At 34.4% G+C, this 55,003-nt stretch carries 51 protein-coding genes, 4 pseudogenes and 1 riboswitch; of the genes and pseudogenes, 26 read left to right on the top strand and 29 right to left on the bottom strand.

The genetic code is table 11. The features are described 5' to 3' along the window. Window positions 1-377: 377 nt before the first annotated feature. The 9 genes from KA858_RS07235 to KA858_RS07195 form a co-directional block, all read right to left on the bottom strand. On the bottom strand, window positions 378-1,706 hold the full coding sequence (locus KA858_RS07235) for a sodium-dependent transporter (protein WP_053030241.1): 1,329 nt from the start codon (window positions 1,704-1,706) through the stop codon (window positions 378-380). A 671-nt stretch (window positions 1,707-2,377) separates the two neighbouring features. Beyond that, window positions 2,378-2,626, bottom strand: coding sequence for a hypothetical protein (locus tag KA858_RS07230; protein ID WP_210125810.1), 249 nt, complete (start codon window positions 2,624-2,626; stop codon window positions 2,378-2,380). 14 nt (window positions 2,627-2,640) lie between these two features. Continuing rightward, window positions 2,641-3,372: an alpha/beta hydrolase gene (locus KA858_RS07225; protein WP_053030243.1), complete on the bottom strand. Its 732-nt coding sequence runs from the start codon at window positions 3,370-3,372 to the stop codon at window positions 2,641-2,643. A 67-nt stretch (window positions 3,373-3,439) separates the two neighbouring features. After that, window positions 3,440-4,297 carry a patatin-like phospholipase family protein gene (locus KA858_RS07220; RefSeq protein WP_210125808.1) on the bottom strand — a complete coding sequence of 286 codons (858 nt, stop codon included), beginning with the start codon at window positions 4,295-4,297 and terminating at the stop codon, window positions 3,440-3,442. 32 nt (window positions 4,298-4,329) lie between these two features. Then, window positions 4,330-5,016, bottom strand: a complete 687-nt coding sequence (locus tag KA858_RS07215) for a phosphatase PAP2 family protein (protein ID WP_070854417.1) — start codon at window positions 5,014-5,016, stop codon at window positions 4,330-4,332. Window positions 5,017-5,079: 63 nt separating this feature from the next. Then, complete coding sequence (locus KA858_RS07210; RefSeq protein WP_210125806.1) at window positions 5,080-5,772, bottom strand: GNAT family N-acetyltransferase; 693 nt, start codon at window positions 5,770-5,772, stop codon at window positions 5,080-5,082. A gap of 201 nt (window positions 5,773-5,973) precedes the next feature. Continuing rightward, complete coding sequence (locus KA858_RS07205) at window positions 5,974-6,336, bottom strand: Na-translocating system protein MpsC family protein (RefSeq protein WP_011276808.1); 363 nt, start codon at window positions 6,334-6,336, stop codon at window positions 5,974-5,976. Between the two features lie 69 nt (window positions 6,337-6,405). Then, window positions 6,406-8,976: a DUF2309 domain-containing protein gene (locus KA858_RS07200; protein ID WP_210125804.1), complete on the bottom strand. Its 2,571-nt coding sequence runs from the start codon at window positions 8,974-8,976 to the stop codon at window positions 6,406-6,408. A 15-nt stretch (window positions 8,977-8,991) separates the two neighbouring features. Next, window positions 8,992-10,491 (bottom strand): NADH dehydrogenase subunit 5, encoded by a 1,500-nt coding sequence (locus KA858_RS07195; protein WP_210125802.1) that lies wholly within the window; start codon window positions 10,489-10,491, stop codon window positions 8,992-8,994. A gap of 518 nt (window positions 10,492-11,009) precedes the next feature. Between KA858_RS07195 and KA858_RS13095 the strand changes: the two genes are divergently transcribed. Then, a complete protein-coding gene (locus tag KA858_RS13095; protein ID WP_089046351.1) occupies window positions 11,010-11,072 on the top strand; it encodes an alpha family phenol-soluble modulin in 63 nt (20 codons plus the stop codon). Between the two features lie 510 nt (window positions 11,073-11,582). Beyond that, window positions 11,583-12,011, top strand: a complete 429-nt coding sequence (locus tag KA858_RS07185; protein ID WP_210125800.1) for a GNAT family N-acetyltransferase — start codon at window positions 11,583-11,585, stop codon at window positions 12,009-12,011. A 6-nt stretch (window positions 12,012-12,017) separates the two neighbouring features. Here the strand turns inward: KA858_RS07185 and KA858_RS07180 are convergent, their stop codons facing one another. Beyond that, a complete protein-coding gene (locus KA858_RS07180; protein WP_210125799.1) occupies window positions 12,018-12,449 on the bottom strand; it encodes a GNAT family N-acetyltransferase in 432 nt (143 codons plus the stop codon). 15 nt (window positions 12,450-12,464) lie between these two features. Then, window positions 12,465-12,779, bottom strand: a pseudogene (locus KA858_RS07175) (terminase small subunit); the annotation flags it as partial. A gap of 1,333 nt (window positions 12,780-14,112) precedes the next feature. On the opposite strand from KA858_RS07175, the gene KA858_RS07165 reads away from it, so the two are divergent. From KA858_RS07165 to KA858_RS07155, 3 genes and pseudogenes are all read left to right on the top strand, one after another. Beyond that, window positions 14,113-14,763 carry a hypothetical protein gene (locus KA858_RS07165; RefSeq protein WP_210125798.1) on the top strand — a complete coding sequence of 217 codons (651 nt, stop codon included), beginning with the start codon at window positions 14,113-14,115 and terminating at the stop codon, window positions 14,761-14,763. A gap of 54 nt (window positions 14,764-14,817) precedes the next feature. Further along, a pseudogene (locus tag KA858_RS07160) lies at window positions 14,818-15,872 on the top strand (tyrosine-type recombinase/integrase); the annotation flags it as partial. Between the two features lie 143 nt (window positions 15,873-16,015). Then, entirely contained in the window at window positions 16,016-16,708 is a 693-nt protein-coding gene (locus KA858_RS07155) for an NYN domain-containing protein (protein WP_245336060.1), read from the top strand. A 109-nt stretch (window positions 16,709-16,817) separates the two neighbouring features. On the opposite strand, the gene guaA is transcribed toward KA858_RS07155, so the two are convergent. The 4 genes from guaA to xpt all read right to left on the bottom strand — a co-directional run bounded on the left by guaA (window position 16,818) and on the right by xpt (window position 21,884). Next, on the bottom strand, window positions 16,818-18,359 hold the full coding sequence (gene guaA, locus KA858_RS07150; RefSeq protein ID WP_053030254.1) for a glutamine-hydrolyzing GMP synthase: 1,542 nt from the start codon (window positions 18,357-18,359) through the stop codon (window positions 16,818-16,820). Between the two features lie 172 nt (window positions 18,360-18,531). Continuing rightward, the gene (guaB, locus tag KA858_RS07145) at window positions 18,532-19,998 is read right to left on the bottom strand and encodes an IMP dehydrogenase (RefSeq protein ID WP_210125795.1); all 1,467 of its coding nucleotides are present in this window, start codon (window positions 19,996-19,998) and stop codon (window positions 18,532-18,534) included. A gap of 39 nt (window positions 19,999-20,037) precedes the next feature. Then, on the bottom strand, window positions 20,038-21,306 hold the full coding sequence (pbuX, locus tag KA858_RS07140) for a xanthine permease PbuX (RefSeq protein WP_053030256.1): 1,269 nt from the start codon (window positions 21,304-21,306) through the stop codon (window positions 20,038-20,040). After that, a complete protein-coding gene (gene xpt / locus KA858_RS07135; RefSeq protein WP_053030257.1) occupies window positions 21,303-21,884 on the bottom strand; it encodes a xanthine phosphoribosyltransferase in 582 nt (193 codons plus the stop codon). Before xpt ends, pbuX begins: the two co-directional genes overlap by 4 nt. Before the next feature lie 258 nt (window positions 21,885-22,142). After that, window positions 22,143-22,245: riboswitch (purine riboswitch) on the bottom strand. Window positions 22,246-22,462: 217 nt separating this feature from the next. Between xpt and KA858_RS07130 the strand changes: the two genes are divergently transcribed. The 4 genes and pseudogenes from KA858_RS07130 to KA858_RS07115 all read left to right on the top strand — a co-directional run bounded on the left by KA858_RS07130 (window position 22,463) and on the right by KA858_RS07115 (window position 26,126). Next, the gene (locus KA858_RS07130) at window positions 22,463-22,870 is read left to right on the top strand and encodes a general stress protein (RefSeq protein WP_053030258.1); all 408 of its coding nucleotides are present in this window, start codon (window positions 22,463-22,465) and stop codon (window positions 22,868-22,870) included. Window positions 22,871-23,018: 148 nt separating this feature from the next. Beyond that, window positions 23,019-23,687, top strand: a complete 669-nt coding sequence (locus KA858_RS07125) for a hypothetical protein (RefSeq protein WP_210125793.1) — start codon at window positions 23,019-23,021, stop codon at window positions 23,685-23,687. Between the two features lie 118 nt (window positions 23,688-23,805). Further along, window positions 23,806-24,309, top strand: a pseudogene (locus KA858_RS07120) (DNA-binding protein); the annotation flags it as partial. Window positions 24,310-24,737: 428 nt separating this feature from the next. Next, window positions 24,738-26,126 (top strand): L-cystine transporter, encoded by a 1,389-nt coding sequence (locus KA858_RS07115; protein WP_210125975.1) that lies wholly within the window; start codon window positions 24,738-24,740, stop codon window positions 26,124-26,126. Window positions 26,127-26,216: 90 nt separating this feature from the next. Here KA858_RS07115 and nfsA read toward each other — a convergent pair. Then, window positions 26,217-26,973 (bottom strand): annotated as a pseudogene (nfsA, locus tag KA858_RS07110) (oxygen-insensitive NADPH nitroreductase). Window positions 26,974-27,130: 157 nt separating this feature from the next. Here nfsA and KA858_RS07105 point away from each other — a divergent pair. The 5 genes from KA858_RS07105 to KA858_RS07085 all read left to right on the top strand — a co-directional run bounded on the left by KA858_RS07105 (window position 27,131) and on the right by KA858_RS07085 (window position 33,088). After that, window positions 27,131-27,910: a 2-keto-4-pentenoate hydratase gene (locus KA858_RS07105; RefSeq protein WP_210125974.1), complete on the top strand. Its 780-nt coding sequence runs from the start codon at window positions 27,131-27,133 to the stop codon at window positions 27,908-27,910. A gap of 437 nt (window positions 27,911-28,347) precedes the next feature. Further along, on the top strand, window positions 28,348-28,917 hold the full coding sequence (ahpC, locus tag KA858_RS07100) for an alkyl hydroperoxide reductase subunit C (protein WP_053030264.1): 570 nt from the start codon (window positions 28,348-28,350) through the stop codon (window positions 28,915-28,917). 14 nt (window positions 28,918-28,931) lie between these two features. Then, window positions 28,932-30,455 (top strand): alkyl hydroperoxide reductase subunit F, encoded by a 1,524-nt coding sequence (gene ahpF, locus KA858_RS07095; protein WP_210125973.1) that lies wholly within the window; start codon window positions 28,932-28,934, stop codon window positions 30,453-30,455. Window positions 30,456-30,639: 184 nt separating this feature from the next. Next, the gene (locus tag KA858_RS07090) at window positions 30,640-32,325 is read left to right on the top strand and encodes a hypothetical protein (RefSeq protein WP_210125972.1); all 1,686 of its coding nucleotides are present in this window, start codon (window positions 30,640-30,642) and stop codon (window positions 32,323-32,325) included. Window positions 32,326-32,461: 136 nt separating this feature from the next. Then, window positions 32,462-33,088 carry an NDxxF motif lipoprotein gene (locus tag KA858_RS07085; RefSeq protein ID WP_107630348.1) on the top strand — a complete coding sequence of 209 codons (627 nt, stop codon included), beginning with the start codon at window positions 32,462-32,464 and terminating at the stop codon, window positions 33,086-33,088. A 71-nt stretch (window positions 33,089-33,159) separates the two neighbouring features. On the opposite strand, the gene KA858_RS07080 is transcribed toward KA858_RS07085, so the two are convergent. Continuing rightward, complete coding sequence (locus KA858_RS07080) at window positions 33,160-33,738, bottom strand: histidine phosphatase family protein (protein ID WP_210125971.1); 579 nt, start codon at window positions 33,736-33,738, stop codon at window positions 33,160-33,162. Window positions 33,739-33,761: 23 nt separating this feature from the next. After that, a complete protein-coding gene (locus KA858_RS07075; protein ID WP_210125970.1) occupies window positions 33,762-34,391 on the bottom strand; it encodes a LysE family translocator in 630 nt (209 codons plus the stop codon). A gap of 454 nt (window positions 34,392-34,845) precedes the next feature. Here KA858_RS07075 and KA858_RS07070 point away from each other — a divergent pair, with 454 nt between their 5' ends. Beyond that, entirely contained in the window at window positions 34,846-35,079 is a 234-nt protein-coding gene (locus tag KA858_RS07070) for a hypothetical protein (RefSeq protein WP_053030269.1), read from the top strand. 298 nt (window positions 35,080-35,377) lie between these two features. On the opposite strand, the gene KA858_RS07065 is transcribed toward KA858_RS07070, so the two are convergent. Next, complete coding sequence (locus KA858_RS07065; protein WP_011276862.1) at window positions 35,378-35,626, bottom strand: GlsB/YeaQ/YmgE family stress response membrane protein; 249 nt, start codon at window positions 35,624-35,626, stop codon at window positions 35,378-35,380. Window positions 35,627-35,802: 176 nt separating this feature from the next. Further along, on the bottom strand, window positions 35,803-36,552 hold the full coding sequence (locus KA858_RS07060; protein ID WP_210125969.1) for an amidohydrolase family protein: 750 nt from the start codon (window positions 36,550-36,552) through the stop codon (window positions 35,803-35,805). A gap of 217 nt (window positions 36,553-36,769) precedes the next feature. Between KA858_RS07060 and KA858_RS07055 the strand changes: the two genes are divergently transcribed. Both KA858_RS07055 and KA858_RS07050 read left to right on the top strand, forming a co-directional pair. Further along, window positions 36,770-37,027, top strand: a complete 258-nt coding sequence (locus KA858_RS07055) for a hypothetical protein (RefSeq protein ID WP_053030271.1) — start codon at window positions 36,770-36,772, stop codon at window positions 37,025-37,027. A 203-nt stretch (window positions 37,028-37,230) separates the two neighbouring features. Next, a complete protein-coding gene (locus KA858_RS07050; RefSeq protein WP_210125968.1) occupies window positions 37,231-38,301 on the top strand; it encodes an Ltp family lipoprotein in 1,071 nt (356 codons plus the stop codon). Between the two features lie 385 nt (window positions 38,302-38,686). Here KA858_RS07050 and rpsR read toward each other — a convergent pair whose 3' ends face one another. From rpsR to rpsF, 3 genes are read right to left on the bottom strand one after another with little or no spacing between them, the layout of a single operon-like run. Next, complete coding sequence (gene rpsR / locus KA858_RS07045) at window positions 38,687-38,929, bottom strand: 30S ribosomal protein S18 (RefSeq protein WP_002447994.1); 243 nt, start codon at window positions 38,927-38,929, stop codon at window positions 38,687-38,689. Window positions 38,930-38,976: 47 nt separating this feature from the next. Then, window positions 38,977-39,489: a single-stranded DNA-binding protein gene (gene ssb / locus KA858_RS07040; RefSeq protein ID WP_053030272.1), complete on the bottom strand. Its 513-nt coding sequence runs from the start codon at window positions 39,487-39,489 to the stop codon at window positions 38,977-38,979. A gap of 21 nt (window positions 39,490-39,510) precedes the next feature. Further along, on the bottom strand, window positions 39,511-39,807 hold the full coding sequence (gene rpsF / locus KA858_RS07035; protein ID WP_053030273.1) for a 30S ribosomal protein S6: 297 nt from the start codon (window positions 39,805-39,807) through the stop codon (window positions 39,511-39,513). Between the two features lie 287 nt (window positions 39,808-40,094). On the opposite strand from rpsF, the gene KA858_RS07030 reads away from it, so the two are divergent. Both KA858_RS07030 and KA858_RS07025 read left to right on the top strand, forming a co-directional pair. Then, window positions 40,095-40,901 (top strand): glycoside hydrolase family 25 protein, encoded by an 807-nt coding sequence (locus KA858_RS07030; protein ID WP_210125967.1) that lies wholly within the window; start codon window positions 40,095-40,097, stop codon window positions 40,899-40,901. A 64-nt stretch (window positions 40,902-40,965) separates the two neighbouring features. Further along, entirely contained in the window at window positions 40,966-41,157 is a 192-nt protein-coding gene (locus KA858_RS07025) for a hypothetical protein (protein WP_011276869.1), read from the top strand. A gap of 111 nt (window positions 41,158-41,268) precedes the next feature. Here KA858_RS07025 and ychF read toward each other — a convergent pair whose 3' ends face one another. The 4 genes from ychF to KA858_RS07005 form a co-directional block, all read right to left on the bottom strand. Next, the gene (gene ychF, locus KA858_RS07020) at window positions 41,269-42,366 is read right to left on the bottom strand and encodes a redox-regulated ATPase YchF (RefSeq protein WP_053030275.1); all 1,098 of its coding nucleotides are present in this window, start codon (window positions 42,364-42,366) and stop codon (window positions 41,269-41,271) included. 11 nt (window positions 42,367-42,377) lie between these two features. Then, window positions 42,378-42,581, bottom strand: coding sequence for a DUF951 domain-containing protein (locus KA858_RS07015; RefSeq protein ID WP_053030276.1), 204 nt, complete (start codon window positions 42,579-42,581; stop codon window positions 42,378-42,380). A gap of 21 nt (window positions 42,582-42,602) precedes the next feature. After that, the gene (locus KA858_RS07010) at window positions 42,603-43,484 is read right to left on the bottom strand and encodes a mechanosensitive ion channel family protein (RefSeq protein ID WP_053030277.1); all 882 of its coding nucleotides are present in this window, start codon (window positions 43,482-43,484) and stop codon (window positions 42,603-42,605) included. 182 nt (window positions 43,485-43,666) lie between these two features. Then, window positions 43,667-44,494, bottom strand: coding sequence for a ParB/RepB/Spo0J family partition protein (locus KA858_RS07005; RefSeq protein WP_107629449.1), 828 nt, complete (start codon window positions 44,492-44,494; stop codon window positions 43,667-43,669). A gap of 811 nt (window positions 44,495-45,305) precedes the next feature. Between KA858_RS07005 and KA858_RS07000 the strand changes: the two genes are divergently transcribed. The 5 genes from KA858_RS07000 to KA858_RS06980 all read left to right on the top strand — a co-directional run bounded on the left by KA858_RS07000 (window position 45,306) and on the right by KA858_RS06980 (window position 52,514). Further along, window positions 45,306-46,409 (top strand): PLP-dependent transferase, encoded by a 1,104-nt coding sequence (locus KA858_RS07000; protein ID WP_210125966.1) that lies wholly within the window; start codon window positions 45,306-45,308, stop codon window positions 46,407-46,409. Then, entirely contained in the window at window positions 46,406-47,581 is a 1,176-nt protein-coding gene (gene metC, locus KA858_RS06995) for a cystathionine beta-lyase MetC (RefSeq protein WP_075108897.1), read from the top strand. Before KA858_RS07000 ends, metC begins: the two co-directional genes overlap by 4 nt. Continuing rightward, window positions 47,535-49,373 (top strand): bifunctional homocysteine S-methyltransferase/methylenetetrahydrofolate reductase, encoded by a 1,839-nt coding sequence (locus KA858_RS06990; protein ID WP_053030281.1) that lies wholly within the window; start codon window positions 47,535-47,537, stop codon window positions 49,371-49,373. Before metC ends, KA858_RS06990 begins: the two co-directional genes overlap by 47 nt. Beyond that, window positions 49,370-51,619, top strand: a complete 2,250-nt coding sequence (gene metE, locus KA858_RS06985; protein WP_210125965.1) for a 5-methyltetrahydropteroyltriglutamate--homocysteine S-methyltransferase — start codon at window positions 49,370-49,372, stop codon at window positions 51,617-51,619. Before KA858_RS06990 ends, metE begins: the two co-directional genes overlap by 4 nt. A 151-nt stretch (window positions 51,620-51,770) precedes the next feature. Beyond that, the gene (locus KA858_RS06980) at window positions 51,771-52,514 is read left to right on the top strand and encodes a cyclase family protein (RefSeq protein WP_210135338.1); all 744 of its coding nucleotides are present in this window, start codon (window positions 51,771-51,773) and stop codon (window positions 52,512-52,514) included. Window positions 52,515-52,630: 116 nt separating this feature from the next. Here the strand turns inward: KA858_RS06980 and KA858_RS06975 are convergent, their stop codons facing one another. Then, the gene (locus tag KA858_RS06975; RefSeq protein WP_210125963.1) at window positions 52,631-53,404 is read right to left on the bottom strand and encodes an inositol monophosphatase family protein; all 774 of its coding nucleotides are present in this window, start codon (window positions 53,402-53,404) and stop codon (window positions 52,631-52,633) included. Window positions 53,405-53,663: 259 nt separating this feature from the next. Between KA858_RS06975 and KA858_RS06970 the strand changes: the two genes are divergently transcribed. Then, window positions 53,664-54,131, top strand: a complete 468-nt coding sequence (locus KA858_RS06970; RefSeq protein ID WP_210125962.1) for a bacillithiol transferase BstA — start codon at window positions 53,664-53,666, stop codon at window positions 54,129-54,131. Window positions 54,132-54,167: 36 nt separating this feature from the next. After that, window positions 54,168-54,554: a VOC family protein gene (locus KA858_RS06965; protein WP_210125961.1), complete on the top strand. Its 387-nt coding sequence runs from the start codon at window positions 54,168-54,170 to the stop codon at window positions 54,552-54,554. 70 nt (window positions 54,555-54,624) lie between these two features. Here KA858_RS06965 and KA858_RS06960 read toward each other — a convergent pair. Beyond that, a partial coding sequence (locus KA858_RS06960; RefSeq protein WP_210135337.1) for a transposase occupies window positions 54,625-55,003 on the bottom strand: 379 nt, incomplete at its 5' end.

Raw genomic sequence — 55,003 nt, 5'->3', positions numbered from 1 at the left:
TTTTTATTCATCTTTCCCAGTTTTTCAGCTTCTTGAATGGGAGTGGGACAGAATTCTTTTAAATTCGTCGTCCACTCCCAGCTTGCTTTGCTTGTAGAATTTCTTGATGAAATTCTCTTTGCTGGGGCCCCGACCCCAACTTGCTTAGCTTGTAAAATCACTTTCGTGATTTTTTGTGTTGGGGCCCCGACTCCCAACTTGCTTTGCTTGTAGAATTTCTTAGTGAAATTCTCTTTGTTGGAGCCCCGCCCGCAAGGATGACTAGAACTGAGAAAAGCTTGAATTAAGCGCCTTCTCAGTTCAGTCAGCTACTGCGAATTTGCAAAATAGCTTCATTATATTATTTATGTCCCAGACCCCTGTTTTCAATATATTTCTTAGAATAACTGAACGATAAACACAAGTATGATAACGACTGGCATGACAAATTTAATTAAAAAATACCAGGGTGCAAAGAATTTGAACTTGTCGCGTCCGAAACTTTCTTTTAAGGCATCTTTATCCAACAATTGACCCACTACTAGCGTTGTTCCAAGCGCACCTAAAGGCATTAAAATATTTGATACGACAAAATCCATATTATCAAAAATTGTTCCTGCACCAAACTTAATATCGCTTAAACTACTAAACGATAAAGTCGCTGGAATACTAATCATTAATATCAGTATACTTGCGATAAACGCTACAGATTTACGTTTAGAATTATCATTTTTAGTAAAGTTTGATACGTTTAATTCTAATAATGAAATAGATGATGTTAATGCTGCAAATAAAAATAAGATTAAGAATAAGAAGTAAAACGTAACACCAAAACCCATTTGATTAAACACTAAAGGTAATACTTTAAATAATAAGCCTGGACCTTCTTGAGGTTCGTAGCCAAATGTCTTCAAAGCTGGGAATATAGCTAAGCCAGCTAGTACGGATACTAAAATATTCATAATCACAATTGAAATTGCTGATGACTTAATAGTCATTTCTTTAGGCGCGTAACTAGCGTAAGTGATCATTCCCGTTGTTCCCAACGATAATGTAAAGAATGATTGCCCTAACGCAAATAATATACCTTCCATAGAAATATCTTCTAAACGTGGTTGTAAAATATAGCGAACACCGTCTACCGCACCGTCTAAAGTTAAGGATTTCACCACAACTATAATTAGAAAAATAAATAACAACGGCATCATCACTTTTGATGCTTTTTCTAATCCTTTTTCAACGCCTAACATTACGATAATCATCGTTAAAAAGATAAAAATCCCTTGGCCCAAAACGGTTAACCATGGATTACTAATAATTGCTTCAAAATTAATGCTGGTTAAAGATGTCTTCTCGATAGATAACATTTGTAATATCACGTTACCGATATAAATAATGATCCATCCACCTATAACACTGTAAAAACCAAATAATATGAATACTGCTAAATTACCATTCCACCCAATAATATTTAGCCATTTCTTACCAGTTAACTTGCTATATATTTGAGTAGTGTAAGTTCTCCCCATCTTACCTACTGTAAATTCCATAATTAATAGTGGTAATCCTACAAATATAGTAAATATTAAGAATAGCAGTAGAAAAGCACCACCACCATAGATGCCTGCCATGTACGGAAATTTCCACATTGCGCCCAAGCCAATCGCCGATCCCGCACTCGCTAAAATAAATCCAGTTGATGTCTTCCATTGTGATTCTTTGCTCAATCGTTTCACTCCCTTTAGCGCGTTAAAGCGTTTATGCACTTAAGTAATACTGTAACATGTCTTGCTTATAAGTGCAATATACATAGTTTTTTTATTTTTTTAAATTTATAGTAAAATTTAACTAATCCTAATGATGAACGAAGGAGTATAACGACATTGCTTCGTAAAAAAATTAGCGCTAATTATTGGAAAGGTATAGAAGTTATAGGTGGTTATATTGTATTTGAGGATGAGGGATTCAGGTTTACGCCCCCCATTTAACATTCAAGGCGGATCATTGTTTGTACTTTATCAACATATTCAGGACGTTATGTTATTCATCGTCCCTAATAGTATCAAAATAATTGATAAAAATCACAATATACATCAATGAGTTTGTTCATGAAAGAAAAAACAGTCTGGGATATAAATAATATAATAATGCTATTTAGCAAATTCGCAGTAGCTGACTGAACTGAGAAGGCGCTTAAATCAAGCTTTTCTCAGTTCTAGTCACCCTTGCGGGCGGGCCTCAACACAAAAAATCATGAAAGTGATTTTACAAGCTAAGCAAGCTGGGGATGGGCAATGTATTTCTAATTTTCTTCATTAATAAAATAGTTTGTATCCAGACAATGATTATCCAGTATTTCAAAATATATACTACTTATATTATGCGGTTAATGAATAGATTAATCTTCAAAATCGTACATCACTTCTTGTCCGTCCATGACTTCTTGAATGCTTAAACTTTCAATATGATCAATGTTAATATAATGCGATTGTTGGCCCGTTTTTAAAAATAAATAAGCCAGTTCATCAAATTCATCAATAAGACGTTGTACGCATGTATCATGATCAGGGCCATTTTGAAATGTTTTAAATTCAGTATAATTTTTACCAGACGTCGTTATGTATGTTAATAAAAATGTACGTTTCATTCTTTACACTCCATTTAGTTAGTCATAAAAAATTCTGCAATTTGTGATTCTACTTTATCACTACCCTCACCATGTGTCATAAGATGTTTACATAAAGGGTGAGGTGTTAAATCTTTATCTGCACTATTAATATGTTCATAAATATAATGTGCGCTATCTTGATAAGATTGTTCATCCTTTTCTCCATAAAGAATGCTTGCCGGTGTTGTAATATCGCCTAAATGAGCAGTAATATTTGAAATAAAATCTTTAAATACACGAACGCTAGGGCGATAGTCTTCTATATAATTTAGCTGTGCCTGTGCAGCATCACCATCTACATTCATCAACTCATTCATACGTTGTCCGTAACGTTCCATACGCCATACAATACCCGCTTCTTCCTTTTCACTTGGTGCGGACATAACTGCAATTTTGGCAACATCTACCGTTTCAGCTAATTTTAAAGTGAATAGACCGCCTAAAGATACGCCAGTTGCATAAATTGTGTCATATCCTGCATCTCTTAGGAATTGATAACCATCAAGAACATCATTCCACCAATCATGAACAGTATATTGTGTAAACTGGTCGAGTGGTAACCCATGTCCTTTGTAATTAGGTGCGTAACATGTGTACCCTTCATTATTAAGTGTTTGTGCTAATGGCTTAATATCACGAATTGTACCAGTAAATGAATGCAGCAATAATACTGCTTCTTCGCGTGTCCCTTGCAAATGAATAGGACGTGGTGATTTTACTTTCATTCTTAATCTCTCCTTATTTTAAAAATAAACACATAATGACATTGCGCGTAGTCTTAAATGTGAAAAATCATTCAACCCACTCGCTAAATTCCATATGAACGCGTTGTGCGAGGGATTTGCCTTGCTCATAACCCGCATTTCCTATTTTTAAGATGTTATTAGGATTATAAATGTTATCTCCAATTTCTGCTCTACTCTTACTATCTGGACTTATCACTAGAACATGGCTATGTTCACGCAATCGTTTAGCATCATCAAATGCCCCCGGTATCATACCTAAGCCATCCGCTAATGGTGCCAATATAATGATGCTATCAGCACCTTCTGCTAACATTGCGTTAGTAGGAGAAACCATGCCCCCATCAATCCAGTCACGATGATTCAAACGTATATGCGGCCAAATACCTGGTACTGCGCCACTTGCTGTCACAGCTTCTTCAAGTGTCACATCGCTATGTGAATGAAATGTAGTAACTTCACCTGTTTTAGCATTCATAGCGGTAATCTCTAAATTATCGTGCCACCCTACATCTCCTAAACGCTGTCGTATGGCTTGCTTACGTTTAGATAAATCAACACGAGAGGGTCTCGTATATATAATGTCTCCCATCATTTGCCCTACTTTTGCAGCATCATCACGACCTACAATAAAGGCATTCTGCCATAAACGATAAATATCTGAAGAAACCGTCGCCCGATCACTATCATCTCTGCGCTCATTTAATTCATAGTAATATGTGCGCATATCATCACCATTCGCCAGTACTGCACCCACAAATGATCCTGCTGATGTGCCAATGATTCTATCTGCTAAATCTAAACTCACACCACTTTCAATCATTCCAGCTAAGACGCCTGATTCCCATGCAATCCCTGTAATACCGCCTCCACCAAGAACTAAAGTACATGCTTTATCTTTTGGCATTGCCATCTCCCCTTTGTTAAAAAGATGTTGTCCTATTCATTATTATTAGATTTATGACGAAGATTAAGGTTAAACAGTGGTAATATCATTAAAAACAATGCTATCCACACCACAGCTAATGTCACACCTCCAACTACATCCGTTATATAATGCGCATGAAAATATAGTCGGCAACACAATACACCTATCCATACGATAATGGTTATAATACTGATTATGATCTTGATAGCTTTAAACTTGATTAGTGGAATTAAGATAATGAGTAACATTAACGCAAGTAGCGTACTCGCATTAGAATGGCCACTTGGAAATGAATAACCATGATCTCGCATCAAATGATTATATGGACGTGGTCTTTCAATTAGCTGTTTAATCAAATAATTTAATAACGTACCACTTGATACCGTTAAAAGCATCCAAATAGCTAGTTTAAAATGTTTAAATAATAAAATGATAGCTAAAAATAACGTGATATAGATAACAGATTTTACTTCTCCTATTTCAGCACAAAACGTCATAAAATTATGCCAAAGGCCGTCACCAAACCTGCGTTCTGGTTCACCAAAATAATCGGTTAGCCAATGTAATGATCCTTTATCGATATATTGAACCATTAATGTATCACGACTGACATTTATTGCTACAATAATAAAAATAATTAACCCAATCATGAACATAGGTACCGTCGTCATAGGTGATATTTCTCTTTTTTGTTTCATCATACGTTCATCAGTCCCTAATTTCATTGTTTTCTGTAATTCGCAGTCATTTAATTCACTTCATTAAAAGTCATTTAAATGTTTAATTTGTTGTCCATCCTTATTGAAATTAGACGGTGCAAGCCAATGTTCGAATCTTAATTTCACATCTGGCCACTCGCTATCTAACATTGAGAACCAAGCCGTATCACGATTACGACCTTTACAAATATTAGAATGTCTAAATAATCCCTCGTATGTAAAGCCAAATCGTTGTGCAGCATGCTTAGAAGGCGCATTTAAATTATCACATTTCCATTCATATCGTCTGTAACCTAATTGTTCAAATACATATTTTGCTAACAAATATTGAACTTCTGTAGCTACACGTGTTTGCTGTAATTGATTAGAATAAATGATATTGCCCACTTCTATCGATCCTTGTTCTGGATTTATGCGCATCAATGCCACAATGCCTAGAGGTTTGTACTGCACCTTATCTATAATCGTAAAGAAATATTTATCTTCACTATCAATCAGTTGGTTAATGTATTGTTCAAATTCCGACTTAGAATCAAAAGGGCCTTCATAAAGGTACGTCCAAATGTGTCTTGATTCAACATCACATAGCACGTCATACAAATCATCTGTGTGATGACTATTTAACTTTGCTAAGCTACCATAATGCCCTTCTAATAATTGCTTATTAGGAAAAGGCGGCGTCATAAAACCATCTAATGCTTCTCCGATTGGTTGTTTAAATTCATTTACGCGCATCACTTTCAACTCCTAGATTACCTTTGTGTAAATTGTACACTAAACCACTAAAATAATCTCTTAATTAGAAATTATAAAATATAAATGAATCATGCATCCATTAACCTTCATATAAATGAAAAGTACCCTGAAGGTCAGTTTCTATTGCTGACTAGATAGGGTACTTTTCTAAATTTATATTACAATGCTTGTTGTTGAATATTAAAGTTGCTTTTCCAAATTAGTATCTAGTTTAAATACAATCACACGTTCACCTGTAATCGTACTTAAATCACTATGGAAACTACTTACACTAACCCCAGTAATATCTAAGATTAATTGCATTAAATCGTCTTGACCGGATTCCACAAGTTCTGAACGCGTACGTTTAATGTTAAGTAAACCTTCTTGCGTTTTACATACTCTATACTCGGCTGGTGTTAATACGCCTTGCAAATTGACGATAATCATATCGCGTAATATATCCGTTTTTACTGAGAGTGAGCCACGTCCGAGAAAGTCCTTTTCCCATTGAGTAATTGCTTTACTAATTTCTGCCTCATAAGCACCTTTAGATTTAGCCATGATTAATCTTTTATCTCCTATTGATTGATTAACCTTATTTTATCATTTTTTTCGGAAAAACCGAACTCCCTACCAGTCTTTCCAGCTATCGTTCTCATCAATACTAGCCAAACGTACCCAGTGATTATCCACTTTCTGTTTGAACTTAACATTATTCTCAAGTAAGTCTTTGATATATTGATCTGGCGCTTGAATAACGACCAATAATCGAATTGGAGAATGATAAATCTTGTTATCCGCTGCCATAACTGATTGCCAAGGCAACCCGGCAAGTAAATCACTTGAATTCCCTTGCATGACACCGACACCAGACGTAACTGATTGCGTCGTTTTATTTCCGCTTCCGTAAAAATGCGGCGCAACCGTCGATGCGTAATATTGTAAATTAATCCATTGGGCTACTAGCGCTGGTCCTGAAATAATTGTGTTTAATAATTGTCCATCAGCATCTTTCTTCCAATCATAATTATGTAAGAAAGCACGCCCTTCTAAATCAGCACCAGCAGTAATACTACGTTGGCCAATAATAAATTCCGCATTACGTGCTAAGCCCCATTCTGGACGAATCTCACTCCAGTCATTCGCAAAGCGATGTGCTTCTGCCACTGGGTCTTTCAAATGTTCTTGATCTAAGCCAGGAAGATTAGCTAGACGTTCAGAATTTGCCTTATAACTTACACGCGGCATAGCTTCATTTAACATATCCAATGCATGTTGTGCTTCTTTCGTTAATTCAGGCATATAAATATATTCTAAGTCATCGATAGACGTCTTGTGCTCTGCAGCCACAAAGACCGTTGAATCTGGAATCACTATACCTTCACTTTTTAAAGCTTTACGTACGTGAGGCAAGTTACACATCATTGCTAATAATTTAGCATTAAAGCCACTTGATGCACCGCCACAAGCACCACATTCTAGCGAGGCATGGTACGGATTATTATTAGACACACTTCCATGACCCCCTAATACAATTAAAGGGGCAAAGTTCGTCGTTAAATCCATCAATTGTAATGCTTGTCTTGTAAAGGCAACTTGTTCTTCTTCTGTGAAACCGATTGGTAAATCACTATAAACTTCATGTTCACGATCTATTGTTAGTTTAGCTTCAGGTTTTTTCAACCAATTCTTGGTAAAATTACGAACAAAATGCCCTGTCTTTTTCGGCATCAATGTACTCGCAATCGTATTCAAACTTAAAAATGGTCCACTTAACTCTGGTAATAGTAAACTTGGTAAAACATTATGTTTCATCAATTTAAATGTATAGAACATAGATGTAACCGAATGTTGCTGTTGATTATACGTATTTAGAGCATGACGATCCGCGTACTCTTTAATGGCATAAGCCGGCGGTACCATAACAGGCAATGAATTATGTGTAAATTGTTCATCTAGCACTTCTTTTCTAATTGGAAGTCCAAAGAAACCTGCAATGCCGATTGTTTCAAATGGTCCTTCACTTTCTAAATGACGACGGAATGGTTCAGAACGCACATCAATACAAAAGGCTAATTGAACTTGTGTTTCTTGTTTAACTGGTTTAACAGATTTATCATATATCGCTTCCACTAACTCACGTTCATGTGTTTCTTCCCATGCTTCAAGCCATAATTTTTTGAAATAAAGCGGGTTAAAATCATGTGCGAATCTTAAATGTTCTAACTGATCTTCAATGGACATCGATGCCCAATCATCAATAGACATTTCTCCATAATATAACCACTTACTTACCAATTCTTTAATTCGTCTTTCCACATTTAAGACTGCCGGGCGACTCATTTTTTCAGTATCTAATAAAATACATTCCATCGTTAATCGTATAGCAAGATACTGTGTTAATAAGTCCGCTTCATGCTCATGTTGTTCGGCACGATAATACATCATTCCAGCCCAACCTGGTAACGATAAGAAATGTCCTGTTAAATAAGACTCTCGTTCATCTTCCGCTATATCTAAGTGGTTCAATGCCATAATTAAAGCTTCTCTATAATCTTGAGGTAATGTTTTAACCATTTTACGTTGCGTCTTACTCAACATGGGATCATGCTGTGCGAGATGCAACCAAGAGATATAAAATCCTTCTTCTCTTTTCGGCATTGTCCAACTTGATTGGAAGTTATCCAAATATAATTTAGACCACTTAATAATATGTGTATTCAGTTCATCCATTAAAGATTCACCTTTAGCATTAAACGCATTCGCACTTTTTGAACGTGCGTATTTAAAAGGTTCATCTTCAAATACACGTTTAAGCTTAGATACTTCAATCTTTAAGTAGGCTTCTTTAGTAATTAGGTTTGTAGGCACATCCTTAATGCGCATTGCGTTCTTACAATAAGTATCAATATGTGATTTTGGCACTGATGTATCGTAAGCTTTAATAGCTTGTTGAACGTCTGCTTCTACGAGTGTTTGATCTATCTCGCCATTTTCCAAAGCAGTCATCACCGATGCATGACTTGGGTACAAATCTATATCGCGAACATGTTTAAACCATTGAGCAACTTGATCAAACGTTTCATGTTCCATTTCCTCCCATGGATTACGTGCAGCAAAGATAGAGATCGGAGATAGTGGTGTAATCACACGACGTGCCGCTTTGACTGTGTCCTCTATGTTAAATTTAGTTATAGTCATGTTTGATTCCACCTCTTATAAATATTTTTTTAAATAGTTCGGATGACTTTCAACCGATTTAAATTTTGCTTCCCCAATTTTCACAAGCCATAAATATACTTTAGCAAAAGCTGTTGACGAACGACGACGTGCTACCCAAATGCTAAAGATACTACCTAATACTAGAATGGCAATACAAATGATCACGCTAATGAATGGTGGGTGTGGCGCAACCATATATACATTACTTAAAATATTGACAAATACGTCATGCGTCACAACATAAACAAGCGCTACAATGATGAGCATTGCGATGCCAATCATCCTACCCATCATTCCTCTATTTAGCGCAACCATTTGATTCCACGATACAGATAACGACCATGCTAAAATAAATGCACTAATTAATGTATAAGGTGTATGCGAACTTGTTAAAAAGAAAATAACTGCAATAACAATTGCTAATGTTCTCCCTAACACTGTCCAAGCATAAGAACGTTTAACATTAGGTGGTGTTGGAATATTAAAACGTTTAACAATTGATCCTGATTGTAAGAATAGCGTTGCTTTGAAGACACCATGTAAAATCAAGTGAATAATCGCAGCAGAATAAACACCTAACGCACATTGTACAAGCATAAAGCCCATTTGGCTCATTGTTGAACCTACAAGCTGTCTTTTATAATCAACATGCACCAAGCTAATTCCTGAACCGATAAGTACAGAAATACTTGAAATAACAAGTAATAACGTTAAGGCAATACTATTATCAAACACAGGTGAAAAACGCGTTAAAATGATGCCACCTGCATTTACAATACCAGCATGCATAATTGCAGAAACAGGTGTGGGTGCTACAACAGATTCAATTAACCAGCTTTGGAATGGATACTGTGCTGCTGGAATAATAACTGCAATAACGAGTAATAAATCTACAATTAATTTCAGTCCATAACTCATTGCAACATCATAATCTTGTGATGGATCGATAACCCAATCGCCTGTACCAATATAAAATACAACGACAGCTAAAAGTAATGCTATCCAGCCAATGATAAATGATCGTGCAGAAACCTTTGCTGCTTCAGCTGGTACTTTCCATGAACGATTGAGTCGAATCAGTTGCGTTAAACAAAATAATGTCAATCCCCAACAAATAACCATTAAACGTAAATCATTACTTAGCCAACCTACAGACGCAAATACCGTTGTAAATGTGTATAACGGGAAGTATTTACGATAATTACGATCACCTAATAAGTAACGTGTAGAGAATTTTTGAATTATAAACCCTAAAGCGAGTACAAAGGCACCTACTAACCAAGCTAATTTGTCTAGAGCAAAGATGCCTACGATATCTCTGCCATTAATAGTGATTAAGCCAATTACTCCTACAATGACAGGTAATAGAAGTAAAGTTAAATGTAAACGTATGTATTTTACAGGAACCGATGGCACTAAAAAAATCAAGCCACTTAACACTGCAATGACAAGCGTTACGAAAAATAATGTTAGTAAAAAACCTGAACTTAACATTGCCGCTCCTCCATGTCTTCAATCTATTTCATTAAAAAGTTCCCTTATACTATTAACAATATAAGAAAAAACCTACAATAGTCTAGTTTTATCCTTAGATATCAGATATTTACTAACTATTGTAGGTTTCTATGAGAACTCATTTACTTAATATGTATAAATGCTCTTTCAAGCTACCTTATATGTATCATCAACCATATGTCTCATCCTTCAATTGAACAATGAGTACTACGTACCCTTGCACAACTGCTTGATAAAGACCTATGTAAAAATTCAGCACAATACATACAATATAAAAAATTATTGCTAAAAAGTCAATCTATTAACGTATTCGAAGGGTATTTTATTTATCCAATATTAATATCGACCTTTAATCATTCAGATAGGCATGATTTATCGTTACTAATTGTCTGAAATCTAACGAATACGAAATGCTTTCATTGAGTTAGGAACTATCGCCCACAGATATTCAAAGTCACGTTATACTTTATTTAACATTTAATAAGGAGGTACTCAAAATGGGAATCATTTCTGGTATTATTGAACTTGTTAAATTCATCATCGACTTAACTAAAAAATAAGTTTCGCATAACGCACATAAACATTCCATAAAAAGAGTGAAATCATTAGATTTCACTCTTTTTTTGCGTTAATAAACAAAACGCTCAATCTCTATAAGGATAAAGATTGAACGTCAGTGGATAAAATGAATTTATTTTGTTTAAGTATAAAGTAACATATTTTAACGGTCATGCATGTAACAATTTTGTGAAACCGCTTAAAAATATTTAAAAAAACCTCTTATAATTATCGATTTAATTAATATTTAGTGAATTTTTCTTATGAATATGTTCATTTCAGAACAATACACGTAAATTTAGGGTAATAGTGAATCAAATACTAGAGATGTACATCATCAGATATTTTGTGATTAATACCTAATCGGATTATCTTCATTGACTATCGCAATCACCGCTTATGGTGACGAACGAATCGAATTCGTATCTTTAGACAAGTGCCTTTCCAAGGCTTGCATTAATACCTTTATCACTTTGATATAACCTATTAAACATTTAAAGTTGGTGTCTACTATGATTGAACATTTAAAAAAGAAAAATCGCAAAACAATAAAAGTATTAGGCAATATTTGGCTTAATGCAAATTTAGATACACATACCTTTATTGATAGTTTTTATTGGATAGACAACTATACTACTGTACTTGACGCTCTTAAGGATGCTGAGGTTTACGTTTATAAAAATGGTAAGGACATTGTCGCATTTTGCGGGCTTAATGACACTTACATAGCCGGCTTGTTTGTAAAAGAAGAATTTCGAGACCAAGGGATTGGGCATGCACTCATTAAGCATTTACAATCTGAATATGATTATTTATCTTTAAAAGTATTTAAAGAAAACCCTCGCGCCGTTCATTTTTATACGGATTTAGGTTTCATAAAAATCGACGCCAATATTGATAAAACAAACCATACTGAATTATTAATGGCATGGAAGAAGTAAAACCATTTACAATTTAAGATGCACGATTGGATAATCCCTACCTTGTCCATCCTTTGCAGATTCATCATATTTTATGAATCCATTCTTACGATAAAATGCCAAGGCACCGGGGTTATCTTTGTTTACATCCACATACCTAACATTATGGTCTCGAATTAAACTTTGAAGTATTGCCGTGCCATATCCTTGTTTAAAATACTTAGGATCTAAAAATAACATTTCTAAATTTGAATCATGAGTCCCGGAAAAGCCAATGATGTCGTTCCCGTCGAACCATAAATATGCTTCAACATATGGAAAATAGGTTGGTACTTCCTTTTTAAGTTGTATTCTATCCTTCTCTTTTAAAAAGTGGTGTGTCGCGACAACTGAACGCTCCCAAATGGCTAATGCCTTAGAATAATTTTCTTCTTGAAGCTTCATTTTATTTAATTTCATTTATATAACCTCTTAATCATAAACTAAATTGATTCTGTCAGTATCGGGGTTGCGTTGAAACTCACCACGTTTCACAACGGCCTCACGTATTTCAGTTTCATCACCGATTGCTACATTAGTAAGTATATGAAGTAATTCATTAGCGGTTAGTACGCTCTCATCTACCATTTTTTACGTTGTTCATTGATAAATCTAGCGACTTTCTCATTTCTTAGCAATCTACTACCCTGTACATGCGCTATATGTGGGCTATATCCAGCCTTTATTGCGCTTTGAGTGACGTTTAATGTCTTTACCAAACTTTTCTTGTCTAGCGCTTAATTCACTCATGTTATCCCTCCTTATTTTCTAATTTGTCTAATAAATCTGAGTATATTTGATACACTCTGCTTTTCGTAATCATTAATATATCTGCTATTCGTTTTAGTGATTGTCTTTCACATAACATAATAAATAACAGATGTTCCCTACTGGTGCATGTGGCGTATATATTGATTTAACTCATTAAAAAACGCCTGCTGTCCTACATCTACAATATTCATACTTTCAACATCTTCATTTTTGGTAGATCCTATAATTTAGTGTGTGACATTTTGTATCCCTTCTTCCTTATTCATAGCGAAACATCGTAAACATTTAAAAATATTTCATCAATAGTTATATTAGGAATCAAATCTTTTCTTAATAAATTTCTAAAGACAATCATCTCTTCTTTATTAATATTTATTTTTGTTTCTCTTTCATTTGTTACGCTTGAACTGAAATATCAAATTGTTTTGCCATTTTTTCTTGCGTCATACCTAACATATTTCGATAACCAACTATTTTATTCATCTTCATTACCTCCGATAAACATCGTAAAACGTAGTATTTCTATTTAGCCAATTTAAAACATAACAATTTGTTATATAATTAAAATTGAGGTGATACATTGGATAAAATCGAAATTAGCAATAGAATTAAAAATATACGTAATAGTTTAGGTTTAACTATGGAGTTTTTTTGAAGAAAAAATAGATAATGAAAACCCTGTAAAGTCTGTTGTAGTTTCTAATTGGGAAAATGGGAAACAACTGCCTAATAAAAAAGATTAAATAGAGTCAAATTAATGATTATAATGATTTACTACACTTTTCTAATAAAAATGTCGATTCAGTCATGAACAACATGATTGAATTAATGAACCTCACAATCTCTCATTTTGATGAATTTAATAAAGAAGATATTAAAAAAGTGAGTGACACAAATTTAATCTACAAAAAATATGCGTATAACGAGAAAATAACTTCTGTTGATAAACTTAACAATTTTTTATCAACTAACTATATAGATTTACAAAACAAATTATATAGATACCAATCTAAGAATTATTTTATTGCAGATGTAATAAATGATCTAATCAAATACGGTATACAATTATCAAAATTGAATAAAAATGATGAGATAGATAAAACTATAGAAATAAATATAATTAATTTTTTGATGACATGCCTACATGTCAATAAGGAAAGTAACATGTAAAAGAACACTGTTTTAGAAAATTCTAATTTAAAAAAGTATATTGAGAATGGTTTAATAGATGACTTAGATATTTTAAGTCAAGTTATTGATGCAAAAAACAAGAATAATTAAATATTTTATAAATAGAAAAGGAGTTATACATATGAAAAAACTATTCGGCGTATTACTAACAAGCACATTAATTTTAGGAGCATGCAGCACTCATAATGGTAAAGATACAAAATCTAGTACTAGCGAGCACAAGAAGTCTGATAAAGTGAATAGTGCTAAAGATAAGATTAAAGATAGTAAGTTAAGCAAGAAAAACAAATCTGATAACGATAGTAAATCATCAGGTAATAGCTCAAGCGAACAAAGTAATAGCAGTGACGGTAAACAATCTGAAAGTAACAACCATACAAATGGTAATAATTCTGATAACGATAATAAAACATCAAACAGTAATACTGGCAATTCAAAAACTAGTAACAATCAATCAACTAATCAAACTAGTAATGTAAATTCAACGCAACAAGCTACATCTAATCAACAGAATACCACACAACAAAATAACGGTATAACACAAGCAGATATAGACGAATGGAATAAAACTAAACCAACAACTCACGATGAAAGCCAAATGGGATATGGTCGTGGCGATTACGAGGCTGCGAGAGAGGCAAGTTCTAAAGTTTGGGATAACCCTAACGCTCACGTCGGCGGACCTAGTTGGGTAGGTAAAAACGAAGGTTATGATAGTTGGGCAAAACGTCAACAAGAAGTTCAGGAAAATTCAGAAGTGCTACAACAATAATTTATTGGGTAGCCATCTACCCTTTCTATTATAGGAGGTATTACTCACATGTGACATGAAAAATTTACTAATAAGCATGATGAAGTACAATATCGCTATTATGAAAAGTATAAAGACCCACTCAAAAACAAATGATGACGTACTAGCGTAGTGCTTAATAAGAAGATGGTAAACAGTCACAAAAAGAGGCTCAAAAACGCTTAAATGAGCGTATAATGGCAAAGTTAAATGACAAGACATCTACTAACCTTAAAACGTTAACTTTTCATGCTGCATGTGATGAGTGGTTAAGTTAATATCTGGATCTAAACAGTCAACTATTACTACTAAAATTTATAAAGTGGCTCACATTAAAAGAAATATAACATCACTGATATATCATACATAGATGATGTTGTAATGCCTAAAAAAGCGCCTACAAGAAAAGAAGTTAAAGGTAAACGTGAGAATTATTTAGAAATGGCTGAAGTTCTAACTATTGTTGAAGAATTAAAGCATATAGCAAATAAAAAGCGTGCTAGTTATATGAAAAGATCATACTTATTTACTGCTTACATAGTTGGATTTCAAGCATTAAATGGCATGCGTATTAGCGAACTCTTAGCAATTCAACCCGATAATATTGAATTTAAAAATAAGAAGCTTGCCATTGATGGCACTATACACTGGCGCAAAGATGGTAACAAAATGGGTTTCAAAGACACCACAAAAACTGCGTCATCTTATCGTACTATATCTTTAACTACTAAAAGTTGTGATATTTTACGTAAGGTTATGTTAGAGAACAAGAAAGCACTTCAATGGGAAAACATGTATGTGGATAGGGGCTTTATTTTCACAAGTCATAAGTCAACCCTCTATCTCTTACATCAATTAATAGCAACATACAAACAGCTACACAAAATATAGGGATAGAAAAGCACGTGACAAGCCACACCATGCGTCATAGCCATATTATATCATTACTATCTCAATTAGGTGTGTCACTACGTGCAATAATGGATCACGTAGGGCATACAGACCATAAAACTACATTACAGATATACAGCCATGTTACTGAGCAGATGGATAAAGATATGATGAATAAATTAGAAATGGTTGGGAGATAAATTGTTGACTCTTATCATTAAAGGTGCTAATATTTGTCTATAAATAAGTTAACTCAATCCATGAGAGTAGACACCCCACCATAAGGGGATGAGCGAAATCATGGGTTTTTTGTATGAATTTTTATTGTAAGGGGAAATTATTGATGAAAATAGCCGTACTAGTCGATGGAGGATACTATCGAAAAAGAAGTCAAAATGTATTTGGAAAAGTTACAGCAAAAGAAAGAGCAAATGAGTTATATAAATACTGTAATCGACATTTAAAAGAAACACATTTTGGAACAGAAAAATATGCAGACTTATATAGAATTTTTTATTATGATTGTCCGCCTATTGATAAACAAGTGTTCCACCCATTAACACAAACGAATATCGACTTTACTAAAAGCGAAACAAAGCAATGGACCGAAGATTTTTTTAAAGAGATATCAAAAAAACGTAAAGTAGCATTGAGATTAGGAGAGTTAAACGAGGCTACTGTGCATTATAATCTCAAACACACTAGCACTAAAAAATTAATGAAAGGCAGTAAAGAAATAAATGAATTAGACGAGAAGGACTTTGCATTATCATTAGTTCAAAAAGGTGTAGACATGAAAATCGGGTTAGATATTGCCACCTTATCTTATAAAAAGCTAGTAGATAAAATCGTTTTAATCGCAGGAGATAGTGACTTTGTACCTGCTGCAAAGTTAGCGAGAACCGAAGGAATCGACTTCGTACTCGATTCGCTAGGTGCAGACATAAGAGATAGTCTTTCGTTACATATTGATGGGCGTAGGACATGTGACGAAAAATACATAAATAGAAATAGACAATCAAAAAAAGATACATAATAACGGCTTTTCCTCACACTTTGCCCTTTTTCTGCTCTTTTTTCAATTTTCAAATTACAAAAACAACCCTCTAACCATTGTGGTTAAAGGGTTTTATCATTCATATATTCTATTCCCATTCAATAGTGCTTGGCGGCTTAGACGTAATGTCATAGACTACGCGGTTAACGTGATCTACTTCATTTACAATACGGCTTGAGATTTTTTGTAAAACTTCCCAATCAATGCGGGCGAAGTCACTTGTCATACCGTCGATAGATGTTACTGCACGGATACCTACAGTATGATCATACGTACGATAATCTCCCATTACACCTACAGATTGAATGCCAGGAAGAACTGTGAAGTATTGCCAAATGTCTCTTTCAAGACCTTCTTCACGCACAACCTCACGTAAAATCGCATCTGATTCACGCACAATTTCTAATTTATCTTCTGTAATTTCACCTAACACACGGATACCTAAACCTGGACCTGGGAATGGCTGTCTCCAAACTAAATGTTCAGGAATACCTAATTCAATACCTAGAGCGCGTACTTCGTCTTTGAATAATGTATTGATAGGCTCAATAAGTTCAAATTCCATATCTTCTGGTAATCCACCTACGTTATGGTGAGATTTAATTGTTTGTGCTGTTTTAGTGCCTGATTCAATGACATCAGTATAAAGTGTACCTTGTGCTAAGAAATCAACATCTGTTAATTTAGCCGCTTCATCATCAAACACGTATACAAATTCATTACCAATAATCTTACGTTTTTGTTCTGGATCAGATACACCTTTTAATTTATCCATGAAACGCTCTTGTGCATTCACACGAATAATATTCATGTCGAAACCTTCACCAAATTGTTCCATAACCATGTCACCTTCGCCTTTACGAAGTAATCCATGGTCAACAAAGATACATGTTAATTGATCGCCAATCGCTTTATGTAATAAGACTGCTACAACTGATGAATCTACACCACCACTCATCGCACATAAGACTTTACGATTGCCAACACGGTTACGAATTTTTTCAATTTCAATTTCAATAAAGTTTTCCATCGTCCATTCGCCCGTACATTCACATACACGACGCACAAAGTTTCTTAATAAATCATTACCGTATTCTGTATGACGTACTTCAGGGTGGAATTGAACACCATAAATCCGGCGTTCTTTGTCTTCAATTGCTGCATAACTTGTACTTGGACTATCCGCGATAACTTCAAATCCTTCTGGAATTTCAATTACTTTATCAGAATGACTCATCCATACTGTTTGTTCAGATGGTAAACCGAAGAATAAATCATCTGATTTCGCATTAATTATTGCTTTTCCATACTCACGTTCGTTAGCGCGTTCAACTTTTCCGCCTAAAAGTTTCGTCGTCAACTGCATACCATAACAAATACCGAGTACAGGAATACCTAAATTATAAATGTCAGGGTCAATCGTAAATGAACCTTCTTCATAAACTGAGTTTGGACCACCTGAAAGGATGATACCTTTCGGATTCATACGTTTGATTTCTTCAATTGAAATTTCATGATCGTGTAATTCACTGTATACGCCCATTTCACGAATACGACGTGTAATCAATTGGTTATATTGACTACCAAAGTCTAAGACAAGAATCAACTCTTGCTCTTGAGCCATTTCCATAATTGTGGATCTCCTTTAAATTGAATTTTATGTAAAGAATAGAGAGACACTTTCCAAATGTGTTGCTCCAAGATTATGTTTTAAAGTGAACAAACTCTGAGACAAACATATTTGAATTGAAAAGTGCTCCCCATTCTTTCTAACAAACTGCCATCATCACACTACGTTCATTTTAAAATGAGTAGTTAGGTGATTCTTTAGTAATTTGTACATTATGTGGATGACTTTCTGCTAAACCAGCAGGACCCATACGTGTGAATTGTGCTTCGTCACGTAATGTTTTCAAGTCAGGTGAACCTGTATAACCCATACCAGCTCTTACGCCACCCATAAGTTGGTAAATTGTATCTTGTAATGGACCTTTGTAAGCTGTACGACCTTCAATACCTTCAGGGACAAATTTTCTAGGAGATTTGTCTTCTTGGAAGTAACGGTCATTTGATCCTTTTTCCATTGCGCCTAAAGAACCCATGCCTCGGTACACTTTATACTGTCTACCTTGGAATACTTCAGTGGCACCTGGGCTTTCTTCAGTACCAGCTAATAAACTTCCTAGCATTACTGCATGTCCACCAGCTGCTAACGCTTTAATAATATCACCAGAGAATTTAATACCGCCATCTGCTATGATTGCTTTTCCAAATTTACGTGCTTCCGTTGCACAATCATAAATCGCTGTAATTTGAGGTACACCTACACCTGCTACGACACGTGTTGTACAAATTGATCCTGGTCCAATACCAACTTTAACTACGTCAGCACCAGCTTCGAATAATGCACGTGTTGCTTCAGCAGTCGCTACATTACCAGCGATGATAGTAACTTCAGGATATGTTTCTTTCATTTTCTTAACTTCTTGAATCACGCCACTAGAATGACCGTGTGCTGTATCGATAATTAATGCATCTACACCAGCTTCGACTAATTTTTGAGCGCGAATTTCTGTATCTTTAGATGTCCCGATAGCTGCTGCAGCGAGCAAACGACCATGCGCATCTTTAGCTGCATGAGGGAATTCAAGGACTTTTTCAATATCTTTAATTGTAATTAAACCTTCTAAACGGCCATTTTCCACTAAAGGTAATTTTTCAATTTTATGTTCTTGTAGAATTGTTTGGGCTTCATCCAATGTTGTGCCTACAGGAGCTGTAATTAAGTTTTCTTTAGTCATCACATCAGAAATCTTGATTGAAAAATCTTCTATAAAACGTAAATCACGATTCGTTAAAATACCTACTAATGCTCTTGATTCTTTATCACTCACAATTGGTACACCTGAAATACGGTATTTACCCATCAACGCCTCTGCTTCATATACACTTTCATCAGGTGTTAGATAGAATGGATTGGTGATAACACCGTTTTCTGAACGTTTAACTTTTTGAACTTCTTCAGCTTGTTCTTCGATGCCCATATTTTTATGAATGACACCTAGACCACCTTGACGTGCCATTGCAATTGCCATTTTAGACTCGGTTACTGTATCCATACCAGCTGATATAACTGGAATATTTAATTTAATTCGTTCTGATAATTCAACACTAAGATCCGCATCACTAGGTAACACATCTGATGCTGCTGGAATTAATAAAACATCGTCAAACGTCAAAGATTCTTTAGCAAACTTATTTTCCCACATTGATAATACAGCCTCCATTTTTATATATAGTTACTTCTATTATTTCACATTTTCTTCGCTTTGTTTATACTTTATACCATTAAAAAAGAAATTAAGAATAATTGCGGAAATCGCGCCTAATACAATACCATTTTGAGTTAGCCATGCAAATTGCTCACCTAAAGCTTTAAACGCTTGTGGTACTGCACTAATACCTGTACCCAATCCTACAGATACAGCAATGATTAATAAATTATTTTGATTCTTAAAATCAATATGACCTAAAATACTAACACCGTAAGCCATCACCATACCAAACATCGCAATCATTGCACCGCCTAATACAGGTAATGGAATGATATTAGCTAAAGCACCTAATTTGGGAATACAACCACAAATGAGTAGTAAAACTACCATACCGTAAATCACTTTATTCTTCTTCGCACCTGATAAAGATACTAACCCAACATTTTGTGAATATGCCGTGTAAGGAAATGAATTAAAGATTGATCCTAATACAATAGCAAGACCTTCCGCAGTGTAACCCTTACGAAAATCTTTTCTTTCTAATTTTTTGCCAGTAATTTCACTTAGCGCATGATATACACCAGTCGATTCTATTAAACTTACGATTGCTACAATCGTAAATACCAGTATTGCACCTAAATCAAAACCGAAACCAGAAAAACGAAATGGTTGAGGAATGCCTAACCAATGGGCTTCTCCCACTTGCTTAATATCTACTAAACCAAGCAGATTTGCCAATATTGTTCCTGCAACCAGTCCGATTAAAATCGCAATGGATTTTAAGAACCCTTTTGTAAATCTTTGCAAGATAAGAATAATGATAAGTGTAACGCCACCTAAAATTAAATTTTTAGGATTTCCATAGTCTTTAGCGCCTTCTCCACCAGCTAAATAGTTCATTGCAACTGGCATTAAATTGATACCAATAATTGTAACCACGCTTCCTGTTACAACAGGTGGAAAGAACTTAACTAAGTAAGAGAAGAATGGTGCAATAATGACAACTAAAATACCTGATATAAATAATGAACCATATAGCACATCCAGACCCTTCGTTTGACCGATTAAAATCATAGGTGCTACTGCAGTAAATGTACACCCTAGTACAATGGGTAAGCCTGTACCTGTTACTTTGTTAGCTTGTAAAAATGTTGCTACACCACACATAAAAACATCCACTGTGACTAAATACGCAATTTGTTCCGGTGTAAACTTTAAACTCGTACCAACGATGATTGGTACTAAGATTGCACCGGCGTACATTGCTAATAAGTGTTGTAAACTTAAAATGAACGTCTTCATTCATTTTCACCTAGTAAAGTCACTTGGTTGCCTTGTAATGAGGCTACTTTACATAATGAAGACACATTTAAACCTGCCTCTTCTAATCTTTGTCTGCCATCTTGGAAACTTTTCTCAACAACAATGCCAATACCAACTGTTTTAGCTTTAGCTTGTTGTGCAATATCATATAATCCTAGTGATGCATCGCCATTTGCTAAGAAATCATCAATGATTAAAACTGTATCATTCTCATCTAGAAATTCTTCTGAGACAATCACTGTACTTGTTTTGTTTTTTGTAAATGAATGGATATCCGTACTATAAAAACCATCTTTCAACGTACTTGGTTTCGCTTTTTTAGCGAATAAGCATGGGACATCAAAATGTAATGCCGCCATAATAGCTGGAGCAATGCCTGATGCCTCAATTGTTAAAATCTTAGTGACACCTTTATCTTTAAATTGCTCATAAAATGTTTTGCCTACTTCATGCATTAGTTTTGCATCGATTTGATGATTTAAAAAACCATCAACTTTTAATATTTTTTCATCAATTACTACGCCATCTTCTTTGACTTTCTGTCTAAGCGATTCCACGTCAAAACCTCCTAAATTTGTATACAAAAAAAGCCTCAAACTTTACGAGAAAGTTTCAGGATCCATGAGCGAACAGGCAATACATATCATTTTAAGATTTCAAGAAGTCGTAAATTTAAATGTATTCTTCTTTAAACACTTTATAATTTTAAATTTGTTTTATCTCATAGGATGAAGTGAATGAATATACAACCTCCAAAGTGAAACAACCTTATACAGTATTTCTAGATAGTCATTTAAATTAACATCGTCCATTTTATGTATTGATTCTGAACCCATAGTCATGTCGTTTGTGGCAACATGGTAGAAACTTCTAAAGCCATATTCTTTAGATTATATGAGTGATATAAATTATTTTACGATAATAGCAAACTTTTGCTTGATTTTCAATATCATAGAAATGGTTATAAGCCCTTTCACAATAATATTTTGTCGTGTAAGCGTTTAACTAAATATTGCTCAACACTATTTGTAAACACTTCTTAATTAATTATATAATAACTATAGTTGCGTTTTATAAATATTCTTAAGGGTATATTTTTATTAAAAGTAGGACGAAAAGATGGAGGGCGATTAATATGGCAGATTTTACCGTATTAGATAAACAAGATGAGATTTATAACGTTGTACAAAAGAAAAAAGCTGAAGGATATTCAGAAAATGAATTAGTCGTTGTAAGTAAAAGTAAATTACACTTAGATGATTTACATGATTCTCAAGTGACTTTAATTGCCACAAGTGGCTCATTTAGTGATCGCATGTCTAAATTATTAACTGGCGAAGACGGTGAAGAAGCTGTTTTAGCTCGTTATGATTTATCTGAGGACCAAAAAGAAAAATACAAAAAAGAAATCTTAGACGGCAAATTTTTAGTAGTTGCTAACAAAGATAAATCTTCACATGACGAAGTTGAGCAAAATAACTCAGCTTACGAAGAAATTGATATCACACATTATGCGAATGAATCTAAAGGTCCAAAATCATAATCACGATTGAATTTAAACTTTGAAGCCGTAAGATGCGCTATAGTAGTGCGTTTATCTTACGGCCTTTTTTCGTCTCATAACGTTTTATTAATGACGTCTTATTATCTAAATATGCTATACTTAAACAAATATTCGTGGGGGTGATATTATGAAATTTCACGTGATTCAATCAATTAAAGATGCGTATTATGACAAAGCAATCACTTTTTATAATCAACAACTAGATGTAAATTTTTATGAAGATAGCTATATTATTGAGCGATCCTTAAAAAATAATAAAACAGAAAATGATTATACTTTTCTCGTGGGCATACGAGATGATGAAATCATTAGTTTAGCGACGGCACATTATGAAGCAACAACAAATTCAGCCTTTTTAATACACTTAATTGCGAATAACACTTCAGATTATGAAGATGTCCTCGTTAGCACACTACAAGAAATTGAGCATCAATTAAACCTACTTTCTAATAAGGTGCATGCTCGTGATATTAATTTTGTAATGGTTGAAGTGCCTAAAACAGACCACTCATTAAAAGACATTAATCAACAAGCAGTCACTCAACGCCAACAATTATTGCTATCTAATGGCTTTGAAAGACAAAGTGAAATTGATTATATACATCCAAATTATTCTAAAATTGAATCGCCTTTTAAAGTAGATTTATTCATTAAATCAAACATTGAATTAACTAAAGATATATACCCAGCAAGTGTGAAATCAAATTATATTTTAAAATATGTATTTGCTAATGGTATTTCACGCGATATTATCTATCCTTTATTAGTAAAAATGAATTTACGCCTACCACACTAGGAACACTTGAAATGAGCGATATAAAGGGTTAAACTAATAGTCGAGGTTAGACTGACGTTTCACTGACAGAAGACAAACGTCAGTGTACATAAATCAATGAACGAAAGGACTTTCAGCTATGTTAACCAAAGAATTCGCTCAGCGTGTCGAACTAAGTGAAAAACAAGTCCGTAAAATAGTCCAACATTTAGAAGAACGTGGCTATCAACTTAGTAAGACTGAATACCGTGGCCGTGAAGCTACTGATTTTAAAGAAGAAGATATTGAACTTTTCCAAGATATCGCTGAAAAAGTAAAACAAACAAATAGTTATGATTTAGCTTTTGAAGAGCTTGAAAAGGAAAAAGACTTTTTACAAGTCATTGTTAAAGAAGACAATGAACAATTACCTGCGGATCAAGGCGCTACGCAATTAGTAGAAGAATTACGTACAGAAATTCAAAAAATGCGCGAAGAACGTCAAATGCTTGGTCAAATGATCAGTCAAGTTCATCAACAACAAACAGAATTAAAAGAACTTCAAAATCAAATCACTGAAAAATTAGATGTTAATAATCAATCATTATTAGCTATTCAAAATGCTCAAGAAGCCATTCAAACAGCTCAAAAAGAGCAATCTGAATACACTAAAAATGATTTAGTTAAAGAAATTAATGATAAAAATCAACAATCTATCGATACATTAAAAGAGGATATTACGACACAATCTCAGTCATCTCCTCTTGGTAGACCTAACGATGATAAGAAAGGTTTCTTTGCACGATTATTTAACTTATAAATCTTTCAAATAAAGCGAACAGTTGTGACACTATCAATTTGTCACAATACAATTAATATAAGGGTGAGACAGCATTCATTTTGAATCCACTGCCTCACCCTTTTTTATATGATTAATAATTTAAAACTTTAAATTATTTTAATTTAATTAGCTATTGTGTCTTTTCAAAAACTTATAATTTATACTTTTTATTTCAAAGTATTGAAATATAAAATAAATAGTATTATCCTTATAAAGTATGTCGGAATTAGAATATTATAAGGAGATTCATTATGGGGACTTTTTTTACAGTTATTAATATTGTCATTATGATTGTATTCTTAATTGGGTTATTTATAATGGCTAAAAAACATGTCTCATTTCCTAAAAGAGTGTTTACCGCATTAGGATTGGGCATCGTGTTTGGAATTGCTTTACATCTCATTTATGGTGCCAACTCTAAAGTACTCGAAACAACTACAGATTGGTTCAGTATTGTAGGAGATGGCTATGTTGCATTACTACAGATGATTGTAATGCCACTGATTTTCATTTCAATCGTATCAGCATTCAGTAAAATACAAATTGGTGATAAATTCGCTAAAATCGGTACTTATATTTTTATGTTTTTAATTGGGACTGTAGCTATTGCTGCTATCGTAGGAATTTTTTATGCCATTGTATTTGGCCTCGATGCCTCAAGCATTGATTTAGGCAGTGCAGAAAATTCAAGAGGAAGCGAAATTAGTAATCAAGCGAAAGATATAACTGCTAATACGTTACCACAACAAATTCTAGAATTATTACCAAGTAATCCATTCTTAGATTTCACTGGTCAGAGAACAACGTCTACAATTGCAGTGGTTATCTTTGCGATTTTCGTAGGCTTTGCTTATTTACGTGTGGCTCGCAAGCAACCGGAAAGTGGTAGTTTATTAAAACGTGGTATTGATGCAATTTACTCATTGGTCATGTCTATCGTGACATTTGTATTAAGACTCACACCATACGGTATCATTGCGATTATGGCATCAACAATCTCTACAAGTGATTTCCAAGCGATATGGACATTAGGTAAATTTATGATTGCATCATATGCAGCATTAATCACAATGTACATTATCCATTTAATATTATTAGCAATTATGGGTATCAATCCAGTTCGTTACGTTAAGAAAACATTCGAAGTGCTTGTATTCGCATTCACTTCTCGTTCAAGTGCGGGTGCATTACCATTAAACATTCAAACGCAAACGCAACGATTAGGTGTACCAGATGGGATTGCTAATTTCTCAGCATCATTTGGCTTATCCATAGGTCAAAATGGTTGTGCAGGTATTTATCCTGCGATGCTAGCTATCATGGTGGCACCAGTTGCAAACGTAGATATTGATCTACCATTTATACTTACTTTAATTGGCGTTGTTATTATCAGTTCATTTGGTGTAGCTGGTGTCGGTGGTGGTGCAACATTTGCATCTATCCTCGTATTATCAACCTTAAACCTTCCAGTAGCACTTGCAGGGGTACTTATCTCAATCGAACCCATTATCGATATGGGACGTACTGCATTGAACGTTAATGATTCAATATTAGCAGGTACTGGTACAGCTAAGCTGACTGGTAATATGGACAAAGATAAGTTTAACTCAAACGAATATGGAGATTTATCAACAAATTAATTCATATTTTAAAAAGCGTAGCTCAAACGTTACTGTGTTTATTTCAAACCATTGTAATCGTTAGCTACGCTTTCTTTATTAAAAACTCAATTATTTCTTCATTAATCCTGATTTATTCAATTCTTCTAACATATCTAAACGTGTTTTTCCACTTAAGAACCCAGCGACTTGTTCTGACCATGTTTCTTGGCGTTTTCCATTCGTTCGTTCTTTATAATAGTTACTAACTGTCTCATCATATTTTTGAATTGCTTCTCTTTGTTCTTTCGCATTACTATTATAAACATTTTTATGGAATACATGATCAAGCGGTAAACGTGGCTTAGGTGCACCATTCTCGTCCTCTGCTGGTTCTCCCACAGCCATTCCAAATAACGGAAATGCATATTCAGGTAAATCTAAAATTTCTTTAACACGACCAACATCATTTCGTAGTGAACCTAAATAAACAATACCATAACCCATATCTTCTGCAGCCAAAGCCATATTTTCAGACACTAAAGCCACATCGATTGCGCCTACTAACAACCCTTCTGCTGATTCAAAAGAAGTTTGCATGTCAAAATCAACAGTTTCATTGATTAAATTGTGACGATAATAATCTAAAACAAAGACAAATAAATAGCCATTATCCACAACATATGGCTGTCCTGATACTTCTTTTAATTGTTCTTTAATATTTGGGTCTTCTACACCAATGATTGAGTATGTTTGTAAATAACTAGATGTTGATGCACTCTGACCTGCTTCTACCAACTTTCTAACTGTGTCATCACTTAGCGGTTTATCTTTAAATTGTCTTACCGAATGGTGTTTTTTTCATTAAATCGTAAACATAGTCTGTCATTGTATCCACTCCTTCAATCCTATTGACTACATCGTAACAATTTATTTTTTATTTTGCTTTTATAAAGAATTACTTATCTTCCATAAACCATTTGCATGATGGTCATTTTATAGTTATCATAATAGTAACAATTTTCAGATATTTAAGGAGAGATAGCATGATCCAAGCAAATAAAGAAGTATCAAACGCCTTATTTCAAGCATATATGTCAAAGGAACCTATTGAATTTGTAAGTAACACACACACGCTCACTGAACCTGAAGCTTATCAAACACAAGATGATCTTATTCAGCAAATCCAAGCTGAGAAGCAAGTTCCTATCAAAGGTTATAAAGTAAGTATGACAAGTGCTGCAACTCAAGCCATCGCTAATACTAACGAACCAGCTTACGGTACAATTTTATCTCATCAAGTTGTAGAAAATGGTCATGGCGTATCACTCACTACACTATTTGCGCCACTATTAGAACCTGAAATTATTTTTGAATTAACTGCTGACTTACCTGAAGATGCTGACACGCAAACCATATTAGAAAGTGTGAAAATCGCACCAGGAATCGAAATCCCAGATGCACGTTATAAAGATTGGTTTCCTAATTTCACTCTAGGTGACTTGATTTCTGATAATACTGCTACAGGACTCATCGTAGTGGGCGAACGTATCACACCTCTCGATTATGAAGCATTCGCAGATATTGATTTAAAATTATTCAAAGATAATCAGCAAATTGAAACTGGTCACTCTAGTGAAGTGCTTGGAAACCCTATTGAATCCGTGAAATGGTTAAATAAAAAATTACATTCTCATGGCAAATCTTTAAAAAGAGGACAATTTATTTCTTCTGGAACCTTTATTTCTCCTTTAAAATTAGAAGAAGGTACGTATACTGCTGACTATGACAAAGTAGGGTCAGTCACAGTTAAAGTCATTGATTAACCATACGTTCCAACATTATCCTGAGTCTTAAATAAATTATTTATACACTCTATTCATTATTATTGAACGGAACAATGAAATCTTCATACTATATGTGGTTTCATTCTGTTCTTTTTATATTTATTTTATTTTGTATGATCAAAAATATATGCATAGTTGAGAATGAAAAAGGTTAATTGATATTCAGAAGAAATGATGACACCTATTTTTCAAATTAAAAACTAAAAATTAATCACTTCTTCATTTTCTTAACGATGTGTTAAAAAACCTGTTTAAACAATGTTAAAACAGCATTTTATCACTTATAAGTGCATTAAGTTGACGAATAAGAAATAGCATGTAATAATAATACTTAAGAAATTAGAATTATTATAAACAAGCAATTATTATTATGTAGTTCTAATTAATATTCACGATAATCAGGAGGAATTTAAGTTATGTCTTTAATCAATAAAGAAATTTTACCATTCACAGCGCAAGCTTATGATCCTAAAAACGACGAATTCAAAGAAGTAAGCCAAGATGATTTAAAAGGTTCTTGGAGTGTCGTATGTTTCTACCCAGCTGACTTCTCATTCGTATGTCCAACTGAATTAGAAGATTTACAAAACCAATATGACAAATTACAAGACTTAGGTGTAAATGTATTCTCAGTATCAACTGATACACATTTCGTACACAAAGCTTGGCATGATCATTCAGATGCTATCAGCAAAATCCAATATCAAATGATTGGTGACCCTTCACAAACAATCACTCGTAACTTCGACGTATTAGACGAAGAACTTGGATTAGCTCAACGTGGTACATTCATTATTGACCCAGACGGCGTTGTTCAAGCAGCTGAAATCAATGCAGATGGTATTGGCCGTGACGCAAGCACATTAGTAAATAAAATCAAAGCCGCTCAATACGTACGTCAACATCCAGGTGAAGTTTGCCCAGCTAAATGGGAAGAAGGTTCTGAATCATTACAACCAGGATTAGACTTAGTAGGTAAAATTTAAGGAGGCATTAAAGAATGCTTAATGCTGATTTAAAACAACAATTACAGCAACTTTTAGGACTTATGGAAGGCGATGTAGAATTCAGAGCAAGTATCGGTTCTGATGATAAATCTAAAGAGCTTAAAGCACTTTTAGACGAAATCGCTGAAATGTCTGAGCACATTACAATCGTAGAAAAAGAATTAAAACGTACGCCAAGTTTCTCAGTTAGCAAACCTGATGAAGAAGCTGGTGTCACGTTTGCCGGAATTCCTTTAGGTCATGAATTTAATTCACTTGTATTAGCAATTTTACAAGTTAGTGGTCGTGCCCCTAAAGAGAAACAATCTATCATTGATCAAATTAAAGGTTTAGAAGGTAAATACAACTTCGAGACATACGTTAGTTTAACGTGTCAAAAATGTCCTGATGTTGTTCAAGCATTAAACCTAATGAGCGTTGTTAACCCTAATATCACGCATACGATGATTGATGGTTCTGTGTTCCGTGAAGAATCAAAAGATATCATGGCTGTTCCTGCAGTATTCTTAAATGGTGAAGAATTTGGCAATGGACGTATGACCATTTCAGATATCTTAACTAAATTAGGCAGTACACAAGACGCTTCTGAATTCGAAGGTAAAGACCCTTACGATGTTTTAATCATCGGTGGTGGTCCAGCTAGTGGTAGTGCAGCCATTTACACTGCTCGTAAAGGACTACGTACTGGTATTATTGCCGACCGTATTGGTGGTCAAGTTAATGATACTGCTGGTATCGAGAACTTTATCACTGTAAAAGAAACAACAGGTTCTCAATTCTCAGCTAATCTCGCAGCACACATTGATGAATATGACATTGATACAATGACAGGCATCCGTGCTACTAATATTGAGAAGACAGATCAAGCCATCCGTGTCACACTTGAAAATGATGCTGTTTTAGAAACTAAGACTGCTATCATTTCAACAGGTGCAAGTTGGCGTAAGCTTAACATTCCTGGTGAAGATCGTTTAATTAATAAAGGGGTTGCTTTCTGCCCACACTGTGATGGTCCTTTATTCGAAAATAAAGACGTTGCAGTTATCGGTGGAGGAAACTCTGGTGTTGAAGCTGCTATCGACTTAGCAGGAATTGTTAAACATGTTACTTTATTTGAATATTCATCAGAACTTAAAGCAGACACAGTATTACAAGATCGTTTACGTTCACTATCAAACGTAGACATTCACACGAATGCAAGAACTGCTGAAGTATTAGGTGAAGATCATGTAACTGGTATTAGTTACGAAGATTTAACTACTGGCGAGATGAAAGAATTAAGCTTAGATGGTATCTTCGTACAAATTGGATTAGTACCAAACACACATTGGATTGGTGACGCAGTAGAATTAAATAACCGTGGCGAAATTGTTATTGATCGTAATAACAATACAAACGTTCCAGGTATATTTGCGGCTGGTGACGTTACTGACCAAAAAAATAAACAAATTATTATTTCTATGGGTGCTGGTGCCAATGCGGCATTAAATGCATTCGATTATATCATTAGAAATTAATTACTATTTAAGGATAGGTGTAAGGTTTTTATGACCTTGCTTCTTATCCCTATCAACCACTTAACCTATCAAATATCTTCATATATAACAGAGACCCATGTAAGGGTCTCTGTTTTTGTGTGACTTTTATATTATCTATGATAATCTAAACTTATACAGATAAATAACATTGGAGGTCTTCTTTATGCATGAATCGCTATCCCTAATTTCAGAGGAACAAACAAGTAACTTGAAGCAACTTGTAAATCCACCATCTTATTACAGCAAAGCAGATATGTTGTTTGAACTTGCTTCACAACCCGAAACATTAACGCGACTTTACAATGAGATGAGTCAATCTGAGAAAAATTATATTAGTACATTTTTAAAAAATGGTGAATCACTTATTCTAATTAATAAGAGAAAATTAAAAAAGTTACCTATTTGTTATAAATATGGCATTGTTACATTTGTAAAAGAAGATACGTTTGTCGTAAACAATCTCATACTGACTATGTTGAACGAAGTGGTTTTAAACAAAAAGTACCCTGATTTTCCACCAAAAACCATCAGAGAAGAAGATTACGTTATGAAACTTCATGGGCAATATACAGCAATTGAAAAGTATAAAAACGTTTCTCTTAAAGAGGAAATGGCTGAATATAATATAGAAAGTCTAAAAGATATTTGTCGTTCTTATAAAATTAAAGGCTTCTCTAATAAGAAAAAGGCCTCAATTATTGATTTAATAAATGACGCTTTCTTCCGAGATTTTTCAATTTTAAAACAGGAACTTGCACGAATGCCCCGTAGAATACTAGATATCTTTGTAGATACATATAAATCTGGTAAAAATGTTAATACGAATTATGACTTCAATGCATTAAATGCATACTTAGGTATGGATTTCCAGATCTTAGAAAGACATCTATTTATTTTAAGATTTGATATACGTAGCGAAGTTATTATCATACCACAGGATATTATGAATCATTTTTCACAATATGTGAATGATATTGGTGGGCTAGATAATCTTTTGACCGATTTACTGACTATTAATAACGACGTCCCCTTCTTAGATGAAGATGACTATATTGATGAAGAATTGAATCTTTTATTCGATGTAAATAGCAATCATATTAACAAACTTATAGATATGGGCGTTGAAAACATCGATGAGCATGATTTAGAAAAATTATTAAGCGATGAATTTCTAGATTCTACATTTACGAATAGTGTTAATAATTTGTTAAAAGAAGCACATGTTGAATATAAAATAAGCGAAATGAAGGATCAAAATAAAAGTGATAAAGAAATTACCTTATTTAGATTTTATACTGCAGCAACAAATTTATATGGTGTCGTGTCACTGCAATTCGTTTCAAAATTATTAAAACGATTATTAAAGATATCAAAATCAATCAATGAAATTAAATTCCATATTCAATCTTTAAACATGCATCACTTCACAGTTATTAAGCAAGGGTATTTGGTCCATCCAGTAATGGCACATTATATTGACCCAACTTATGTTGAATTATTAGATCTTGATTATTATGAACCAAAAACATTAAAAGAGTTACTTTCTTTCGATGTCCATGAATATTATAAAGCGGACAAAGTGATTAAAGAATTTAAAACGTTCATAAAACACTACTTCACTACTGATGATAAAGAAGAGATACACACGGATATGACTATGTTATTCCACGAATTACGTTCATCTTCAGACTTAGATGAAGCGATTATGGCTATTGAAGTTATGATTGCAGGAGATATGCTGTACCCTATTCCCGAGGATAAACTAACCAAGCAAGTAGAACAGGTTTGGACTCATTTAAGACTTTGGTTTGCAAAAGGTAATACAATAGTAGAAATACAAAATATGTAGATGGATAAATGCCACAAATTGTTCATAGATAATTGTGATTTTAAGCACTTAACGTTCAATTATTTTTCAATAAATGATAATCTATTACTATGTAAAATTATAGTTGCGTTACTAATAAAGGAGATTTTAGAAACCTATGAAGAAAAGTTTAATAATAGGTCTCTTTTTATCATTATTACTAACATTAAGTGCTTGTGCACCTAAAGAGGATAATGATTCAACAGACCACCATAGTAATGGTGTTAATGCACCTAAAAATGCTAAAGCGTTGAAAGAGAGCGATATTTTCACTTCCGATAAAAAGAATCAAAAACTAACTGAAGATGAAATGAATAAAGCCATTAAAAAATATTTAGATGTAAATAGTGATATTTTAGATAATAAATATGTAATGCAAAGCCAAATTGACCGTCAAAGTACAGGTCAAACACACGTTACGGATGAACAAGCCAAAAAACTTAGCAACTTATCAAATTTAGCCATTAAAAACGATATACATTTCAAAGATTTCGTAAAAAACAATACGTTACCTTCTGGTTATAAAGAAAATACGGAGCGAATTATTAACTACTTCCACGCCTTAAATAGTACGATTGCGGATGTAGATAAGAGTATTGAGCAACTTAATTATGAACCTCAAAATACAATTAATGTCGTCGATGTGCCTACGCATTATGCAGGTGATGTGAATGGTAAACAACAAGATAAAATCCAAAAATTCCTAGATGATAAAAATATTAAATCTGACGTATTAGATAAATAAAATAAGAGTCCAATCCGTTAAAATAAGTGGTTTGGACTCTTTTAATTGTTAAACAATTATTTTCATACATATTATATTTCTAAAAAGTATGGCTTACAATTGTCGACATTGTAATCTAATGCTTCATCCTCATCAATCATATTGAAATATGCAAATATACAACGAATAACGACTTGATGTGCTACAATCACAATTGTTTTATCATCATGACGATTCAATTGTTCAAAGAATAGATGAACTCTATGATACACATCTCTATAACTCTCACCCTCAGGCGCTTTTTGAGTGAAACTATGACGGAAATCTTTATAGTCCGTATCATTAAAGTAACGATGATACTTCGCATCATGCATTAACGTATCTTTATACTCGCCCTCAAACACACCAAGTGAACGTTCACGAAGCAATGACGTAATTGTCGTCGGTATCTCATAAGGAAAGATATAGCGATAGGTTTCTTGCGTACGCGTTAAGTCGGATACATAGACGTGATCAACTTGTCTTTCTTTAAAATAACTTTCTAAATTTTGTGCACCCTCAATACCCTTTTTAGTTAGTGGTACATCTAATTGACCACAAAAATATGCTCTTTTATGTTTGTTGTCATAATTTGATTGTGATTCACCATGTCTCACTAAATATAGTTTCATATACTACAATCCTTTACTTTAATTTAACTACTCTTGCTTAATAATAAATGAATGGATAACCCAATTAAAATGATACCTACCATATAATCGAATGTAGCTTTTATTTTCGGTTGACTGAATAGTAACTTAATATATTGAAATACAAATACACAGAATAAAAACCAAATTAAGATAACGATGATGACAATTATAGATAAAATGGCTACTTGTGACTTTACTTCAATACCACCAGTTGATAGAAATTGAGGTAAAACACTCACATAATACAGTAGTGCTTTAGGATTTAAAATAGTGCTTATAAAGCCTTGACGATACGAAGTAAAATAGCTCACATCATCGACGCCAATACGAGTTGTATTAAAATTCATCGACTGACGTGCGGTGCGAATACTTTGTACGCCTAAATACACTAGATAGCACGCACCAAGTATTTTAATGATCAAAAATATGTAGTATAAACTTGTAAGGATATATATAATGCCCAACACAGCTAATGACGAATAAATGATATGTGCAGAAGTGATACCGAATGCTGACATTGCCCCATTTACTTTACCCGAATGGATTGTATTTTTCATAACAATTAAAAAATCGGGACCAGGCACTATAATGATAAGTAACGTAATAGTAATAAAGGTTAAGATGCCTTCCATATACACACCCACTTCAATTTAATATTATATAGATTATGGCATACTTAAATTGTAAATGTAAGTCTACGGGTAGTCTAAAATTTCAAAAGTAGCACGATCCTTTAGCGTTTAATACTTAACTTAAATACGACTTTTACAAATCATAGAACTAAACGAAATTTTTTAATATTTTAAGTACTTTTCATTGTCATTATGGTCGGTTACATGGTAGTATAAGGGTGTAGTTAATAATAACTACAAAGTCTTTTATATTCATGAACATAATACTCCTGGGTGACGCCTTAACCCGACGTCACCCTCTTTTTATGCCCAATTTTAATCCCTTTTCCTAATATTCCTCACAAAATAAACACCGAAATGATAATCATTAGCATTTAAGTAAAATTACTGTCATCATGCATTTTTACATGCTACATTATAACTAAGTAATCACACTTATTGGGGGGAATCAATAATGGAATTGCTAGGCTATAAAATGATTAATGACGAACTCATGGCAACTGTTAAATCTGATCACGGACATATATTTAGATATTCATTTAATATTGAAACACCAGAATATGAAATTTTAGAAGTACTAGAAGAAGTTAATCAACATGTTGATAATGGCAGACATCCATTAGGATGCGAGATTATAAAGAACTATGATTTTGAAGATATTCATAACCATCAGGCTTTAATTAATTAAAATTTCATTAAACTAAAAAAGGGAGCGGGACAGAATTCTTTTGAATTCGTCGTCCACTCCCAGCTTGCTTTGCTTGTAGAATTTCTTGATGAAATTCTCTTTGCTGGGGCCCCACTCCCAGCTTGCTTTGCTTGTAGAATTTCTTAGTGAAATTCTCTTTGTTGGGGCCACCCCCGCAAGGATGACTAGAACTGAGAAAAGCTTGATTTAAACGCCTTCTCAGTTCATTCAGCTACTGCGAATTTGCTAAATAGCATTATTATACTATTTATATCCCAGACTGTTTTAGATATTACTCTTATTTTCTTAATGCTTTTAAAATTAAAGAAACAACGAAAATAACAATAATTGCACCGATTAGTGCTGGAATGATTGGTACGCCACCCCATACAGGTCCCCAAGTACCTAATAATTTACTACCTACTGCTGAACCGATTAATCCAGCGATGATGTTACCGATGATACCACCTGGGATATCTTTACCCATGATCATACCGGCAACCCAGCCGATTAATCCTCCGACTATTAACATAACAATAAAGCCCATATTCAGAACTCTCCTTACATCTTCTATTTTTGTATACTTCTTTTATATACCACACATCAATATGAATAAACATTAGGATATAATTTTATTGTATTTTATTTAAACTTATATCAAATCTCATTATAAAAATTATGGATAATTTATATATTCGTTTTCCACTACTACAAATTCGATTTTCATTCTGAAATTCTATAAAATTTCAATGCATTTTTATAAAAGATCTTCTCTTGTGTCTCTTCATCAAAATGCTTTTGAATTAACTCAATATCTTGTTCACTAAAAGGACGCTTTGCTCGAGTAGAGGGCAAATCAGTACCAAACATAATGGCCTCAGGGTTAATTTCAATTAGTTTCTCAATGGCTTTAATGGGATCTATCTCTATACGCCCAAATCCAGTTGCTTTAACATAAACACCTTGTTTAACTAACGTTTTTAAATCCTCAAAGCCCTCTACAGTCAAGCCGAGATGATCGATTGTTACTTGGGGTAATGAGCTTATAATTTCTTGATAGTCTTTTAATTGTTTAGATTCAATATAAATTTCAGTATGCCAATCAACTAAATCATATACCCTTTGCGCAAACGTCTTGATAAGCGCTATATCTTCAGACCCACCGCGCTTAACATTAAATCGAATACCTCTAACCCCTTTATCATTTAATCGAAAAATTTCATCGTCAGAGGTCGATGCAGGTAGCTGCGTTATCCCAACAAATTGTCCTTGAAGTTGATCTAATGCCGTTATTAAATAATCTTGATCGAACCCTTGAAATGACCCTGATACAATTGCACCTCCTACAACATTTAATTGCTTAGTATGATTTAAATAATCATTAACCTTAAATGATGGGGGTATGTAGCCATTATTCTCTTTAACCGGATAATCAAAGTCAATGATATGAAAATGCGAATCAAATAGTTTCATTATAAATTCCCTCTTTATTTATATTTCTTGAAATAAAGATAACATAATTAATAATTATCAACTAAAAGACTTGATAATTATTGTGAACAGGACTAGTATAGTAAAATAACTTAGGTTATATATAAAAGACTTAAAAAAACTTACTTATAATAAATAAACTTGGAAAGTAAGAAAAAATAATTTAAATTCAAACTTGAATTTTAGGAGGTTATGTTTCATGAGTTCACATACACTTTTTAATTTAAGAACTAAACGAAATCTTGAAATTAACGAATTAACTGAATTAATTAACGAAAAATATGGTACACATTATGAACCCCATCAATTATGGGAATGGGAAAATCACCAACACGAACCTAAGTTTAAAGATGCAATGATTCTTGCAGACTTCTTCGACACGCCTTATCAAATGTTAGTCGAAAGTAAATACAAAGAATATCAACAGCAAATTGACGATATCGATATTCGTTTATAATTTCTATTAAATACCTGTCATACTATATATTTAGTATATGACAGGTTTTTTTATCATAATTTTCGTTTTAAATAAAATTAATTGCGATATAATGACTTGAATTTAAATTAATTTCACAAAATAAATTTTATATCTATTGTATGTAAATTTTAATTTATGTATGATTGTAATTAGTGTTAACCAACTACAAGGAGGATATTTTAATGGCATTTAATGAAGAGCCACCAAATAATACAAATTCATCCCAAGAACAATCACCAGAAAACAATATACATAATCAAGATAAATATGAAAATGTGAGTAATAATGAAAGAACTCAAAACGATGATTCCAATAGTTCTAATAAAGGGAAATATTGGCTTATTGGATGTGGCGCCGGTTGTGGCTGTCTAGTTATTTTAATTATATTGGTACTAGCAGCTTGTGTGATTTTTATGAAAGTCTCAGACTCAATTTCATCAAGTGATAGTGAAAATGCAACGCATGAATCCAAACACGAAGGTAACTCTCGTAAAGCTGGAGGGAATGATAAAGAAGAAGCTTTGCAACGTGCTGAAACTTATGCTAAATCGATGTACATGTCTAAAAAAGGTATCTATAACCAATTGACTTCTAGTAGTGGTGATAAATTTAATTCTAGTACAGCTAAATATGCCGTTAATCATTTAAAAGATGTAGATTATAAGGAAAATGCGTTAAAAACTGCAGAAGAAAGTAGTGATAACTTACATTTTTCGAAAAAAGAACTAACCGATTATCTTAAAAATGATGAAAATTCAGGTCAATTTACTAATGAACAAGTAAATTATGCAATGAAGCATGCAAAAATTGATTATAAGGAAAATGCGTTAGAAACAGCAAAACATATCAGTGAACAATCTTATTCTTCAAAATCGCAACTTGAAGACGAACTTACGTCTAAAGATGGGCGTCAATTTACGAAAGATGAAGCAGATTACGCAATGAATCATTTGAAGACGGATTTTAAAAAGAATGCATTAAAAAATGCTCAACGATATATGCAAGACTCTATCGAATCAAAAAGTGAACTTTATAATAAGTTAGTAGAATACGACGATTTCACAGAAGATGAAGCAAAATATGCTGCCGATAATGTAAAAGTAGACTACAAAGAGAATGCACTAGAAAGAGCAAAATCTTTATCTAAAGATGGCGATACTTCTAAATCAGATATTAAGGATATGTTGTCTTCTAAAGATGGTTTCAAATTTACTGAAGAAGAAGCACAGTATGCCGTTGATCATTTAAAATAATGATTTAATAACAATAAAATATTAGTATTTATAATATCAAAGAGGCTGGGACATAAATAATATAATGAAGCTATTTTTGCAAATTCGCAGTAGCTGACTGTACTGAGAAGGCGCTTAAATCAAGCTTTTCTCAGTTCTAGTCATCCTTGCGGGCGGGGCCCCAGCAAAGAGAATTTCATCAAGAAATTCTACAAGCAAAGCAAGCTGGGAGTGGGACGACGAATTTTAAAAGAATTCTGTCCCACTCCCTTTTCTTGATATAGTACAACTTAGTGTTTAATGTAAAATTATTACTATTTCCTTTTTCTGTCCTTTCCCTAAAATTCAAAGCACAAAAATAACCCCGTAAGCTTTAAGCCTACGGGGTTTAAACACTAATTATATATTAGTTTTCGTCTTTAACATATGGTAATAAAGCCATATGACGAGCACGTTTGATAGCTGTAGTCAACATACGTTGATATTTAGCTGAAGTACCAGTTACACGACGTGGTAAAATTTTACCGCGTTCTGAGATAAAACGTTTTAATAATTCAGTGTCTTTATAGTCAATGTGTGTAATACCATTTGCTGTGAAATAGCATACTTTTTTACGACGACGTCCGCCTCTTCTTGGTCCACCTGCCATGGTTAATTACCTCCTTTGGAATAAATTTTTATACGTTCATTTTGTTATTAGAATGGTAAGTCATCATCACTAATATCAATCGGTCCGTTTGCGTTTGCAAATGGATTATCAGATTGTTTATTAGTTGATGCATTATTGTTATTATAAGACGTATTTTGTCCTGATTGTTGACCACCAAATCCTTGACCGTAGTCTTGGAAATCATTGTTATTACTTTGATTACGTTGGCCACCATGCGCATTCTTAGGTTCAAGGAATTGAACACTATCTGCTACAACTTCAGTAACAAAGATACGACGACCTTCTTGATTTTCATAACTGCGTGATTGTATGCGACCATCAACGCCAGCTAGACTACCTTTGAATAAATAATTATTCACGTTCTCTGCTTGTCTTCTAAACACAACGACATTGATGAAGTCAGCTTCGCGTTCCCCTTGAGCATTCGTGAAAGTACGATTAACTGCTAGAGTAAATGTCGCTACACTTACGCCTGAGGGAGTGGTTCTGTATTCTGGATCTTTAGTTAAACGACCTACTAATACAACTCTGTTTATCATTAAAACGCCCCCATTACTTTATTACTTATCTTGGTCTTCACGGATAACGATATAACGGATGATATCGTCACTGATTTTAGCTAAACGTTGGAATTCGTCTGTAGCTTTGTTGTTATCAGTTTTAATGCGTACGATGTTATAGAAACCTTCTTTGAAATCTTCAATTTCATAAGCAAGACGGCGTTTACCCCAGTCTTTTTCTTCTAAAACTTCTGATCCTTCTGAAGCTAAGATACCGTTGAAGCGTTCAACAAGTGCTTTTTTAGCATCTTCTTCAATGTTTGGACGTACGACATACATAATTTCATATGTTCTCATTTTATACTTGCACCTCCTTGTGGTCTATGCGGCCTATCGAATACTAACGATAAGCAAGGAATAATTTTCATTACTCACAATCAAGAATTATAGCACAGAGTATTACTTTTTACAATATATTTTATGCATCCTCCGTCTCACTGATTTGTATTGCCTATAACTTAATTTTCTTATATATGAATCGCGTCTTATATAAAGTTGCGAATTAGAACTTTTTATACTAATATCACAACTGCATTTTACATAGTATTATTTCTAAAAAATATAATATCTAAAGGAGAGCTCAAATGTTTAAAAAGGCAACATCATCTATTGCATGTTTAACTATTATGGCGACTTCTGTAGGTGCGTTAAATGCAAACGCTTCTGAGCATTCTGGAGGTAGCCAAAAAGGGACAATGGGGTATGGATATCAACAATATCTTGAAAATAACCCCGACCAACAAGATGCTTCAACAAGTAATCGTTCAACCTTTTCATCAAAATCCAAAGCAGTGACCACACAAAATGGTGAACGTGTATTAGATATTTCAGAGTGGCAAGGCAACTTAACTGACGCCCAAGTCAAACAATTAAAACAAGATTATGATTTTATTATTATTCGAGGTCAATATGGCTCCGAATATGTCGATAAATGTTTAGAGAACAATTCAACTTTACTAGATAACAATAATATGAAATTTGGTGTGTACTCATACAGCATGTATGAAAATGCCGATGACGCTCGAAATGAAGCACAAACGCTTTATAATCGTGCACCTAAAGCATCATTCTATGTTAATGATTTTGAGCAAGATTCCATCACTTCTGGTGATGCTGACACTGCCACAAAAGCTTGGGCAGATGAAATGCGACAACTTGCTGGAAATAAAAAAATATTATTTTATTCTTATGAGAACTTTATGATTAACAATGTTCCTAACGCAGTGAGTGCTTATGATGGTTATTGGTTAGCAGCATATCAAACACAAGAACCTAATAGAGAGAAAGTATTATGGCAATACACTGATCATTACTATGCACCAGAGTTAAACCAAAATGTTGATGCGAATTACTTAGATGCCAATGTTACGGCTGATTGGTTTATTGATTAAAAATACATACATAACACTTTATTTTCACGAACACTTGTTCTATAATGAAGTCGAGGTGTAAAATATGCAATTAGATTTAGATTGGAATAAAGATTTTCAAGAATTTCAAGAAGTCTTAAATTGCGGTATCAATCCAGAATGGTTATATTGTGCGAAAGCCAATATGATTCTCGAACCTGCTTATACTGGAGAAGGTAAACAGTTTTTTAGCACCAAAGACATTATTGAAGCAAGTAAAGTTATACCGTTCTTTTAAGATATAAATGAAACAAATGATATAAAAAAAACAATGTAAGTCTCTTGTCACTTAAGCTAAGCGAAACTTACATTGCTTTTTATTTTACTCACATAATCCGTTGAGAAATGATTAAACGTTAAATCTGAAGTGCACGATATCGCCATCTTGCATAATGTATTCTTTACCTTCTAAACGTTGTTTACCCGCTTCTTTAGCACCTTGTTCGCCACCATGTTCTACATAGTCATCATAACTAGTCACTTCAGCACGAATAAATCCACGTTCAAAGTCAGTATGAATAATACCTGCACATTGTGGTGCTGTCATACCTTGTCTAAATGTCCAAGCTCGTACTTCTTGTACACCTGCAGTAAAGTATGTTGATAAGCCTAATAAATCATATGTTGTTCTGATAAGTACATCTAATCCTGGTTCTTCAATGCCTAAATCTTCAAGGAACATCGCTCTATCTTCGTCGTCTAATGTAGCAATTTCTTCTTCGATTTTAGCACTGATAACAATAACTTCTGAATCTTCTTTCGCTGCATATTCTCTAATTGCTTTTACTTTATCATTATCTTCGTCACCAATTTCATCTTCACCGACATTGGCAATATATAACATTTTTTTAGATGTTAGTAGTTGCGCTTGGTTAACGTATTTTTGATCTTCATCATTGAAGTCTATACTACGTACAGGGTCGCCGTTTTCAAGTGCTTCTTTAATTCTAGAGAGAATTCTCATTTCCATTTCAGCAGTTTTATCTTTTTGACGTGCCATTTTTTCAATTCTAGGCAAACGTTTTTCGACAGATTCTAAATCTGCTAATACTAACTCCATATTGATGACTTCAATATCATCTAATGGGTTAACGCGACCTGATACGTGTGTAACGTTTTCATCATCAAACGCACGTACAACTTGGCATATCGCATCTACTTCACGGATGTGTGAAAGGAATTTGTTTCCTAAACCTTCACCTTTAGAGGCACCTTTTACAATCCCTGCAATATCTGTAAATTCAAATGTCGTTGGAATTGTTTTTTTAGGTTCAACCATTTCTGTTAATTTATTTAAACGTGTATCTGGCACTTCTACGATACCTACGTTTGGATCAATTGTTGCGAACGGATAGTTAGCGGCTAATGCTCCCGCTTTTGTTATTGCGTTAAATAAGGTAGATTTACCTACGTTTGGTAAGCCTACAATCCCTGCTGTTAAAGCCATTAATCATTCTCCTAACCTTCAGTATCTTGATTTGATACTAATATTTTCTTTATTTTTTTATTGAACGTTTGACGTGGAATCATAATACTTCGTTGGCAATTCTCACATTTGATACGAATATCAGCACCCATACGAATGATTTTAAATCGATTAGTTCCACATGCATGTTGCTTTTTCATCTCTACTATATCATTTATTCCATAATTTGACGTCATGAAATTACCCCTCAATAATAATTAAGATTTGCCTTGTTGATTATTATTTTTAATGTAAATTGGTTGTGGTAATTTAATACCTTCTTGGACAAACACTCTTTGAATTTCTTTACGTAATATTCTTGAGCCAGATGCACCTTCACCAGGAATTGTTTCAGCAGATATTCTAAACGTTACTTTCGTTTCATCTAACGAATCAATACCTTCCACGACTGGATCAGTAATAAATAAGTAATATTTACTACGCATTGCTGTAAATAATTTATTTAGACGTTTTTCAACTTTATCTAAATTTTCTTCCACAGATACTGGAATTTCTACTATAGAGAATCCATTGGTAATAGAGAAATTCGTAATTTCGCCCATACTACCATTTGGTAATATGGTTAATTCACCTGTAATAGTATTAATACGTGTTGATCTTAAGCCGATAGATTTCACAGTTCCTTCTGCTACAGTTGTACCACCGCTATTGATTTTAACATAGTCACCAACGTCGAATTGATTTTCAAATATGATAAAGAAGCCTGTAATAATATCTTTAACGATGGTTTGCGCACCGAAACCAACAGCTAAACCAACGACCCCAGCACTCGCGATGATACCTTCAACACTAATTCCAAATTTACTTAAGATGGTAGTAATCACAATAAACCATACGATGTAACTCACTACGTTTTGAACTAGTGAAATTAATGTTCGAGAACGCTTCTTATTTCCTTTGCTACTACGGTTTTGTATTTTAAATGCTTGTTCAATTGCTTTATTTAATATTGCTATAACAATCAACGCAACAATAATATATATGAGAATTAATGCTATTTTGATAGCTAAATTCTCATATGTTTCTATCTTTGTTAATGGTTCAAATAATGAAGACAACACATTTTTGACCTGATTCATATAATAGCAACCTCCCTATTTAACTATTTTATAATTTAATTATTATACGTATTTATCGCACAGTATGTATCCGTCTTAAGCTTTACTTTCAATATTATTTTCTCTCTAAAGCTTAAAATGTAACATAACTTTGCTCACTAACTCAAAGATCCCATTCTAACAGTACATTTGGATATATACCATTAATCTTCATTAAGTTTTTGAATGAGTTGTTGAAACGCTTCTTTTGATTTAAATTCAAATGTTATTTTACCTGTATTTTTACGCGTTGAAATTTCTACTTTAGTGCCAAATTTTTCTTTTAATAGACGTTCTTGTTTTTGAATGAATTTGGGTTTCATTGGCGTTGGTTCTTTACTTTCTTTAGACTGCCGGCCGTCTTGCAGTTCATTTACAACTTGTTCAAGATACCTAACGCTCCACTTTTCACGTATTGCTTGTTGACTTATCTTCTTCATCTTACTAACATCTTTAATTCCTAGTAATGTCCGTCCATGCGCACCGGATAACGCACCTTCTTTGACTTGCTTTGAAACATCTTGTGGCAAATTCAACAATCTCAACATATTAGCGATGTAAGGTCGTGATTTACCTAATCGCTCAGCTACTTTTTGTTGCGTTAAGCCTAAATCTTTCATCAAACGTTGATAGCTCTCCGCTTCTTCAATAGCATTAAGATCTTCTCGTTGTAAATTTTCGATAATCGCTAATTCCATCATGTCCGAATCAGATAATTCTTTGATAATTGCTGGTATTTCAGTTAACCCTGCTAATTGAGATGCTCTAAATCGCCTTTCGCCAACCACTATATAGTAACCTTGTACAGTTTGGCGTAATACAATGGGTTGTAAAATACCGTGTGTCTGTATGGACGTTGCTAAATCACTTAACTTTTCATCATCAAAGGTTTTGCGAGGTTGGTATGGATTGGCTTTAATTTGAGAAATATCAACGTTTTGAATTTGTTCATTTTGACTTAAGGCCAATCGTTCATCTTGTTTATGATCCACTATCTTTCACCCCTTTCAATCAACATTTACTAAACATTTAATACTTTATCTTTGCACTAGGCTTAATGCGATTACATCAAACTCACTTACCTTCTCATTATAACTATTATGGCACGCATTTGATTAGCACTTATCTATTTTAAAAAATATAGAATAGGTTTAACAAGTAGATAAGGTCGATGAAATAAAAAATAATTTTTTTGTTTACGCCTATCATGATGTTATCAATGCTTTAAGCGTTTTCTGATTTGACTTTATAATCTTAATTTTCAGAAAAGTTATTGACAAATATGACTTAGGTCTGTAAGCTATGAATTAACTTAAAAAAACACAAATTACACACTGTAATAAGGAAAGTAGAACTTACACTGCTAATACAGAGAGTCTCCATAGCTGAGAAGAGACATTGAAAGAAAGTTTGAAAATGGCCTTTGAGTGTTGATGCCAATACGAGGTGTCAACGGGTTCGCCCGTTATAGCGATACAGTATTAACATTTATTGTTTAATGGCGTACTGGAATTCTAGACGTCGCTATTCATCGTTAATACTCATTTACTTGTAATCAAGTTAAATGAGTTTTTTAATGAGCACTTTCATTTATCCGAAGTTTCAGATAACGAATGGATTAGCGTCTACCATCTCAGTACACGTTATTCACATAATGACGTACTGTTTGAGGTTACTTTAGCAATAAAGTAATAAACAAAGGTGGTACCGCGAAACAAGCTTTCGTCCTTTACATCCGATACATATCGGGTTTAAAGGACGGAAGCTTTTTTTATTGGATTATAAATGAATGGAGGATTTGACATGAAAGATACACAATTAGCACAAATATCATTAACTAAAGATATTACTGGCGCAATAGCCAATCCGATTTATTTGTCTACCGCATATCAACATCCTCACCTTGGTCAGTCAACAGGCTATGACTATACAAGAACTAAGAACCCAACACGTTCTGCATTTGAGGAATCCTTCGCGAAATTAGAAGGTGGTATTGCTTCGTTTGCTACGTCAAGTGGCATGGCTGCAGTACAGCTCATTTGTAACTTGTTTCAACCAGGTGATGAGATATTAGTCGCCTTCGACTTATACGGTGGTACATTCAGATTATTTTATTTTTACGAGAAACAATACGGTATCAAATTTAAGTATGTCGACTTTTTAAATTATCAGGAAGTAGTTGACAGTATTACACCAAATACGAAAGCACTTTTCATAGAGCCCATTTCGAATCCACAAATGATTGAAATTGATGTTGAACCGTATTATATCTTGAGTCAAAAGCACCATCTGTTGACAATTATCGATAATACATTTTTAACACCGTATCTATCTACTCCTTTAGAGGAGGGTGCAGACATCGTGCTTCATTCAGCAACCAAATACATTGGCGGTCACAACGATGTGCTCGCAGGTGTTGTAACAGTGAAAGATGAAGCGTTAGCCGAACAACTTGGACAATTGCATAATATGATTGGTGCAACATTGTCCCCTATTGATAGTTATTTATTACAGCGTGGTTTAAAAACACTACATTTACGTATTGAACGGTCAGAAGCAAATGCTAAGAAATTAGCTGAACGATGTAAAGTTTCAAATGCTATAGATGAAGTTCTATACAGTGGAAAAACGGGCATGTTAAGTTTACGCCTAAACAAAGACTTTAGCGTTGCTAAATTTTTGGAAAATTTAGAAATTTGTATTTTTGCAGAAAGTTTAGGTGGAACCGAAACATTTATCACTTTCCCATACACACAAACACATGTCGATATGCCTGATGAAGAAAAAGATAAACGTGGCATAGATGAACATCTTATACGCTTATCCATAGGTATTGAGGATTATAACGATATTGAGTCAGATATTTTACGCGCACTGGAGAATTCTAAAGTAGGAGTGATTTCATGACCTTATCAAAAGAAACTGAAGTTATTTTTGATGAACATAGAGGTGTTGATTACGATTCAGCTAACCCACCGCTTTATGACTCTTCAACATTTCACCAACAGGTACTCGGTGGCAATGCAAAATTCGATTATGCCAGAAGTGGTAATCCCAACCGTCAACTTCTTGAGGAGAAATTAGCAAAGCTTGAAGGTGGCAACTACGCATTTGCATATGCGTCAGGTATTGCTGCAATATCAGCGGTGCTATTAACACTAAAAGCAAATGATCATGTGATTCTTCCTGACGATGTATACGGCGGTACATTCAGACTTACCGAACAAATTCTCAATCGCTTTAATATTCAATTTACGACAGTTAATGCCACACACCCTGAGGAAATTGAACGAGCGATTCAACCTAACACTAAACTCATCTACGTTGAAACACCATCGAATCCGTGTTTCAAAATTACAGATATACGCGCCGTCGCATCGATTGCGAAACGTCATCAGTTACTTTTAGCAGTGGACAATACATTTATGACTCCATTGGGTCAATCCCCGCTTGCACTTGGTGCTGATATTGTTGTTCACTCAGCTACGAAATTTTTAGGTGGACACAGTGATATTATCGCTGGTGCTGCCATCACAAATCGCAAAGACGTCGCAGATGCATTATATCTTTTACAGAATGGGACTGGTACTGCATTATCAGCACATGATAGTTGGACGTTAGCCAAACATTTAAAAACATTACCCGTTCGCTTTAAACAATCAACAGCTAATGCAGCGCAACTTGTCACATTTTTAAATGAAAGAGAAGAAATTGCCGAAGTATATTATCCAGGGAACAGTTCATTACACTTGTCACAAGCAAATAGCGGTGGTGCCGTCATCGGTTTCCGATTAAAAGATGAAACGAAGGCACAAGATTTTGTGGATGCCCTAACGTTACCTCTCGTTTCCGTAAGTCTCGGAGGTGTTGAGACCATTTTATCTCATCCTGCCACGATGTCACATGCTGCTGTTCCTGAAGATGTTCGAAATGAACGTGGCATTACCTTTGGCTTATTCCGATTAAGCGTAGGTCTAGAACAACCTCAAGAATTAATTGCTGACCTTAACTACGCATTAAAGGAGGCTTTCAATGAGTCGATTATTGAATCAATTACAGAACAACGTTTTAGTAGCTGATGGTGCAATGGGAACAATCCTCTATTCAGAGGGACTCGATACATGTCCAGAAGCATATAACTTAACACATCCGGAGAAAGTAGAGTCAATACATCGTTCTTATATAGAGGCCGGTGCTGATATCATCCAGACGAATACGTACGGTGCGAACTTTGAAAAGCTTAAACGCTTTGGCTTAGAACATAAAGTGAAGGATATTCATAAAGCAGCTGTAGCTATTGCAAAACGTGCGGCACAACCGGACACTTTCATACTTGGTACGGTAGGTGGTTTTAGAAGTTTACAACAAGAGGAGTTGCCTTTGTCCACCATTCAGTATCACGCTGAAAATCAAATCGATACACTCGTTGAAGAAGGTGTTGATGGGTTATTATTCGAAACTTACTACGACTTAGAAGAACTGACAAATATTGTTACAACAACACGTCGTAAGTACGATATTCCAATCATTGCTCAACTCACCGCTTCAAATACGAATTACTTAGTCGATGGAACCGAAATTAATCAAGCGTTACAACAATTAGTTGCTTGTGGTGCCAATGTTGTAGGACTTAATTGTCATCACGGTCCACATCACATGCAACGTTCATTTTCACATATTGCGTTACCAGAGAACGCATACCTATCATGTTATCCAAACGCGAGCTTACTGGATATCGAGAATAGTGAATTTAAATATAGTGATAACGCACAATATTTCGGTGATGTTGCGCAAGAACTCATTAATGAAGGTGTACGGTTGATTGGTGGTTGTTGTGGCACAACACCACAACATATTGCTTATATCAAATCATCCGTCAAAGATTTGAAGCCTGTTACCAATAAAAAAGTAATTCCAATTAATCGCCAAACGAATCGAGCAGTGACGCGTACGTATAAACATAACTTAACGACAAAGGTTAAAAATGGACCGACAGTCATTGTCGAACTCGATACGCCGAAGCATTTAGATACAGATCTTTTCTTTGAAAATATCGGCAAACTCGATGAGGCCAAAGTTGATGCAGTAACGCTAGCTGATAATTCACTAGCTACCGTGCGTGTTAGCAATATTGCAGCGGCAAGTATTATACGCCAACGTTACGATATTGAGCCACTCGTACACATTACATGTCGAGATCGTAATTTAATCGGCTTGCAATCACATCTACTTGGCTTATCACTTATCGGCGTTAACGAAATTTTAGCAATTACAGGCGACCCGTCAAAGGTAGGTCATCTACCCGGTGCCACAAATGTCTATGATGTCAATTCAAAAGGATTAACCGAATTAGCATTAAGATTCAATCAAGGTATTAACACGGATGGTGATGCGCTGAAGAAACATACAAACTTCAACATCGCTGGTGCATTTGACCCTAATGTACGTAAACTCGACGGTGCGGTCAAACGCCTTGAGAAAAAAGTAGCTGCAGGCATGAATTACTTCATTACGCAACCTGTATACAGTAAAGCAAAAATCAAAGAAGTATACGAGGCGACGAAACATCTGAATGTCCCTCTATTTATAGGTATCATGCCTATCGCAAGCTATAATAACGCACTTTTCCTACATAACGAAGTGCCTGGCATTAAAATGTCTGAAGACGTATTAAGCCAATTTAAAGCAGTAAAAGATGATAAAGAAAAAACTAAAGCATTAAGTTTGAGACTTTCTAAAGAATTGATTGATACAGTACATGAGTACTTCAATGGTTTATACATCATCACACCGTTCCAACGTATCGATTATTCATTAGAACTCGCAGCGTATTCTAAAGCAATTACCCAAAACAAGGAGGCAATATCATGACAACAATTACAACTTCAAATTTAGGATTCCCAAGATTAGGTAGAAAAAGAGAGTGGAAAAAAGCCATCGAAAGCTATTGGGCTAAAAAAATTGATAAAGCAGAATTAGATCGAACGTTAAGTGATCTTCACAGAGAAAATTTATTATTACAAAAGCATTATAATTTAGACAGTGTACCTGTCGGTGACTTCTCACTATATGACCACATTCTCGATACATCATTACTATTCAACATCATTCCTGAACGTTTCCAAGGTCGCGAAGTCAATGATGATTTATTATTTGATATTGCACGTGGTAACAAAGAACATGTAGCGAGCGCTTTAATTAAATGGTTCAATACGAATTACCATTATATCGTGCCAGAATGGGATAACGTTGAACCTAAAGTGAATCACAATGTATTATTAAATCGCTTTAATTATGCAAAATCACTTAACGTCAATGCGCATCCTGTCATCGTAGGACCAATTACGTTTGTGAAATTGTCTAAAGGTGGTCATCAATCTTTCGAGGAGAAAGTTCAAACACTTTTACCATTATATAAAGAAGTGCTTCAAGCACTCGTTGATGCTGGCGCAGACTATATCCAAGTGGATGAACCAGTATTAGTAACAGATGAGAGCGCAGCCTATGAAGCGATTACAAAAGAAGCCTATAACTACTTTGCTGCAGCAGGCTTAGCTGACAAATTAGTCATTCAAACTTACTTTGAGCGTGCCAATGTTAAATTCTTAAGTTCATTACCAGTAGGTGGCTTAGGATTAGACTTTGTACATGATCACGGTTATAACTTAAAACAAATTCAAGCAGGTGACTTCGACGCATCTAAAACATTATATGCTGGTATTATTGATGGCCGTAACGTGTGGGCGGCAGATATCGAAGCTAAGAAACAATTAATCGAATCATTACAAGCCTATGCGAAACATATCGTTATCCAACCGTCATCATCTTTATTACATGTACCAGTATCATTAGATGATGAAACATTAGATGAATCTATTGAAGACGGCTTAAGTTTCGCTACTGAAAAGTTAGACGAATTAGACGCACTACGTCGCCTATTTAATCATAACGACAGTGCGAAATATGATGAATTCAAAACACGTTATGAACGTTTCCAAAGTCAATCATTCAAAAATCTTGAATATGATTTTGATAGCGTACCAACAAGCCGTAAGTCACCTTTCCCTGAGCGTAAAAAAGCACAAGACGCACGTTTACACTTACCTGACTTACCAACAACAACGATTGGTTCATTCCCACAAACTCAAGAAGTACGTAAATATCGTGCTGATTGGAAAAATAAACGTATCTCAGATGAAGCTTACAACGATTTCCTAGAAAGTGAAATTGCACGTTGGATTAAAATTCAAGAAGATATCGGTCTAGATGTACTCGTTCATGGTGAGTTCGAACGTAATGACATGGTTGAATTCTTCGGTGAAAAACTACAAGGCTTCTTAGTCACTAAGTTCGGATGGGTCCAATCGTACGGTTCACGTGCCGTTAAACCACCAGTGATTTACGGAGATGTCAAATGGACTGAGCCATTAACAGTCAAAGAAACGGTATATGCACAAAGTTTAACTGACAAACCAGTGAAAGGTATGCTAACTGGTCCAGTAACGATCTTAAACTGGTCATTCGAACGTGTCGATGTGCCACGTAAAGTCGTTCAAGATCAAATTGCTCTAGCGATTGATGAAGAAGTATTAGCGTTAGAAGAAGCGGGTATTAAAGTCATCCAAGTAGACGAACCAGCTTTACGTGAAGGTTTACCATTACGTTCTGAATACCATGAACAATATCTTGCAGATGCAGTCAATTCATTCAAATTAGCAACTTCATCAGTCCAAGATGAAACACAAATTCATACGCATATGTGTTATTCTCAATTTGGTCAAATCATTCATGCTATCCATGAATTAGATGCTGATGTTATTTCGATTGAAACATCACGTAGTCATGGTGATTTAATCAAAGACTTTGAAGATATCAACTATGATTTAGGTATTGGGTTAGGTGTATATGACATCCATAGTCCACGTATCCCTACTGAAGATGAAATTGCTACAGCAATCGATCGTTCTCTACAACAAATTGACCGTTCATTATTCTGGGTTAACCCTGACTGTGGCTTAAAAACACGTAAAGAAGAAGAAGTTAAAGATGCTCTAACTGTACTTGTAAATACCGTTCGCAAAAAACGTGAATCAAATAACCAAAACAAACCCGCGTAGGGGAGCTGTACAGAAATCACTTGTGATTTCGTCGTACAGCCCCGGCACAGATGACTAGAACTGAAGCAAGCTTTTCTAAAGCGATGCGGCAGTTCAGTCAGCCACTGTCAAAACTAACATAGAATAACTATTACTATTGGAGGTATGAAACATGCCAAACTATCCATTATGGAACCAATTAAATCAACTGAAAGAAGCAACTTGGGTGGATTTAACACATACCTTTGACCCAGAAATACCTCGCTTTAGTGAATTTGAAAAAGGTGAAGTTTCGACACTCTTTACCGTTAAAGAACATGGGTTTTACGTGCAACATTGGAATATTGTCACACAATATGGCACACACATTGATGCCCCTATTCACTTTGTTGAGAATAAACGTTACTTAGAAGATTTAGACTTAAAAGAATTAGTATTGCCCCTTATTGTCTTAGACTTTTCAAAAGAAGCTGCAGAAAATGCTGACTTCATCGTCACACGTGACCATTTAGAGGCATGGGAAGCGAAACATGGGCGTATTGAAGACGGTACGTTTGTCGCTTTACGTACAGATTGGTCAAAACGTTGGCCAGATATTGAACAATTTGAAAATAAAGATGCTGAAGGTAATCAACATTTACCAGGTTGGGGTTTAGATGCCTTGAAGTTCTTAATCGAAAAACGTGGTGTGAAATCAATCGGACATGAAACATTCGACACAGATGCGTCAGTGGATACTGCTAAAAATGGAGATATCGTTGGAGAACGTTATATTCTTGGACAAGACACATTCCAACTTGAATTGTTAACGAATTTAGACCAATTACCAACGCGTGGTGCGGTCATTTACGCAATTAGTCCAAAACCCAAAGATGCACCTGGATTCCCAGTACGTGCATTTGCGATTAAACCTTAATTAATGACACTTTTTAGGCTTGATATTGAGCGATCAAAGCCAAAACTTTCCTAATATTATAAAAATCCTGTCACATCAACCGTTACGCGTAAGTACCAGTATGTGGCAGGATTATTTTATTGATACGTTTTTATGATATTGATAATGTCTTCGTGAATATCTGGATGCGCAATAATTGAACCCTTAACGTGATTTAAATCGATAGCGTTCCCTTGAATATCAGTGACAATTAAACCTAACTCTTTCGCATATAATAATTGCGCACTCATGTCCCAAAGGTTTGCGCCCATATCGATACTTGCTCCGAAATCCCCTGTAATCGTACGCAATGCACCAATGCCACCAGCACCAATAAATCGAAAGCCGTGTGATTTTGAAATCAATGCCTTTAATAACTCGGAACGTACACGTTTCGGATCAATAGAAACCAACGCATCTTTAAGGTGATGATACGTTTCTACATGTAGTGGCACGCCATTAATCGTCACACCTTGACCTTGAACCGCTTTATATAACTTCTGTTGATAAAATTCATATGTATAAGCTAATAAAGGCTCACCGTCATAAAATAAACTTACTATTAAACAATAATCTTTATGTTGTTTCACAAGATTCGTTGTACCATCAATTGGATCTATCGCCCAAGCATAGCCACGGTACATATCAACTTCATGATTGCTTTTTTCTTCACCCATAATCTGATGTTCTGGATAATTTTCTTCGATAAACTTAGTGAAATCAGCTTGAACTTCTTTATCGATATTCGTCACTAAATCTAGATCATGCTTTTTTGTTTCAACCGCCACATCTTGCAGCATCATATCTACCTTACGTGCAATATGTGCTATCCATGCTTCAATACGATGATCAATATCTTGAATTGCGCACATTTTTTATCACCTCTTACTTTCTTATCTAACAACTCATTTTTTAGGTTTAACATTATCCTTTTTATAAATATACCTAAGATTCGTTAACCTATTAAGTTCTTATATGAAGTTTATATATTTTTTCTAATAAAATCTCTATTAAATACGCTGCCATTTAGTCAATTTCTTTAATAACACTATCGTATCACTAGATTGACAATCGCGTTTAACGGGTAGACGCTTAATAGTCAATTCTTTAAAAATGTGGGAGGAAACGCAAATGAGTAATAAAACAGTCTATGATGTGATTGATACAGGTGTAAACTACTTACTATCGGTTTATGATAATTGGAACGTTGAACAAGTATTAGACAAAGGCAATGATGTATTCCCGAATACGCTACATTGGCAATTCGGCCATGTGTTAACTGTCTTCGATTCAGCTTTATCAATGGGTGGCCAGAACACTGTAGATATCGCCAAATATACGAAATTATTTGGTTATGGTTCTAGTCCTGCTAACTGGGAGGGGCAAGACGTTCCATCAATTGAATCAATTAAAGAGGACTTACAAACGATTCCAGATCGCGTACGTCAACTAACTGACGAGCAACTCTCTCAAGCATTAGACCAACCGATTGCTGGTTGCAAAACGGTGAACGAATTACTAGTATTAAATGCCATTCATGTCCCATTACATGCGGGTAAAATTGAAGAAATGGCCCGCGTTCTGAAACAAGATAACTAATTTAAACGCCATATTATATAAATTGAAGGGGTACGTATGAACATTATTGCGAACAGTATTTTTGTAGAGAATCAAGAAGAAGCCTTACAATTTTATACAAATATTCTAGGCTTTGAAAAGAAAATTGACGAACCTGTAGGCGGAGGTTTTAGATGGCTCACTTTAGTGTCCCCTAATCAACCAGAAGGTGCCCAATTGGTCTTAGAACCCAATGGTAATCCTATTGCAGGTGACTATCAACAGCGTCTATTTGAAGCCAACATACCTATTACTATGTTTGGCGTGGACAATGTACAACAAATGTATGACACATTATCGCAAAAAGGGGTTCATTTTACCGTTGAACCGACGACAATGGGTAGCGCTAAAATGGCCATTTTTGATGATACATGTGGTAATTTAATTCAAATTGTAGAACAATAAAGAATTATAAACGCTTCACAGTTTTTATTGGCTCTACGTCAAATCGGACTGATGAGTCCTAATATTGAGATTAAGCAACCTTAGGTTGTTTAATCTCTTTTTTTGTGTTTGAGGCAAATAGTCGCGAAGTTATAATAATTCGATTACGCAAATTATCATAATTTCTATAACCAAAAGATACCCTTTTAATGAGTTTGATTTTATTGTTAATTCCTTCTAACGGACCGTTGGTCAGGTTAGAATATGTCATAGTATTTTCAATGAAAGCAGTTAATCGTCTTAAAGTTCTAATGACTGTGCGTAATTTAGAACACACATCTGAAAGATGAATAGAAAAAAGTTTATGATTAAATTTCTCTATTTGGTTCTCTTTTAATAACCGTCTTAGCTCATGAACGTAGTGATATGTATTAAATAATTCTACACCTAATAAGTAATTTATAATGCCT

Source organism: Staphylococcus sp. GDX8P80P (assembly GCF_017893095.1).
In the GTDB taxonomy this organism is placed as follows: Bacteria; Bacillota; Bacilli; order Staphylococcales; family Staphylococcaceae; genus Staphylococcus; species Staphylococcus borealis.
Note: the sequence above shows the minus strand (reverse complement) of the source record. Positions and strands in the feature narration are given on the sequence as shown.

Bases quoted from the DNA above. Each gene is read 5' to 3' on its own strand.
- KA858_RS07230 (WP_210125810.1), bottom strand. From the start codon at position 2,626: ATGAAACGTACATTTTTATTAACATACATAACGACGTCTGGTAAAAAT.
- KA858_RS07225 (WP_053030243.1), bottom strand. From the start codon at position 3,372: ATGAAAGTAAAATCACCACGTCCTATTCATTTGCAAGGGACACGCGAA.
- KA858_RS07220 (WP_210125808.1), bottom strand. From the start codon at position 4,297: ATGCCAAAAGATAAAGCATGTACTTTAGTTCTTGGTGGAGGCGGTATT.
- KA858_RS07215 (WP_070854417.1), bottom strand. From the start codon at position 5,016: ATGAAACAAAAAAGAGAAATATCACCTATGACGACGGTACCTATGTTC.
- KA858_RS07210 (WP_210125806.1), bottom strand. From the start codon at position 5,772: ATGCGCGTAAATGAATTTAAACAACCAATCGGAGAAGCATTAGATGGT.
- KA858_RS07205 (WP_011276808.1), bottom strand. From the start codon at position 6,336: ATGGCTAAATCTAAAGGTGCTTATGAGGCAGAAATTAGTAAAGCAATT.
- KA858_RS07200 (WP_210125804.1), bottom strand. From the start codon at position 8,976: ATGACTATAACTAAATTTAACATAGAGGACACAGTCAAAGCGGCACGT.
- KA858_RS07195 (WP_210125802.1), bottom strand. From the start codon at position 10,491: ATGTTAAGTTCAGGTTTTTTACTAACATTATTTTTCGTAACGCTTGTC.
- KA858_RS07185 (WP_210125800.1), top strand. From the start codon at position 11,583: ATGATTGAACATTTAAAAAAGAAAAATCGCAAAACAATAAAAGTATTA.
- KA858_RS07180 (WP_210125799.1), bottom strand. From the start codon at position 12,449: ATGAAATTAAATAAAATGAAGCTTCAAGAAGAAAATTATTCTAAGGCA.
- KA858_RS07165 (WP_210125798.1), top strand. From the start codon at position 14,113: ATGAAAAAACTATTCGGCGTATTACTAACAAGCACATTAATTTTAGGA.
- KA858_RS07155 (WP_245336060.1), top strand. From the start codon at position 16,016: ATGAAAATAGCCGTACTAGTCGATGGAGGATACTATCGAAAAAGAAGT.
- guaA (WP_053030254.1), bottom strand. From the start codon at position 18,359: ATGGAAATGGCTCAAGAGCAAGAGTTGATTCTTGTCTTAGACTTTGGT.
- guaB (WP_210125795.1), bottom strand. From the start codon at position 19,998: ATGTGGGAAAATAAGTTTGCTAAAGAATCTTTGACGTTTGACGATGTT.
- pbuX (WP_053030256.1), bottom strand. From the start codon at position 21,306: ATGAAGACGTTCATTTTAAGTTTACAACACTTATTAGCAATGTACGCC.
- KA858_RS07130 (WP_053030258.1), top strand. From the start codon at position 22,463: ATGGCAGATTTTACCGTATTAGATAAACAAGATGAGATTTATAACGTT.
- KA858_RS07125 (WP_210125793.1), top strand. From the start codon at position 23,019: ATGAAATTTCACGTGATTCAATCAATTAAAGATGCGTATTATGACAAA.
- KA858_RS07115 (WP_210125975.1), top strand. From the start codon at position 24,738: ATGGGGACTTTTTTTACAGTTATTAATATTGTCATTATGATTGTATTC.
- KA858_RS07105 (WP_210125974.1), top strand. From the start codon at position 27,131: ATGATCCAAGCAAATAAAGAAGTATCAAACGCCTTATTTCAAGCATAT.
- ahpC (WP_053030264.1), top strand. From the start codon at position 28,348: ATGTCTTTAATCAATAAAGAAATTTTACCATTCACAGCGCAAGCTTAT.
- ahpF (WP_210125973.1), top strand. From the start codon at position 28,932: ATGCTTAATGCTGATTTAAAACAACAATTACAGCAACTTTTAGGACTT.
- KA858_RS07090 (WP_210125972.1), top strand. From the start codon at position 30,640: ATGCATGAATCGCTATCCCTAATTTCAGAGGAACAAACAAGTAACTTG.
- KA858_RS07085 (WP_107630348.1), top strand. From the start codon at position 32,462: ATGAAGAAAAGTTTAATAATAGGTCTCTTTTTATCATTATTACTAACA.
- KA858_RS07080 (WP_210125971.1), bottom strand. From the start codon at position 33,738: ATGAAACTATATTTAGTGAGACATGGTGAATCACAATCAAATTATGAC.
- KA858_RS07075 (WP_210125970.1), bottom strand. From the start codon at position 34,391: ATGGAAGGCATCTTAACCTTTATTACTATTACGTTACTTATCATTATA.
- KA858_RS07070 (WP_053030269.1), top strand. From the start codon at position 34,846: ATGGAATTGCTAGGCTATAAAATGATTAATGACGAACTCATGGCAACT.
- KA858_RS07065 (WP_011276862.1), bottom strand. From the start codon at position 35,626: ATGGGCTTTATTGTTATGTTAATAGTCGGAGGATTAATCGGCTGGGTT.
- KA858_RS07060 (WP_210125969.1), bottom strand. From the start codon at position 36,552: ATGAAACTATTTGATTCGCATTTTCATATCATTGACTTTGATTATCCG.
- KA858_RS07055 (WP_053030271.1), top strand. From the start codon at position 36,770: ATGAGTTCACATACACTTTTTAATTTAAGAACTAAACGAAATCTTGAA.
- KA858_RS07050 (WP_210125968.1), top strand. From the start codon at position 37,231: ATGGCATTTAATGAAGAGCCACCAAATAATACAAATTCATCCCAAGAA.
- rpsR (WP_002447994.1), bottom strand. From the start codon at position 38,929: ATGGCAGGTGGACCAAGAAGAGGCGGACGTCGTCGTAAAAAAGTATGC.
- ssb (WP_053030272.1), bottom strand. From the start codon at position 39,489: ATGATAAACAGAGTTGTATTAGTAGGTCGTTTAACTAAAGATCCAGAA.
- rpsF (WP_053030273.1), bottom strand. From the start codon at position 39,807: ATGAGAACATATGAAATTATGTATGTCGTACGTCCAAACATTGAAGAA.
- KA858_RS07030 (WP_210125967.1), top strand. From the start codon at position 40,095: ATGTTTAAAAAGGCAACATCATCTATTGCATGTTTAACTATTATGGCG.
- KA858_RS07025 (WP_011276869.1), top strand. From the start codon at position 40,966: ATGCAATTAGATTTAGATTGGAATAAAGATTTTCAAGAATTTCAAGAA.
- ychF (WP_053030275.1), bottom strand. From the start codon at position 42,366: ATGGCTTTAACAGCAGGGATTGTAGGCTTACCAAACGTAGGTAAATCT.
- KA858_RS07015 (WP_053030276.1), bottom strand. From the start codon at position 42,581: ATGACGTCAAATTATGGAATAAATGATATAGTAGAGATGAAAAAGCAA.
- KA858_RS07010 (WP_053030277.1), bottom strand. From the start codon at position 43,484: ATGAATCAGGTCAAAAATGTGTTGTCTTCATTATTTGAACCATTAACA.
- KA858_RS07000 (WP_210125966.1), top strand. From the start codon at position 45,306: ATGAAAGATACACAATTAGCACAAATATCATTAACTAAAGATATTACT.
- metC (WP_075108897.1), top strand. From the start codon at position 46,406: ATGACCTTATCAAAAGAAACTGAAGTTATTTTTGATGAACATAGAGGT.
- KA858_RS06990 (WP_053030281.1), top strand. From the start codon at position 47,535: ATGAGTCGATTATTGAATCAATTACAGAACAACGTTTTAGTAGCTGAT.
- metE (WP_210125965.1), top strand. From the start codon at position 49,370: ATGACAACAATTACAACTTCAAATTTAGGATTCCCAAGATTAGGTAGA.
- KA858_RS06980 (WP_210135338.1), top strand. From the start codon at position 51,771: ATGCCAAACTATCCATTATGGAACCAATTAAATCAACTGAAAGAAGCA.
- KA858_RS06975 (WP_210125963.1), bottom strand. From the start codon at position 53,404: ATGTGCGCAATTCAAGATATTGATCATCGTATTGAAGCATGGATAGCA.
- KA858_RS06970 (WP_210125962.1), top strand. From the start codon at position 53,664: ATGAGTAATAAAACAGTCTATGATGTGATTGATACAGGTGTAAACTAC.
- KA858_RS06965 (WP_210125961.1), top strand. From the start codon at position 54,168: ATGAACATTATTGCGAACAGTATTTTTGTAGAGAATCAAGAAGAAGCC.